Here is a 57,671-nt window from a genome sequence, read left to right on the forward strand (position 1 = left end):
TGCTATCTTCACGCTCTTCAACGATTTCTTTGTTTATATCTTCTGTCAATTCTTTACCGTATTGTTTCAGCGCCTTTGAGCCATCTTTAGCTTCAACTAATACAGATAATTCTTTTAGTGCCTTAGAATATTCTTTCTTATCTTTCAATGAGAGAACGTTTTGATATAACGTAACTTGTTCTGCTAATTTCTTGGCTTCATCACTGTCTTTTCTGTACTCCAATGCTAATTGAAAAGCCGCAACAGCTTTAGACATATCTTTATCGACAATCGCTTCTTTCCCTTTAGCCATTGCTGAATCATATTCCTTTTGTTTTTTGTCACTTGTTGAGGTTACTGTTGCTTCATCACTGGTCGTTGAAGTCACGCTCTTATTATTTGAGCAACTCGCCATTAAACCAATAATCACACATGAACATACCCCAATCAATAACTTTTTCATCATTGTACACTCCCTTTAGGACCTACACTTTTCCCTACTTGTATTATCCATTACTATTTGCTTTATGACAAGCAGAGTTGATAATAAAAAGAGAGCGTATTTCTCGGAGCGAGTGACATTTGATAAAACGACTTATTCTTTTACTAAATTAAGCTGTGCACATCTTGTTCCAACAAAAATCAAGAAAATAATAATAAAAGCACCCATTGTTGCATCACTAAAGAAATGACAACCTAATAATACTCTACTGATTGCTGTAATGGCTCCCCAAGTAATCCCAAAAATCAATAAATTTTTTCGTAACTTTATATTTTTAGGACTAGCATATAAAGGAAAGAATAAGGCAAACATACTTTCACAAGAATGTCCTGATGGAAATGATTTGTGGCCTGTCGGGCCGTTCATTTTATACCACGGAGTAAAATTATCTTGAGCAGCATTCAGCTCATAAGGTCGAAATCGTCCCCACAAGATTTTGATTTCTTCTACACACATTAAATAAACAAATGCCACGGCAATATCTAAGATCGCCACGCGCATCAAACGATCCAGCTCTTCAGCCGTTTTACGTCTTAACCAGTTTTGGATGATCACTGTCGCTATTGCAAAAACCACAAAACAAATGATGATATTGATAGCAGTCGATAATGTTGGATTGGCTCCCCCATCATTATTTCCTTGTCGAATCGGTCTATTGTGCTCCACGTTTTGGATGGATGATAATGTATATTGGATAGCAAATTTTAGATAATACCATATTCCATAAAATGCTAGACCTACACCAGCAATAACAATCAATAATTTTGCGATCCTTGGCTGACTCGATCGAATCGCGTGATGAATGATAATTTCTCCGCTCATCATAATAACAACACCTACTGGAAAACAGGCATAATTTTGTAAAAAAGTTGCAATGTATTAATTTTGACTCATCACCGCATTTGAGATAGCTAAGTCCCCAAACGTACCAATCCCAAGTAAAATCACAAAAATAGCGATAATCATTGCAACCCTTCTACTCTTTGACATTTTCGTTAACATTTTAAAACCTCCTAAAATTAAAAGCGTAGTGGGATCGTCCAGCTTCGACTGGAAAATAGGAAAAATTGACTGAGGTGCTTTTTGCCTCATTCCATTTTTGTCTTTTTGCCGAGAGGATAGCCCGCGTAGCTAGATAACACACGGTGACAACGTTCCACTTCGTTTCACCTAATGTTTTTTACCACAAGCAATAGTTTATCCCTTCACAAAAGAAAACTTCATACATTTTATATGTTATTTCTTAAAAAAGAGAATAATTCATCTATAGGGCTTCATTAAAATAAGAAAAGGATAAAACAAAAGTAAAAAAACACTTTTGCTTCATCCTCTATTTATCGGGATTAAACGCTTCTGTTTCACTCGCTTCATTTTAATTATCCACAGCTTTACTATTTTTAATTTGTTCTATAGAAAAAATGACAATCGGTAAATAATTAAAAAAGAAACTAATGCGCTGACAAAAACCAATTTGATTCAGAAGCGGCAATTGTTCTAGTGCTGGGATTCGGGCTAATCCATAAATACCTGCGAAAAAAAGGCTAGTTCCCAGTAAACTAAAATATAATTTACTATACATTACTTTCTTTTGCTTGCGATACAGTAAAGATAAAAAGAACGGAAAAAGTAAAAATCCTGCATAACCTAACCCAGAACCAATATTATGAATCCACGTAGAAAGAGTCCAAGTTGCTTGTTCAGTATTAATACTAAAAAGTCCCGTAAAAATACAATCGCCAACACCATACACCCCAATCGAAGTCGTTAGCAAGATTGCCAACGTTCGCGATGTACGAATAAAAGCATGATATATTGCTGGTAATGCTAAAACAAACAATAGACCCGATACCACAGACCAAATTAAAAAAACTTGCCTGACAGGACTATTTATATCACCAAAAATACTGATTACCATGGTCAGCTGGTTTATTTCTGGGTAAAAAAAACCTAAAATATAAGGCGTTAAAAAATCGCTTATTGCGCCTAATAATAGAAAGTAGAAGCCATACCTGTCTCTTATACACATCTAGATGTGTATAAGAGACAGACTCTATTCACTGTGTTTCAAAGCAAAAGCGTAGTGGGCTCATTCAGTCTCGACTGAAAAATAGGAAATTATGTTTGCGGCGTTCCTTGCCACACTCAGATTTTATCTTTTTTCCGAGAGACTAGCCCACGCAGCTAGATAACACATGGTAAAATTATAACAGATTACATTATCTTATCAGATGACTACATACTCTAATTATAAGCAATCAACGAAAATTTTTCACGCAATTGAACTATTCATTATCCTTTATAACCATCACATCCTACTATTTAAATTGAGTAATTCATGCTACTATACATTTAAAAATCTTTTTATTGAGAGGTAAAAATGTTTCAGCATGAAATCGTTGATGTTACTAAAGACCAACTGCCATTTAAAGTGATCGTTCACAAAAATACTAGCGCAACTATCCCTAAGCATTGGCACCGTTCTTTTGAATTAAGTTTCACTGCAAAAGGAAAGATTGATGAGTTTATTATCAATGGACAACACTATGCCCCAACAACTGGAACGATTTTGGTGATCAATCCTAATGAGGTTCATGCTATCTCTGGCTCCACTAAAGACGATGAAGAAAATAGTGCTCTGTCCATTTTGATTCCATATTCCTTTATGACAGAATATATACCTGAATTTAGCTACCGTTTTTATGAAATTCCGCCAGAACAGCAACGAACGTTATCACAACAACAACACTATAAAGAATTGCAGCAATACTTTTACCACTTATTTCAAGTAATGGAACAGCCTGACGCATTTTCTAGTTTAAAAATCTTGAGTTTGGTTTATGATATTCTTTATCATCTAACGAAAGCTTTTTCTAGTGTTCGTGAAATCAAAAATGATTTTTCGGTTGCTACAACAGAGGAGTTTGCTTGGATCGATAGTGTTTTAGTCTATATTCAGCAGTATTTTGCTAGTCCTCTTACTGTCAGTGAATTAGCAGAAGCAAATCATTTAGCACCTAGCTATTTTTCTCGGAAATTCAAAAAGTATATGGACATGTCAGTGATGGAATATGTAGCAGAGATTCGTTTACAAGCAGCTTTTCAACAAATCGCCCACACAACTCGTTCTATCAAAGCCATTTCCGATAGTTGTGGTTTTGCCAATCATAAATCGTTGATCAGTAAATTTAAAAAGAGTTATGGTATGACCCCTTTGAACTATCGGCAAAATTTGAAAGTAAGTCATAAAAATCAAAAAAAATAGTCAGTTTCCTACCCTCGTAAGTAAACGCTTGCATTTGTAATACAAGTAACAAAAGAAAGGTAGGTTATCGACTATGAAGTTACAAAAACAGCATTGGCTTTTTAAATTGTCTCTGCTCTCAGTTTCGGTTCTGTTAATGTCAGCACCCATTATTTCAGCTGCCTTACCATTAATGTTTACAGATTTTCCTGATCAGTCAAAGTCAGCAATTGAGACCCTGTTAACAGTACCAAACTTTGGCATTATCTTAGCGCTCTTGATCAGTCCACTCTGTATTCGTTTTTTTTGGAAAAAAAATACTGTGATACTCGGCTTATGTATTGCTTTAGTAAGCGGGATTTTACCAGCAATCATTAACAACTATTCAATGATTCTTGCTTCTCGCTTTATGTTTGGGGCTGGAATCGGGTTATTCAATTCTTTAGCAGTAAGTTTACTGGCTGAATTTTATCAAGGAGACGAATTATCCACGATGATGGGCTATCAATCTGTAGCTGGTTCGCTAGGTAGTGCCGCATTATCTTTTTTAATCAGTTACTTGGTCACTTTAGGCTGGCTCCAAACATTTTGGGCTTATTTGATTATTATCCCAGTACTACTATTATTTAGCTTTTTTGTGACGATCGATGAAAAGAAAGCAGCAACTACATCAAAAGCCGCAGCTCCAGAAAAAATCACCTTTAATTTAGCTGTGATTGGTTTATCTGTCCTAATTTTTTTCCTGTTTGCCTTCTTTATGACATCTGTTGTGAAACTACCGGAATTTATTGTTTCTAGCGGTATCGGCAGTACCAGCAGCGTATCAATTATCGCTGGTCTTAGCACACTCGTTGGTATTCCCATTGGTCTATTTTATGGGAAAATCCACAAGCTACTGAAGCAAACGCTTTTACCGCTAGGATTACTTCTAGCTGCGATTGGGTTCTTTATTATCAGTAAATCCAGTAATTTGCCAATTTTGATTATTGGCGTTCTCTTGATCGGGATTGGTTTTGGTGCCTCGGTGCCTTTCATCTATACTTGGACTGCAAAAGTAGCACCCAAAAATGCCATTAATATTTCTTATACTTGTTTGATTATCGCAACCAACATCGGTGTTTTTTTCTCACCAATATTATTAAATACTTTAGGAAATTTATTTGGAAATTCTTCACCTGCATTCAGTATGTTAGTAGCATCCGGCGGTTTTTTAGCGCTTGCTGTAGTGATGGGGACTAGCTTATTGATAAAAGAAAAAAATCGATCTTTACTAAAAAATTAATTAGGAGGCAACAACTATGCTAGCAATTGATATTCCAACAATGCGGATCCAAATGCAAGAAACCGACCAAAAGCGTGATTTTGGTTTAACTGAACCTGACACTTTAGAAACATTCAAGGATTTATCCTACGGTCCATATGGCATTGAAAATACATTTGATATTTACTATCCAAAAGGGACGGATCATTGCTTACCAACAATCATCAATATCCACGGTGGTGGTTTCTTCTATGGAGACAAAGAACTTTATCGTTTTTACACCATGTATTTAGCCACACAAGGCTTTACTGTCGTAAATTTTAATTATCGTTTAGCGCCAGATCATCGCTATCCAGCGCCATTGGAAGATACCAACACCTTAATGAATTGGTTGATCGAACACGCAAAAAACTACTATATTGATCTAAATAACCTTTTCTTAGTTGGCGATAGCGCAGGCGGGCAACTAGCAGAACAATATGCAACGTTAACAAGTAATCCAACTTATGCACAAAAATTTTCATTTAAGATTGCAGCAGTTCAATTTAAAGCAGTTGCTTTGAATTGCGGTGCCTATTTCCTTGGACAAAACGCTGCCGTTAATCAAGATTTTCCGTTTTACTTTGGTGAAACAATGACACCTACACTTGAAAGTCAGTTTCCGGTAGAAAGCTACATCACAGCTGATTTCCCACCAGCTTTTGTTGCAACATCTACCCATGATTTTCTAAAAGAAATTGCCAAACCATTGGCTGATCATTTAACCTCCGTTGGCGTTGAAACAACCTACAAACTTTATACAAATTCAGATGGCTCAGAGCTAGGACATGTCTTTCATTTAAATCAAAAAAGTGACATTGCCAAAGAGTGTAATAATGAGGAAATTGCTTTTTTCATCCGTTTTCTTTAAGATGGATACAAAAGTAATTTATTGGGAATTCGGAGGGTTGAATGATGCATTATTTAAGTATTGATGTTGGTGGAACTTATATTAAATTTGGGCTGATCGATCGGGCTGGCAATTTTATTCAAACTTGGAGACGATCCACTCCTAAAACTTTGGTGCTATTCAAAGAAGTGATTACTTCTGAAATAACTGCTCAAAAAGAACAAATAAAAGGAATCGCTATGAGTTGTCCGGGTAGAATCGATTCAGCTAAAGGGTATGTCCATACTGGAGGGGCCTTGCTATTTCTTTATGATTTTTCTATGAAAGAATGGATTGCCAGTATTACTGATTTACCCTTTGCAGTGATCAATGATGGTAAGGCAGCGGCATTAGCGGAATGGTGGATCGGTAATCTAAAAGGAATTGAAAATGGTGCAGCAGTCGTTTTAGGCACTGGCATTGGCGGTGGATTGATTTTAGATAATCATTTACACCAAGGTCCACATTTTCAAGCAGGTGAACTAAGCTTTCTGATTCGACAATCACCAAATCCTGAACAACCTCAAATCTTTGGTTTTCATGGGTCTGCCGTAAAATTTATGAAAGAAGCTACTGCACTGCTAGATGTTTCAACAGACGATCATGACGCTGTTTTTCTGGCAATAACAGAACACTCATCGCTTGCTTTAACCACCTTATTTGAACATTATTGTCGTGATATTGCCATTCTTCTGATCGATATGCAAGTCTTATTAGATTTAGAAAAAATCGTGATTGGTGGTGGCATCAGTGCCCAAGACAGTCTGATTGAAATGATTCAGATGCAATATTCTATTGTTAGACAGGAAGAAACAATGCTGGGACAAACATTTCCTCCTCTTGTTATAGAAGCCTGTGCTTTTCGAAATTCTTCGAATTTATTGGGGGCTTTGTATCAGTTGTTTGTTGAACTTGATTCTTCCGAAACCAATCAATCCATAAAATCTAAATAACCAGAGGTTGGGACAGAAGCGTTTAGACCCGAGAAATAAGCTGCTTCTGCCCCCACCATTTATTCAGGATTAACGTATTTAACAAAAAGTGAACCAACTTTTGTCCCAAACTCTGGTTATTTAACAGTTTGGCGAAACTCACTTTCTAATTATCACTATCAGGCTCAATAATAAACCTCATCTAAAAATAGCCCTTGAGCAGGTACTGTGATTCCAGCCTCACTTCTGATTTTACTTTTAAATACCTCGTCAATCACCTCTAACTTCAATGTTCCAGTACCGATTTCTAAAATTGTCCCCATCAGGATTCTAACCATTTTATGCAAGAAGCCATCCCCAATAAAGGTAAAATGAATCAGCTTCCCTTCTTTTTGGATTGCTAGTTCTTTGATTGTTCGAGTCGTAGACTTTTTCGTCTTTTTAAGAGAAGAAAAGCCAATAAAGTCATGAGTTCCAATTAATTTACGGCAAGCTTCATTCATTAATTCAACATCAAGTTCTTCAGAATAGTGAAAACTATAATTACGTTCAAACGCAGACGGAATCGCATCGTTCCAGACATAATAACTATATTTTTTCCCTTCAGCATTGTACCGAGCATGGAATCGTTCAGGCACTTCTTCAAGCTTTTTGACAACAATATCCTTTGGCAGATAACGATTTAGAAATTCAATCATCTCTGGTCGTTCCATTTTGCTATCTGTTTTGAAATTAGCAATCTGTCCTCGGGCATGGGTTCCAGCATCCGTTCGACCAGAACCAATGATTTCAATTTTTGAACGTGTCATTTGTGTTAGGATATTTTCGATTTTCCCTTGAATCGTTTTATCCGAGTCACCAAGTCTTTGCCAGCCAAGATATTTAGTTCCATCATACTCGATCGTTAATCTGATATTTCTCATATTGTTTTATTTTCTCCTCTAAATACATTTTTTTCGTTGACCATACTCGTTTGCTTTTCTATTATAACAGTATTACTACGTGTGATGAAGTGGCGTCGATTTAAATGTAAATTCTACCGAATCGGACTTTATTTTAGCAAGAGAATTATTCGGATTTATTTCTCTTTTCCTACCTATTTCGCAGCACCAGCACTGCTTGACATTCTATTCATGTTCCTCTATATTGAACATAGACAGTTATCTATGTTCAGGAGGAATAGAGATGGATTACGAAAAAATTTCATTGGTACTAAAAGCGATGGCTGATCCAAAACGTATGAAAATAATTGATTTACTTTCTTACAGTAGCATGTGTGCTTGTGACGTATTAAAGCATTTTGATTTTACGCAACCCACACTTTCTCATCATATGAAGGTCTTAGAAAGTGCCGGAATTGTATCTGTCAGCAAACAAGGTCAGTGGCATCATTACACTTTAAAAGAAGACTTTGTAAAGGAATTTATGCGTTCTATGGTGCAATTGCTTTCTGATAGTGGAGAAGATTGTCTTTGCCAAAACAATAAAGAAACAAAAGGAGATCATGATTAAATGACGTATGCACTTGAAATAACGGATTTAAAAAAAGTCTATGGCAGCGGGGTTGAAGCTCTTAAAGGGATCGACTTAGCCGTAGAAGAAGGTGACTTTTACGCTCTTTTAGGACCAAATGGAGCGGGTAAATCAACAACCATCGGGATCATCACTTCCCTTGTCAATAAAACTTCTGGGAAAGTAAAGGTTTTTGGTTACGATTTGGACACTGATTTAGTTATGGCTAAACAACAAATCGGTCTGGTTCCTCAAGAGTTTAACTTTAACCCATTTGAAACAGTCGAGCAAATTGTTGTCAATCAAGCTGGTTACTATGGTGTTTCAAAAAAAGAAGCCTTGAAACGCAGCGAGAAATATCTGAAACAGTCGGATCTCTGGGAAAAACGTAATGTTCGTGCCAGAATGCTTTCAGGCGGAATGAAGCGTAGATTGATGATTGCACGTGCTTTGATGCATGAGCCTCGTCTACTTATTTTAGATGAACCTACAGCCGGAGTTGATATTGAACTAAGACGGGAAATGTGGGATTTTCTAAGAGAGTTGAATGAAAACGGCACAACGATCATTCTGACAACTCATTATTTAGAAGAAGCTGAGATGCTTTGCCGAAATATTGGCATTATTCAATCAGGGCAGCTGATTGAAAATACGAGCATGAAAACATTACTGTCAAAATTACAGTTTGAGACATTTATCTTTGATTTAGCACCTTTTGACAAAGAACCTGAAATTATTGGTTATACGTCCAACTTCGAAGATAAACAAACACTTGAAGTGGAGATTGAACGTAATCAAGGATTGAATGGTTTGTTTGAACAACTCACAAAACAAGGCATTCAGGTGCTTTCCATGCGCAATAAATCCAACCGATTAGAAGAACTGTTTCTAAAAATTACAGAAGAAAAACATCCAATGGATGCCAGTTCCACTTTCCAAGTATAAGCTAGTGGAATGGTATACGGCATAAGCATCAATACTTTTATACGAATAAGGAGAATGAACATGTTTAAGTTATATTTCACCGCTTTAAGAAGCCTTGCAGTCAAAGAAACGAATCGTTATCTACGGATTTGGGTGCAAACCTTAGTACCACCAGTCATTACCACTTCACTCTATTTTGTTATTTTCGGAAATCTGATCGGTGGGCGGATCGGGCAGATGGAAGGATTTTCTTATATGGAATTTATTGTTCCAGGTCTAATCATGATGTCTGTTATCACCAGTTCTTATGCGAATGTTTCTTCTTCATTTTTCTCACAGAAGTTCCAGAAAAATATTGAAGAATTACTCGTTGCACCAGTGCCAACCCACATTATTATTTGGGGATTTGTCTTTGGCGGCTTGGGCAGAAGTGTTCTAGTTGGGACACTTGTAACCATAATTTCTTTATTCTTTGTACCACTTCATGTTTATTCTTGGTCGATTGTGATTATTACCCTTCTTATGACCGCTATTTTATTTTCATTAGCTGGTTTATTAAATGGGATCTTTGCCCAATCTTTTGATGATGTCTCTATCGTTCCAACCTTCGTTTTGCAACCATTAACCTATCTTGGTGGTGTCTTTTACGCAATCTCTATGTTGCCACCGATTTGGCAAGCCATCTCTAAAGTCAATCCGATTGTCTATATGATTTCGGGTTTTAGGTATGGTTTCCTCGGCACGATCGATGTCCCGATCATTTTGTCTCTAGTTATTTTGATTCTCTTTATCTCTGTGCTTTATGCAGTTTGTTGGTATTTGATTGATAGAGGGCGCGGATTGAGAAGTTGATGATGATTTATATGAGCAGTTTTGAATTACATTCCTGAGTATGGGACGCTAGTTAGAAGAAATTTTCTAACTAGCGTCCCATACAATGTTTATTTTTTAGATTGCTTTTTATTTGCACCCCCCCCCCGCCTACTATTGCTACTGCAGCACCTAAAAAAACGACTGATAACGTTGACATTATTACACTTTCTTATAGAAATATCTATTACATTATCCTTACCTACAACACAAAAACCTCAAAGTAAATACATCGAAAGCCCTACCGCTAATCGTGCTTAAATGATTATAATAAGGAAACTGGTTTCAATATCAGAGCCTGTTTCGTTCTAGCATTTCAATTTGCGTAGGAAAAATGCGAAAAAATAAGTGTCTGAATAAGCGGTTGGAACAGAAGCAACTTCTGTCTCAACCGCTTGTTTTCTTCCAGAGAACGCACACTTTATTGTGCCTCCCCTTATTTCGCAATAATCTTCATTGCTTTACTCAATTCTGAATCCTCTTTATCCGAAATCAAAATAACTTCATTCAAATCAAAGGATTTCACTGCAGATGATTTATGAAACTTAGAGCTATCACATAACAAAAATGACTTTTTCGCATGATCGATGACGGTCTTTTTTTTGATTGCTTCAACTAAATTTGGCGTCGTTACACCAAATTTTAAATCAATCCCGTTTGCGCCTAGAAACGCTTTATCAAAGACATATTTTTGAATGTTTGCTTCAGCTAACGGACCACTTAATGACGAAATTTTAGGATCGTAAGTTCCACCTAAAACTGTGATCTCTGCTTCAAATTCTCCTGTCAATCGAAAAACATCCGTATTTGTAGTAATGATCTTGATTTTCTTTTTAAGTAATTCTCTTAATAATGTCGTACACGTGGAACCAGAATCTAGATAAATCGTTTCTCCAGTGACAACCTCACGAGCAGCCAATTCAGCTATATACAGTTTTTCTTTTGTTTGCAAACTGGATTTGGTTGACATAGGCAGCTCCGAAACACTTGAACAAATCTTGACAGCGCCTCCTGACAAAGTTTGGACCTTATTTAACCCTTCAAGCTCTTTTAAATCACGTCGAAGAGTAGACATAGACACTTCCGGAATTAAGGTTTGTAGTTCTTCGATTTTGATCAGCTCTCTATTTTCTAGTATTTCTATAATTTTCTCTTGTCGTACATAGGGAATCATAAGAAACTCCTTTCATTTTTTCATTACGAACTAGTTCAAGAAGGATATACATTCTTAAAATACCATAAATATGGATAAATAGTAACGAAATAAACGAATTTGAAAGAAGTTCTTTGACGTTTTTAAGATAACATTTCTTCCCTTTCCGTAAACATATAAGCTAAAATAGCTGATACTGCTAACGAGATCCCTAATCCAATCATCGCTTGAATAAAATTTGATGCATTATCGGTCACAAAAGCCGGAAAAGTTGTCACACTACCAAACACAAAGGCGTTTGTTACTACTTTGGTTAAGCCTAAATAAGCCCCGCCTACAGCCCCACCAATGATTTGCGCTAAAAACAACTTTTTATTTTTTACTAATAAACCGAATAAAGTAGGCTCGATAATCGCTGAAAGAGCAACTGTAACTAAACCGGTGACAGCAAAACTACGGAGCTTGTTATTTCTTGCTTTAAAATAGACACCGATCGTCGTCCCAATTACCGCAAAGTTACAGGCAAACGTAAATGGGACAATATAATCAAAACCATAAGTTGAAACATTGTTGATCATGATTGGATTAACGGCCCAGTGAATCCCTAAACTCACAAGAACACTCCAACCACCGCCAATCAAGATACCCGTTAAAATACTGCTGCGTTCAATCAACCAATTAACAACTTGTGCAACAGCTTCACCACTATAAACACCAATTGGACCAATAACGATCACCGTCAATGGGATCATGACTGCTAGAGAGATTAATGGAATAATAACTAATTTTAGTGTTTCTGGAACTTTCTTATCTAAGAACTTATACAGATAAGAAAACGCCCAAATTGAGAGAATAATGGGAACAACTGTAGAATTATAATTCATTAAAACAACAGGGATTTTTAAAAAGCTTGTTGTAGCACCATTTCCAGTATCTCCCATCAATGCAATAAATTCTGGATTTAGTAATGCTGCACCTATCAATGCAGATAAATAAGGACTAGCGCCAAACCTTCTAGCTGAAGTAAACGCTAACAATACTGGTAAAAAATAAAAGACACTCATTGACGCAACATTTAAAATACTATACGTTCCACTAGCTTCGGATAAAATACCCGTTTGCACAGCTAAGATTAACAAGCCTCGTAGAATACCCGAACCCGCTAAGGCAGGTAATAACGGAGCAAAAATGGCTGAGATAGCTGAAAAAATATTACTAACAATGTTACCAGAACTCTCGCCATCATTATTTACTTGAACACTACCATCATCGTCTGTAACTAATGCTTCAAATTCATCGTATAACTTCGGTACTTCAGTTCCGATCAAAATTTGATATTGTCCGGCTTTGTTGACAATATTGACAACACCATCAATCTCTTTGATTGCCTCATCATTTGCCTTAGAAGGATCTTTCAATGTTAATCTCAATCGTGTAGCACAATGTGTCATATTCGCTAAATTATCTGCGCCGCCAACATTTTCTAAAATTTCTTTTGCTGCTAATTTGAAATCCATCTTTATTCACTCCCCTGATTCTTTTTATTGTTAGAACTTAGTTTTAGAAATCTTAAATTAAGATTTCTAATACTAAATCACTTACTTTCACTCCACTATTTTGCTTGATTAGCTCGGCAATATAGTCCATCCCTAATCTATCTATGATCGAATCGATTTTTTTGATCATCTTGATATTTCTTTCACATTCGGCTACTGGCTCTTCAATCACTGGGAATGTATCAAAATAAAATGCATGATCGTAGTTATGCAGTTTCGTATAATAGATAAATTCGATCGTTTTGATCAATGTACTTGTCCCGATCATCAAACCATCATCATTCAATCCATAGCCATCATTTAAATGAACCCCAAACAATTTTTCCCGACTACCTAAAATGCTTGCTCCATATGCAGGATTTTCATGTTTCATCAGCATATGACAATAATCTAACGTAATGCCCAAATTCTCACGACCGACCTCATGAACCATTGATAACGCTACTCCAAAACTATCTAAAAAGGCATATGCTCTTGGTTGGAACGGCTTATACTCAATACTAATCTTAAGGTCTGGTGCGTAATCAGAGATTTCGATCAGACAGTCTTTGATTTGATTCCAAACTTTTTCATACTCAATCTGAAATGAGTAATCAAACCCATCAAAGCCTAACCAAATAGTCACAACCTCGCCCCCGACTTCACGGCAGTAATCACAGGCTTCTTTACATAACTGTATAGCTTTCATTGAAATCCTTTGATCCGCATTTCCAAGTTCCCCGTTAATAAATTCATCTCGAAACCGTAAAGCAACCCCATTAGCCTGCAACTTATTGGCTTGTAAAATCCCTTTCATTTTTTTAGCAGAAATCGTTTCTACATGTTCTGGATAATTAAAATCAACATGTGTTAATCCTAAGCGATTAAATTCTTGCAAGACTTCTTCTACATCATTATTGAATTTTGGTAAAAATGAATTGATTCTTGTCGCTAACTTCATTTTTATTCCTCCTTTTCTCTTCTACACCCCCATAATAGCATCTCTCATTTTCAATTTCAACCATTTTTTTTCATTTTATTTCAAAATTAATCATAATTATCCATTAATAAAGAGAGTAAACTCTTTTTTAATTCTCTAGCTGCCGAATCATCTCTACTCGTTTGGCATGCCTTCCCCCTTCAAAGGAAGCATCTAACCATTCTTTTACTATCATTTTTGCTAGTTCGCTCCCAATCACTCGAGAACCAAACGCAAGGATATTCGTGTTGTTATGCTCTTTAGATAGCCGTGCTGAATAGGGTTCGCTACAAACAACTGCACGAATTCCTTTTACTTTATTGGCAGAAATCGAAATCCCAACACCTGTTCCACAAATCAAAATCCCACCATCAACGTTTCCAGAAGCAACTTCTTCTGCTACTTTTTTACCATATTGAGGATAATCCGTTCGTTCTGACGAATATGCGCCAAAGTCCTCAACGTCATGTCCCAATTCTTTTAGATAATCGATAATAATCGGCTTTAGTTCAAAGCCAACATGATCACTGCCAATTGCCAATTTCATAAACTGATTCCTCCTATTAGTGAGAACTAAACTATTTTTGTGTACTCAATTCTATTATTTTCTTAATTCTGTCAGTATTTCTTGATAAGTTCCCGCTCTCCCAAATAATGCCGATGTTCCTAATACAAAACCTGTCACACCATTTTTACTTAATTGTGCCACTTTTTCTGGTGAAATTGCCCCATCAACCATTACTTCAAAATGATGTATTTTTGATAAGCCCACGAGTTTTTCTATTTTAGAATCTGTATACGCTAAATATTGCTGCCCTGCAAATCCAGGATTTACAGTCATCACCATCACATAATCTACTAAAAATAGTAAATCCAGGATCGTTTCAACTGAGGTTCCCGGGTTGATTGCAATACCTGCTTTTTTCCCTTTCTGCTGGATCATAGCCAATGTTCTGGCAGCCTGCTGGTCAGCCTCAGGATGAATATAAATAATATCCGCCCCAAGGTCCGCAAACTTCTCTACGTACTTACTTGGTTCTTGAATCATTAAATGAACATCCAACGGTTTATCCGTAACAGAACGAACGAGTTCAAAATCTTGCAAACCCATTCCAAAATTGGGAACAAAACGACCATCCATAATATCCATATGAAAAATATCGACCCCCGCTTGATCAAGTTCTTGCGTATCCTTTTTTAAATTAGAAAAGTCTGCACACATCATTGAGGGACATAATAATTTGTCCATTGTATTTCCTCCTCTCTTGAGATAACGATTACCCAAGCTTCAAAAAAAAATGAGTAATCGTTTACCTTTGTTTATGGACAATATATCACCAATATTTTAACCTGTCAATCAAAATTTGCCTTGAATGTTTGTATTCAGCTAGAATTTATGAGAAAATAGTATTAAATATAAAAGAAAAAAGAGAACGATTACTCAAAAGGATGCTATCTATGAAAAACTATTCGATCAAAGATATTGCTGAGATTGCCGGAGTTTCTGTTGCGACTGTTTCTAGGGTCATTAATGATAACGGCCGCTTTTCAGCTGAAACTAGAAAAAAAGTGCTCAAGGTTATTGAAGACACTGGCTATAAAATGAACTATAGCGCGAAAAATTTACGCATGAATAAATCATTTACGATTGGAATTTTAGTACCGGATATCAGTAATTATTTCTTTTCTGATGTTGTTCAACAATTGGAAGAAATTTTATTTGCTAAAGGCTACTCCACCATTATTTGTAATACCTCTAGAAGCTCAGAAAAAGAACTTGCGTACCTACGCATTTTAGAAGGCAAAGGGGTAGATGGCCTAATCGTGATTTCGGGCGCGGAAGAGTTTGAGTTTGATTCTTCTAGTGCTGAAAAGAAAATCCCTTATATCTGCATTGATCGCGAACCGAAAAAGAAAGAAAATACTATTTTCATCTCGTCCAATCATTATCAAGGCGCTTTTGAAAGTGCCGAAGAATTAATCCATGAAGGATGTCTGCATCCTATTATTGCGATGCATAATCAAAAATCAACTAGCGCTAAAGAACGGTTGAAAGGCTTTAAAGATGCATTAAAGAAAAATAGTATCCCCTTCAATGCAAAACAACACTTACTTTCTATCGATATTGAACATTCAGATTTCGAGCAAAATTTGCTTACTTTTCTTAAGAAAAATCCGAATGTAGATGGCATTTTTTCGATCAATGATTTAATTGCGTTAGAGTTAATGCTAAGTCTAAAGAAAAATCAAATCGATGTTCCTAAAAAAATAAAATTAATTGGTTTCGATGATACTTATGCTGGAAAATATACGACGCCTACACTCTCATCTGTACGCCAAAATACTACCTTGATTGCCAACTATGCGGTGGAATCGTTGCTAGAATTGATTAGTAAAAAAGGAGAATTAGGTCGCCAAATTGTGGTTCCCGTTTCATTGATTTTAAGGGAATCCAGTACGTCATCCTGATCAATAAAAAGAAACGCTATTCTAAGTACATAAAATACTTAAATAGCGTTTCTTTTTGCTCGACTCAACACTCGATTTCAGTTGACATTTAAAACGAAGGTCCCCACACTTTACTCTTAACTACTTCCCAATCACCAATCTTCTTGTATACACAGCTTGCCCTGAATGCATCACAGCATCGTCGATAGCAGAAACAATCCGCGCCTGCCGTGTGACAACTGGTGTCCAGTTTCTATCTACAACATCACTAAGATTTTTTCCCTCAAGTGTTGCTAAATACGTATTGGTAAGATCTACGCTTGCTTTTAAATACTCAGATAGTAATGCTTTCTCCGTTACTTTGACTTTTGCAGCTTCTTCTGGTGTATGATGCCAATCTTCTGTGTCATCCGGTAAATCCAATGCAAATTTCGTACTCCAGCCTGCTGATAACCATAACGGCTTGGTCTGATTAAGTTCAGAAATCTGATAGTCCAGTTCTCTTGCCGTATGCCAGATTAACCAGGTAACTGATTTAATCAAGGCTGCCGGCATCGTATTCGCTTCATCCACACTCATTTGATCCAAGGTCTCTTCAAAACGCTCTTGTGCTCTCTTTAACGTATCACTAGATAATTGTGTAACATTCATCATTATTCCTCCTTTTGGATATGAAGTACGCATACCTCTTTCTACCAGTAAGTTTACTCTAACGCTTCTAAGACAACAACTAATCAAATCATGCTCTAAAGCAGATTGCCCTTATGCTATAATAATGGCAATAAGTCTACGTTAGAAAGGAAACGAGTGTGAAAACTACTATTGAAATTATTGATCCAACCACTGAAGAACAAGCCACATTTAAGCTTCATCAACTATCACCAACCATTGAAAAAGCAATCAGCATCCTCAATGAAGAAGAGCATTTTTTAATTGGCGAGGCAGAAAATGCGCTCTACAAAATTTTGTTTTCTGATGTTTTATATATTGAGGTCGTCGATAAAAGAAGCTTTATTTATACTGAAAAACAAGTGTATCAAAGTAATGACAAACTTTACCAACTCGAAGAAAAATTAATGCATTTTGATTTTATCCGTATCTCAAAATCGATGTTGCTTAATATCGAAGCAATCCAAGCAATTGCCCCCTTGCTTAGCGGACGATTTGAAGCTCGTTTGATCAATGAGGAAAAAGTTGCGATCTCGAGAAAATATGTTCCAGAATTAAAAAAATGTCTTGGAATGGAGCGATAAATATGAAGATAATCAACTATTTGAAAGAAGCTTTTCGTTTGACCTCATTGATCTTTACAACACTGGTCATACTCAATTTCGTTTTACAAACCGATGCATTAACTCATTCTCTCGGCTATATGTTATTGATTGCCGCGATTTCTGGTTCATTACACTTTCTTATTGAAGATCATGAAAAATACTCTAGCCAAAGAATCCTACTAAATCACGGGATCTACTTACTGATTGTTTGTTTGCAAATAACCCTAGCAAATCGTTTGCTTCATTGGAAACTAGGTTTTGGTGGGCTATTACTGAATTATGTCATCGTTGTGCTGATTTATCTGTTTATCCGATTTATTATGTATAGCAATGACCTCAAAGAAGCAGAAAAGATCAATCAATTTATCCAAAAACGAAAACAAGGTTAGGTTAGACTATACTAATTAACGATGAGCAAAAATTCATGAAAATTTGAAGAACAATAAGTTGGATCTATTCAATCTCAACATTGAGAATCCTTTGTTTCTTTTCATTTTCGTGAATTTTTGCATATTTTTTTACCTCTTGGTTTTGAATTTTAACCACTTAGGAAAATACTATTGTTCCTTAAAATCTTAGCAGTTATAGTTGATTTATCAACAAGAATAAAAAGGAGCAAATCAGATGAATGAATTAGTCAACGTAACAACGCTTGGAAAAAAATATGGGGAGCAAGTCGTATTGGATTCTGTCTCATTTTCCATTAGAAACGGTGAGTTATTTTCTATTCTCGGTCCAAATGGTGCTGGAAAATCAACTTTGATTTCCTTGCTTTTAGGATTACTCAAAGCTGACACTGGAGAAATAGAATTAGATGGCAAAAAAATAGGATCAGACTCTTTAGAACACAAATCACTGATATCAGTCGTATTTCAAAATAGCATTATGGATTCTGAATTGTCAGTAAAGGAAAATTTAGTTATGAGAGCTTATTTTTATACTAAAAATTGGAAAGAAGCAAAAGAACTAGCCAAAATAAAATTACAGGACGTTCAAGGAAGTCATCTACTAAATAAGCGTTATGGTGTTTTATCGGGAGGAGAACGACGTAAGGTAGATATTGCCCGAGCATTATTGAACACACCTAAATTATTATTTCTCGATGAACCGACTACAGGATTAGATATCCTCTCTCGTGCCGATATGTGGCTATTGATCCATCAGTTAAAAGAAAAATATCAGATGACCATCGTCTTAACTACCCACTATATGGAAGAAGCCAGAGATTCCGATCGAATCTTAATGCTAGCAGAAGGTCGAACGGTCGCTTATGACACACCTGAAAATTTAAAAAAGACCTACCAGTGTAACACTCTAGAAGATGTCTTTTTATCGATTGCCAAGAAGGAGAACAACTAAAATGAATGCATTAGTATATAGAGGATTAACCTTATTTTTTAAAAATAAACAAGCAGTAGTGGGTTCCTTCATAGGTGCCTTTATCATGATCGGTTTATATGTATTTTTATTAGGAGATAGCATGATCAAGCAATTATCGATGCTTTCGCAGCCACAATTAGTGATCGACACGTGGATGTTGGCAGGTGTGATTGGAATTGTCTCAGCCAGCTCTACGTTAGGTTCGGTCAGCCAATTGATTCGTGACAAAGAACGTAATGTTTATACAGACTTTATGATTTCACCTATTTCAAAAAAACACATCATGTTGGGGTATTTTCTCAGTACCTTTTTTATTTCAATGTTCGTGACATTAGGTGTGATCATTGTCTCTGAGTTGTATATCGTCTTTATTTCAAATGGTGCTTTGCTATCCTTTAAACAATTTGGCTTACTCATTTTAGCAAGTCTGCTGACCGTTTTATGTTCTTCAGCATTTATGTTTTTTATTGCCAGTTTCTTCCGTCGAATTGATACATTTTCAACGATGACCTCTATTATCGGTCCATTACTTGGTTTTTTAACTGGCTGTTATGTCCCAATCGGCAGCTTACCAGAGGCCACAAGAAACGTGATTCAATATTTCCCTCTAACAAGTGGGATTGTTTTGATCCGAAAAATTCTGACAGAAAATGCGTTTGCTTCTGATTCTCCCAAAATTGCACTGGCAGTTCAAAAAGAACTAGGGATTGTTATGAACTATCAACACGATGTCTTGATTCCTGTCATGATTTTGATCGTGAGCAGTGTTCTATTCTTGGGAATTGCCCTTTGGAATGTTAAAAGAATTGAATTAACTAGATGATAGCTTGGGATTAAAACGAGGAAAGATAGATATGAGTGAAAATAAAATTGTGTTTTTAGCTCGTATTTAGCCAGGTCTTCCCTGAGCAAATAATATAAGTGCTAAAGTAAAAGAAAAATAGGGCTGTTCCATTTTTTCATTACTCGTTTTTAGTCTATTAAAATAACCTAGAGGGCCTTTTCCCCTCTAGGTTTATAGTCGTTATATGCTGTTACCGCTAAACTTTTCTAGATCACTATTCTAGCCCTTCAATCACAAGATTTTCAATACTGGCAGCTTTTACATCTGCTGTAACTGATGCTTTGAACGCCACCTTGTCCCCTTCTTTCAAGAAAAGAGCCATTGGACTATTATTTGTTGTCACACTGTAGATGATTTTATCGTTCTCCAATAAGAAAGAAACAACAGTTTGTGCCTCACTAGCAACAATCGTCACACGAGAAACACTTCCTTTGATTTCTTGTAAATCCGCAGCTTCACTACTTGTATTATTACTGCCTTTTGTTGCTAATTCAATTCGGTAAGCATCCAATGCATTTTGTGCCGCATCAGCATCCACCACAATATCATTATCAACTGCATTGACATACACATATTTTTTGAAAATCCCTTTACTGTCCATTAAAGAAACAATCCAAGTTGGAACACCATCGATATTATACAACACTGGCATACTGGCTTTCCATTTTTTCTCTGGGTAAATTTTCGCTGCAATCGAAATGGCGCCATCGCTATCCATGATCCCGACTTTTGTATCACGATAATAGGTTACTTGACCTGTTCTGGCATTGATCAGTGAATAGCCTAAAGCGGAATCTTGATCCTCATCTCCACTTGTAAAATCTGTAAAATACAATAATTGACTGCCTTCTTTATTCATCATTGGTGTGATTTGACCTGATGCATAGATACCATTTTCCGTCGGGATTTTAACATCTTTTTTAGCACCAAACATCGTTTGATTCCACCAACCTTGGCTATAACGTCCAAAGTATTCATTGATACTGTTGGCAGCAGAACTTGTGATTGGCGCATCTACAAATTTGGGCGCATCTTTGCTGTCATAGACTTTCACTTTGCCCGTTGTAGCATTTAAAACGGCTGTCTTAAATTCGTTATAGTTCATTCGACCAGAAACACCGTATTCTTTATATAATGTTTGGATATAAAAAGGATTTCCCTCTTCATCGATTTCCAAATTGATTTTCCCTGTAGCCGCATAATCAGGATACGCTGCATAGATTTTACGTGCAACATCTTTCCCAAAATAAGCTGAAGGTGTGTAAATGATCGGCTTTTCCACAAATTTTGGTTGCGCATTGATATCCGTTGCGCTAATAATGAAGTAGCCAGGAACTGCTCCTAATTTTGACCATTTGAAAAATCCATTAAACTCTACTGTTGCAACATAGACATATTCCCCATTCACAACTTGCGCTGTAATCCCATCCAGTGTAAACATATTGGAATTTGGAATCACTGAGAACTTTTGTAACATTTTACGTTTTGCTGTTTTCGGTGCAATGGCTATCGGCGTTTCTTTGGTAGATGTTAAAACCTCTGCCTTTTCTTCAGTCTTCAAAGGAATCGTTTGGTAGACATCATCAATCGCTGTTATCTTCGTTACAGAACTAACAATGAATAATAAAACCATTGCAACAATACTAAGGCCTAATACACGCCCAGACCAATCATTCACTCCGGTTATCCCAGTAGTTTTATGCCCTTTATGCAAGATTTTATTAGAGGCTTGGCTAAGAGAACGACTTGCTAATAATAAACCACTTGCAACCACAGCCCCTATTAGGTTGATCCATAGAATAGTTGACAGTGTCTTACTAGGTAAGGCAATAAATAAGAAACTGCCCAGCAAAAGTAGCTCAATAACCACTAACACAAGGATTTTTTTGATATTTCTCCCTTTTGTGATCATTAAACTAAGACCATTTGCAACTAATATTCCCATACCAAAGAATAACGTTAACCCGATAAAATTTAAAAACATACTTTTTCCTCCTTTAAATTTAGATAAAAAAAGTACTTCTACTAGGAAGTAGAAGTAGCTTTTCTGATTAGTTTTATTATACAAGATTGTGTTTTTACTTACAATGTCTATTGTTGTAATCTTGATCTGATTGTAAGTGTAGAACGTTTCTTTTATTATTTAGTCCATTTATGGCGAGATTTCTAAAAATATTCCTAGTTATGATATTACTCTTCGTATTGGAAGTGAATAATAGTTGGATAGACTGTCAAATCAATAATATGAAAAAAAAGATCACACATCGATTAAATTATAAGTCATTGAACGATAGTCTATAGTGGCTTCTACTTTGTCACCTTTGGTTAAGCCTGTAGATACAAATCCTTCGCTAAAGCGAGACCACCAATCACACCAGCATTGTCCCCCAATTGAGGAGTAACGATATAAGTCGATAAATCTGGATATTTCACATAATCGTTGATGAGCTTGGCGAATTGTTCTTGGACTTTTTTTCTTAATTGTTCTTGCTTCATAACGCCGCCGCCAAAAATAATTATTTGTGGAGAAAAAAGTAAGGTCGTATTATACGCACATTGTGCAATGTAGTATGCTTCAATATCCCATGACGAATCTTCTGGTGGTAAATCCTGTCCTTTAGTCCCCGTTCTTTTCTCGATGGCAGGTCCTGCAGCCAAGCCTTCCAAACAGTCTTTGTGGTACGGACAACTACCGATAAATGTATCATCAGGATGTCGTCGAACCATTGCATGGCCCATTTCGGGATGGCTAAAGCCTTCAACGAATTGCCCATCTACTAAAGCACCACCACCAACTCCTGTTCCGATAGTATAATACACTACATTTGATAACCCTTTACCGCATCCTGCAACATATTCCCCATAACAAGCCGCATTTACATCCGTTGTCCAAGCAACAGAAATGTTAGCCAACTGGTCTTTTAAATACCCAACAAAATCAAAATTCTTCCATGCAAGTTTAGGTGTAGATGTAATATAACCATACGTTTCAGACTCTCGTTTAACATCGATTGGGCCAAATGATCCGACTCCAATAGTTGAGAGTGTTTCAAATTTTTTGAAAAAATCAATCACAGAGCGCATGGTTTTTTCAGGTGTTTCTGTAGGAAACGATACACGCTCAATTATTTCTAAGTTTTCGTTTCCTACTGCACAAACAAATTTCGTGCCTCCAGCCTCGATTGCACCGTATAACATATTGTTCACTCCTTTTAAGGGTTATGTTGTTTGACCTTGAATTAGTTTTACCGGTAGCAGGTAATTTTTTTCAAGCTTTTTTTCTGGATTTTGGATTCGTTGTAACAACAAATCTACTAAAATATCTGCATAATCAGCCATTGGTTGGGCAATCGTTGATAGTTGAGGAAAATAATTTTGAATGAATTTGGTCCCATCATACCCAATGATCTTGATTTGCTCAGGAACGTTTATCTTCAACTGCTGACATTGATTGTATGCTAGGATAGCCGTTAAATCATCCGTACAAAACAAGCTGTCGATTTCTTCTGTTTCTAAAATATGTTTGATTTCTAAATTTTTCAACGTTGTTGATCTAGCCGTTGTTTGAATCTGAAAAATTTTAGGTTCTAATTCGTGTTTCTCTAAGAAACTTAAATACCCATTTAAGCGAAAATTTGTAGGCGAATTGGATTCTTGTGAACCAGTAAGAATCGCAATTTTTCGTGCACCTTTAACAAATAATGTTTCAGTAGCTAGATAGCCCCCTTGAAAATTATCGCTGCCAATGATTGGAATATTGTCCGCTAAATAACGGTCAAAAGAAACAATAGGCAGCTCGATATCTTCATATTCAGTGATTCCTAGGTTGTGAGCACCAGCTATGATCCCATCTACTTTATTCGCAGCAAGCATATTAATATAATGACGTTCTTTTTCTTTGTTATTGGCACTATCACACAAAATAACACGGTAGCCTAAATCAAATAGTTTTCCTTCGATTCTTTCAACGAGCTCACCAAAAAAAGGATTTGCAACAGTTGGAAAAATCAATCCAATCAGTTGTGTATTTTTTCCTTGTAAGGAACGAGCTAAAGAATTTGGTTGATAATTCAGCTCTTTCATTGCCAAATTTACTTTATCAATCGTTTTTTGGCTTAAAGAACCATAATTATTAATAACACGAGAAACAGTAGTGGGAGAAACACCGGCTTTCTTTGCTACATCCGTTAGTTTGACAACCATGTTCATTCATCCTTTATTGGTTAGTTTTCCGCAGTTGCCATAATTTCCCTTGATAGACTCCATCACAATCTAGATGGACTCCTGTCTGATATGTTTCTGGAAAGACTCGCATCGTTGCTACTTGTTCACCTTCATTGATGAAAATCTCAACAATCGAAGAATCTACAAAGATTTGTAGTTCCAAAGGTTTTTGTTCAACAGAAAACGATCGAACAAATCCATATTCTTCTCCAAAAACAGCACCAGCTTGACTACGGTCTATCGTTATTTTACCATGTTGCGAGTCAAAATTAATCGTTAATCCTTTATTTTGTTCTTTATTCGTAAACAAAGTAAGCGTTCCACAGGAAAGCGGGTCAAATGATAGCATTAATTCATACTGATTTGTGTCTGTTTCAAAAAAAGAATCAGAATCTTGGTTGAACTCAATCGCTTCACCTACACGTAATTGTTTCATTTCTGCGACAGGACGTTGATACAATTTTTTATCTTTTATAAGTAGCTCTTTTACACTACTTAAACAATGGGCCCATTCTTCTTGATCCGTTGGATAATCAATTTCCGGTAAACCTACCCAACTAATAGACAATAAACGGTTATCTGGTGCTTGAAAGGCTTGTGTAGCATATACATCAAACCCTTCATCTAGATTTTTTAATGCAGTAGGCTGAATCAAACGATTCGCTTCGCTATCGTAAGAATCCCCGATAACATAAGTATTAGGATAAATATTTTGATAAGAGCAAATATCTGGTTCTAAACCTTGAGGACAAAAAATAAGTAATGCCGCATCTTTTGTTACTAGTAAATTAGGACATTCAATCATAAAACCCATTTCTTTATCGGTAAACTCTAATTCACCCTTGCACTGCCATGTAAGCAAATCAGAACTCTGATAAGTAAGAATCTTTCCTTTTTCAGCCTCATTTTGAGCACCTATGACCATCAAGTACTCATCATCGGAACGGAACACTTGGGGATCTCTAAATTCAGATGTGTAACCTGCCTGTGGTTCAGTAATCAGCGGCGTTTCGATTTTCCTAACTGTTCCAGAGTCATCCATCCAGGCACCTAACTGATAAGAATGACGAACCCACTCTGCATCACGAACATTTCCTGTGTAAGCAAGAAACAACTGGTCCGAAACAGGCAAAGCAGACCCCGAATAAACACCATGACTATCATACAAACTATCTGGAAACACTTTCGTTCCCTCTTCTTTCCAATCCACTAAATTATCAGATGTCAGATGATACCAAGATTTTAGCCCATGAACAGCTCCCATTGGGTATGATTGATAAAACACATGCCATTGATTATTAAAATATGAAAAACCATTTGGATCATTTAGTAAGCCAGTATTTGGCTGGATATGATACCCTAAACGCCATTTAGAATTAACAATTTTCTCTTTTAATAAGGCCAAGTGCGTTTTATCCCATTCTTGATATGGTCGATAACGTTCTTCTTTTGTCCAAGCTTTTTTTACAGACATATGTACTCTCCTCGTAAGCGTATTCTTGCATATAGTTTAACTTTAAAGATATATAATGTCAAACGTTAATCAATCCATAATAAAAAAATACATTCACCCCTTTTATAATAGATTTTAACTATTGTTATACGTTTGACAATTTTATAAAAAATGGTATACTTTGGATGTGAAAAAGCGATTTCATTTCTATCTTTCATAAAAAGATGAGCACTTCTATTGAAATCGCTTAAATGACATTTAGGAGGAACGAGAATGGATTACAAAAAAGTAGCAGAGGAAATCAATCAAGCACTTGGCGAAGACAATATCCAAGCGGCAGCGCATTGTGCAACAAGACTACGGTTAGTTTTAAAAGATTCAAGCAAGGTGGATCAAAAAGCTTTAGACAATAATGACGCTGTTAAAGGAACCTTCGAAGCCAATGACCAGTTTCAAATCATTATTGGAGCTGGCGATGTCAACAACGTCTATGATGAACTGATAAAAATAACGAATGTCAAAGAAGCATCCACTGCTGATTTAAAAGCAGTAGCAGCTAATGGTAAGAAGAACAATCCAATTATGGCCTTTATTAAAGTATTATCTGATATTTTTGTTCCGATTGTTCCAGCTTTAGTTGCTGGTGGTTTATTGATGGCGTTGAATAATGTGTTAACTGCACAACATTTGTTTGGACCGCAATCCGTTGTAGAAATGTTCCCTAATGTAACGGATGTTGCTAGTATCATTAATCTGTTAGCTTCGGCTCCTTTTGCCTTCTTACCTATTTTAGTCGGATTTTCCGCAACCAAACGCTTTGGTGGTAATCCCTATCTAGGTGCGGCCATTGGAATGGCGATGGTTATGCCTGATTTAGTCAATGGTTATGGTGTTGCTAATGCGATTGCTGAAGGTAGTATGAATTATTGGCATATTTTTGGGATGAACGTTGCCCAAGCAGGTTATCAAGGTTCTGTATTGCCAGTATTAGTGGTTTCTTGGCTTTTAGCAACTTTAGAAAAATTCTTCCACAAACGCATTCCAAATGCATTTGATTTTACTTTCACCCCAATGCTAGCCATCATTATTACTGGATTTTTAACCTTTATCGTTGTGGGCCCTGTTATGAGAATCGTTTCAGATGGTTTAACTGATGGACTTGTTTGGTTGTATAATACAACAGGAGCAATCGGCTTAGGTGTATTCGGACTGTTTTATTCACCGATTGTTATTACAGGACTACATCAAAGTTTTCCAGCAATCGAGACCACCTTGTTAGCGGATGTTGCACGTACTGGCGGTTCCTTCATTTTCCCAGTTGCATCTATGGCAAATGTTGGTCAAGGTGCAGCAACACTTGCCATTATGTTATTAACTAAAAATAAAAAACAAAAAAGTTTAGCGACCTCAGCAAGTATTTCAGCGATGCTAGGAATTACGGAACCAGCAATTTTTGGGGTCAATTTAAAACTTAAATTTCCATTTATCTGCGGTATGATTGCTTCAGCAGTTGCTTGTGTATTTATTGGTGCATTTCATGTTTTATCAGTGGCAATGGGACCTGCTAGTGTGATCGGATTTATTTCAATCGCACCAAAATCAATTCCTTATTTCATGATTGGAATCGTCATCAGTATTTTAGTTGGTTTTGTTACGACATATGCTTATGGTAAACGTCATATGGCTGTATTTGCAGATGATGATACTAGTAAAGGTGAAGTTGCGGTTGAAATCAATGAAGATCCTGAAGCGGAAATCATCGCTGTTCAAGATGAAATCTTAGCTGCACCTGTCAAAGGCACACCTATTTCTTTAAAAGAAGTCAACGACCCTGTCTTTGCTCAAGAAATGATGGGAAAAGGCATTGCAGTAATTCCAGAAAAAGGGATTATTTACGCACCAGCTGATGGGGAATTAACGGTCGTATACGATTCAAAACATGCTTATGGGTTAAAAACAACTCATGGTGCAGAAGTACTGATCCATATTGGAATCGATACGGTAACATTAAATGGAGAATTCTTTGAAACGACTAAAAAATATGGAGACTTAGTGAAAAAAGGGGATATCTTAGGAACAGTCGATTTAGACGCTGTCAAACAAGCCGGCTTTGACCCAACAGTGATGATGATCGTGACCAATACGAACGACTATGAAGCCGTTGAAGTAATTGACACATTAAGTGCCGATGGAAACCAAGATCTACTAGCATTGAGTGTGCGTTATGAAAACTAATTGGTGGAAAAAAGCAACGATCTATCAAGTCTATCCACGTAGCTTTCAAGATACGAACGCAGATGGCATCGGGGATCTTCCTGGAGTTATTCAACGGTTAGATTATCTTGCTTTTCTAGGAATAGAAGCAATCTGGTTAAGTCCTGTATATCAATCGCCTAATGAAGATAATGGCTATGATATCAGTGATTATCAAGCGATCGATCCAGATTATGGAACAATGAAGGATATGGACACACTAATTGAAGAAGCTAAAAAGAGGAATATCAAGATCATCATGGACTTAGTCGTCAATCATACTTCCTCTGAACATCCGTGGTTTCAATCCGCGCTTCACGATCCAAAGAGCGAGTTTCATGATTTTTATATTTGGAGAAAGGGCGTTGGCGGAAGACCCCCGAACACTCTGCAGTCAAACTTTGGCGGTTCTGCTTGGACATTGGTTCCAGAACTTGGAGAATATTACCTTCACTTACACGCCAAAGAGCAACCTGACTTAAATTGGGAAAATAAAACGATGCGCAACAAAATTTATCGTATGATGAATTACTGGATCGAAAAAGGAGTAGGCGGATTTCGTCTAGATGTTATTGATTTAATTGGAAAAGAACCCGACCAATTCATTACTAAAAATGGACCAAAACTCCATGAACTATTACAGGAAATGAATCAAAACACCTTTGGAAAATACGATTTGGTCACAGTTGGTGAGACATGGGGGGCAACACCCGAAATTGCTCAGCTTTATTCAGATGAGGACAGAGATGAATTATCGATGGTTTTCCAATTTGAGCATATCAATTTGGATAAACAACCGGGCAAACGAAAATGGGATCTAAAAAAACTTGATCCAAAAGAACTGCATCATGTTTTTTCTAAATGGCAAACTGAATTAACTGGTAAAGGCTGGAACTCCCTATTTTGGAATAATCACGATTTGCCACGAATCATTTCTCGTTGGGGCAATGATCAAGAGTACAGGGTGCTTAGTGGTAAAATGTTGGCTATCTATCTTTATTTTCTTCAAGGAACACCTTATATTTACCAAGGTGAAGAAATCGGGATGATCAATCATCCAATTACATCCATAAATGAAGTCGATGATATTGAAAGTCGTAGAATGTATAATGAACGCATCACTTTAGGATATACAGAAGAGGAAATCATTACCTCTATCAATGCCAAAGGACGTGATAACGCACGCCATCCGATGCAGTGGGATAATTCTAAACAAGTGGGCTTTACAACTGGTATTCCTTGGTTATCTGCAGGAGATTCAAGTGAAATCAATGTAGCAGCCGCTTTAGATGATCCAAACTCTCTATTTTATACGTACAAAAAATTGATTCAGCTCCGAAAAGAAGTACCAGTGATTACAGAAGGAACATTTGAGAGTATTCAAACAGAAGATGCAGCAGTTTTAGCTTATATCCGTAAGTATGAAGGAGAAGAAATAGTAGTTGTTGTCAATTTTTCCAATAAGCCGGCTCAATTCTTATTGGATGCAACACAACAAATCAAAAAAATCCTGATTCATAATTATGAAAAAGACATTAGTCAAACCCTTCTCCCTTACGAAGCCTATGCTGTTTTACTAAATTAACAAAAAGATCCCCTACGGCGGTTCGCCGTAAGGGTTTTTTTTAATGTATCATTTACCTAATAACAGTCCAATGAATATAGAAACAATTGAAATCCCCTTTGATCCTCGGTACAAGAATACCGGCATGATTTAATTCACTACCACTATATATTTCCCCTGTATTCATATCCTTATAAAGAGCTGATTCCTCAAGATATTTTGTTTTTAAATACTGAACCGTTTGTGCTGGTTGAGCTAGTCCATTGGAATAGACAAGAAGCGCTTCTGTTTCATTTTTAAATAGCCAAGCAGTAGAATAAGACGCATCAAGTTCTTTTAGACGATAGAATTGACCAAACTGTAACAGTTTACGATGCTTTTTATAAAATATAACTTGCTCTTTTATCATTTCGAGTTCTTGTGGCGATTGTTTTTCTATCGCTAATTCGTAGCCAAAGTTTCCACTCATTGCAATTAAAAAGCGACTTTCTAAAGGGGTGTTTCGACCTACTTGATGATTAGGACTATCCGAAACATGAGCCCCCATCATAATTGGTGGATACAGATAGCTATAGCCATATTGGATTTTCGAGCGACATAACGCATCTGTATTATCACTTGCCCAAGTTTGAGGCATATAAGCAACCATTCCTGGATCAAATCGTCCGCCACCACTAGAGCAATTTTCAAAAAGGACTTTGGGAAATCGTTCTGTTACTTCAGATAGAATACGATATAGTCCTAAGACATAACGATGGCTAACTTCTTTTTGCTGATCATTGGGTAAAAGAAAACTGCCCACTTCCGTTAAATGTCGATTCATATCCCATTTTATATAATCGATTTTATTTGATGACAGATACGCTATCAGTATTTGAATGAGGTGATCTTGAACTTCTGGCAAACTTAAATTTAAGACCAGCTGTTGTCGCCCTTGTGTTTGAGGGTAATTTGGAACCTGTAAACTCCATTCTGGATGTCTCTCAAATAAACGACTTTTTACAGAAATCATTTCTGGTTCAAACCATAAACCAAATTTCATCTTTTGTTGGTGAATAACATCCGCAAGATGCTCGATCCCATTTGGAAGTTTTGCGGTGTTCACATACCAATCGCCTAAAGAAGTTGTATCATCTGCACGTTGACCAAACCACCCATCATCTAAAACAAATAATTCAATCCCTAATATACTCGCTAATTGAGCTTGGCGGATCAAGTCCTCTTCAGTAAAATCAAAATAATTGCCTTCCCAAGAATTAAGTAAAATGGGACGCTCCTCCTGTTGCCATTGCTTAGGAATCAGATAGGTTTGGTATAACGTATGAAACGTCTGGGAAAGCTGATTAAATCCTTGCCTACTAAAATTCAACACAACTTCTGGCGTTTGAAAAGTTGTTCCAGGTGACAATTTCCATTCAAACGTCTCTGGATTGATTCCGATTTGAACCCGTGTGCTTCCATACTGCTCTACTTCAGCTTGAGCAACAAAATTTCCACTATAAATAAAATGAAAACCATAAACATCCCCTTGATCTTCATTCGTATACCGATCAGCAAGCCCTAAGAACGGATGATGCTGCGGACTGCTCGTTCCTCTGGTCGATGCGATTTTTTGTATACCAGGATGGAGAGCTTGGCGATGGATTGTTGCTTCATTTGTATGGGCCCCGTTAAGTGTTAGTAAGTCAAAGTCACAACGGGGAAAATCTAAGAGCATCGAACCAGCATTTTCTATATAGACTATCTGTGTCCCATTGTTTGTATATGATACGCTACGTGTAATGACAGGAAGATCTTCATATATCGTATAATACAACACCATTTCAAGTGACTGGATAGAATCTACAAGATAAATTGCTAAGGTTTGTCCTTGGTCTCCCCTTAGTGAAGGGAGACCTTCTAAAGGTCGCTTGCCTTCTGAAATTTCAAAATGATCATACGCAAAATTAGTAATACAATGTCCATCGATATTCCGAAACTGATAATTACTCACTCGATAATCCAGGCTACCTTGCGTACTCGTTTCAAGTGGTAGCGTGTTTAGCGAAAAAGTACGTTCTTCACTGATTGGATTCGTAGCAAAACCGCGATCGATCATTTGCAGCTGATTGACTTGATGATACTCTGCCAAACGAGGACCAAAATATCTATGGGTAAGATATTGTTCTTTTTCGATACCAATGATATAACTGATTTCATTATTGCTCAGGTGAAAAAAATTCTGTGATGCATCAAAATAGATCGACATATTTATCATCCCTCTTCTTTTATTATATCCATGATATCGAGTATAATCAGAAGTAACAAGAAGAAATTATTTCATGGAGGGTAATAAATTGCAGAATTTTGTACGTCAATTCCATTACATCGATGACCGACATTTACCACTCATCCGAGGTATTGGTGTCGGCCAAGGAAGTATGCATTATGATTGGGACGCACGTAATCGAAAAGAACAACTAATTGTTTTGCAAGTAACATTAAAGGGGCAAGGATTTATACAACTAGGAGACAAAACTGTTCCCTTAACACAAAATAAGGCTTTTTTTGCTAAGATCCCTGGAAATTATCGTTATTTCGGTGAAGATTGGCACTTTCTATTTGTAGAGTTTTCAGGAAGTATGCTGCAATGGTTAGATACATCGATTACCATTGTTGAATTATCAGAGACATTCATTGAACTGTTGCGAAGATTTATTCTTGATTTAAAAACACAGGAATTAACGGTTACACAAAATGCTAAAGCTGCATTTGCTCTTTTTTTAGATATTAAGGACGAGATGCAAAAAGAAACCCAACAAAAAACAGATACCATCAAGGCTATAAAAGAATATATTGATGAACACTATTTCGAAGATATTAGTCTAGAGTTTTTATCTGAAAAATACAAACTATCAAAATACAAATTGATTCGGCAATTCGAAGTAGCTTATAACTCGCCACCGATACACTATTTAAAAAAAGTGCGCATCCTTCATTCATTATCGCTATTATGGGAGGATAACGCAGTGGATGCTGTCGCAAAAAAGGTTGGTTTTTCTACAGGAAATTATTTTAGTAAAGTATTTAAAAAGGAGATGGGCATTTCGCCCAGTGAGCATAAAAATAGAAAATCACACTACAATTAATCTTCTATTTTTATCCTTCCCATTGAAATAGTAGCTAACAAATATTTCCACATTCAGCTTGCTTCTACAGAAATAATCATCTCCTGCTACTATTTCAAGTAATTTTTGAGATGATCAATAAAAAAGGTATTAAGTAGAACAGTCTAGTTTATCCCTTAAAGTTAACTTGTAGGTCAATCAATTTTTTCATTCTGTTTGCCTTCGGGAATCGCGATTGGGACTTGCTTAACCTTTTGTTAACTGGCTTTATCAAACACACAGAGTTTTATTTCTCCATTCGGAATTCCTGCGGCGATTTGCCAACAAGTCGTTTAAAGGCTTTTGAAAAAGTAAATTGATCTTTATAACCAACCAACCCAGCAATACTTTGCAAAGAATATTTGGTATCTTTTAGTAACTCCTTCGCTGTATCTATTCGTAAATTTAATAAATACTGTTGCGGACTAATTTCAGCAAATTTTTTGAAGACCGTATATAAATAACTACGTGATAAATGTAATGCAGCACCTACGTCTGTTACATTATAACCTTCCATTAGGTTTTCTTTCATTAGTTTTACGGCTTGCTCAAAATGTTCGTAGGAACTGGTATTGACCTGATCTTTTTTTGAAGGATACTCTTGAATTAAATAATGAAATGTTTGAAAAATTCTACTTTGAACTAATAAACGATTACTTAGATTTAATGGAGCATGTAGACTTTGAAATAGTTCGGCAAATTGTTCGGCAAATTGACTAGTTGCTACATCTTTTAAGTAATGTTTTTCCATAATTTGGCTCTGTAGTAAAATATCTCGAATACCGCTACCAGAAAAACCAATCCAACTATATTCCCATGGTTCTTGGTTATCAGCTTGGTAAAAACAAGGAACTGCCCTAGGTAAAATAAACACATCTCCTGCTTGCAAATGTGTCATACGATTGCCTGCACTAGCAAAGCTGCCTTTCCCCGATAAAATAAAATGCAAAACATAATAATCTCGTGTATTCTTTCCGGAATAAGCATAATCAGCCGGTGTTAACTCTCTTCCGTAAAACAAAACATTACAGTCAAAATGTTCAATACTAACTTTCTTGTATTCATATAACATCAGCTTTCCTCCTAAAATATGTCAAAATGTCTTGGTTACATTATGACATATTTCTCCCGCATTTGACCATGTTTTTATAAGAAAATTCTTGCTATGATTAGTCCATCAACTAGAAAGCGCTATCAAATTTCTAGATTAGGCAAGGAGTAGTTTTATGACCAATTTAATTTTTTACGATGCTGAACAACAAGTATTTCATTTAAAAAACCAGCAAATCAGCTACCTTTTAGCTGTAGAAGATTTTGGGTTGATTAGTCACCTCTATTTTGGAAAACAAGTAAACAGTTATCACAGCCAAAGAAAATACCCTAGAGTTGACCGCGGTTTTTCTGGAAACTTAGCAGGTGTTGAAGATCGTAGCTATTCACAAGATACATTATTGAGAGAATATAGCATGGCTGGTGAAGGTGACTATCGAGTCCCTGCTGCTAAAATTATGCAGACAGATGGTAGTTACGCTTTAAACTTTAAATTCACTGGCTTTGAAATGTTTCCCGGCAAACCAAAATTGATTGGCTTACCTTCTGCTTACGTTGAAGATAATATTGAGGCTGAAACCTTAGTTATCACTCTAATTGATGAAATCAGTAAGCTTGAATTAGCAACTTTTTATACAATTTACCGGGACCGCCCAGTAATCGCCCGCTCGATACAATTGAGAAATTTAAGTACCCAAAGTAGCAAAATTCATAAATTAGCTTCGATGCAATTGGATTTTCCTGATGAAGCATTCTCGGTTATCTCTTTACCAGGAGCCCATAATCAAGAACGTCAAGTACAAAAAGAAGCAATTGGTTACGGAATTAAAAAATTCAGTAGCCGACGTGGTTCTACAAGTCATCAAATGAACAATTTTATTGCCTTGGAAAAGGGAACGGCTGATGAATTTCAAGGTGAAGTTTTTGGTTTCAACTTAGTTTATTCTGGAAATCATGCATTCGAAATCGAAAAAGATCAAATCGGTCAGATTCGTTTAGTTGCAGGAATCAATGAAGAGGATTTTTCTTGGGAACTTTTATCTGGTGAAACCTTTCAAAGTCCTGAAGTTTTAATGGTCTACTCAGATCAAGGTTTGAATAAAATGAGTCAAACTTACCATGAGTTATTAACGAACCGCGTAGCTCGCGGTAACTATCGAAACAAAGAACGAGATATTTTGATCAATAACTGGGAAGCGACCTATTTTGATTTTACTGAAGAAAAATTAAGACCCCTTGTTGATACTGCAGCGGAAGTCGGAATCGAAATGTTTGTGCTGGACGATGGATGGTTTGGTGAACGAGACAGCGATACTAGTTCGTTAGGAGATTGGTTTGTAGATAAACGTAAATTCCCTAACGGATTATGTCATTTTGCTGATTATGTTCATCAAAAAGGCTTGAAATTTGGTCTATGGATGGAACCGGAAATGATTTCTATTGATTCTAACTTATATCGCGCACATCCCGATTTTTTAATGAGCTATCCTGAACGGATACCAGCACCTAGCCGCAGTCAGCATCTTTTAGATTTGGGCCGCAAGGAAGTACGAGAAAATATTTTAACTCAATTATCCGCAATTTTTGATGAAGGATATGTAGACTATGTGAAATGGGACATGAATCGCAGCATATCTGAAGTTTTCTCACATCAATTAGCGTCTGATAATCAAGGAGAGACTCTTCATCGTTATATCTTAGGTTTGTATGAACTATTAGAAGCATTGATCACGAAATATCCAGCTGTTTTATGGGAAGGCTGTTCTGGTGGCGGTGGACGTTTTGACAGTGGCATTTTACATTATATGCCACAATCTTGGACAAGTGATGATACTGATGCATTAGAACGTTTAAAGATACAATATGGTACCTCACTTGTATACCCACCTTCCTCTTTTACTTCTCATGTGTCAGCAATACCAAATCATCAAACTGGACGTAATGTCTCGTTAAATACGCGAGGAAATGCCGCGATGAGTTCGGTCTTTGGCTATGAATTAGATTTAACAACTTTCACAACAGACGAAAAACAAGCAGTTGCTGAACAAGTGGCTCTTTATAAAGACATTCGTCAAGTCGTACAATTTGGTAAATTTGCCCGTTTGAAAAATCCTTTTACTAGCAATGAATGTGCATGGCAATTTATTTCTCAAGAGCAGAATGAGGTTTTAGTTTTGGCTTTTAAAATTTTAACTCAAGGTCAGGAACCGTTCAGCTTATTGAAATTAACCGATTTAGACCCTACTAAGAAATACAAAACAGAGAATGGTCACATTTTTGGTGGTGATGAATTGATGAATCTCGGCTTTTATTTACCACAACAAACAGAAGATTTTTCTTCATGGATGTATCGCTTTAAGTGTATTAATTGATAGGAGTGAGAAAAATGAAGCTATCCAAAACTAAATGGCTACTAGCAACTGGGCTAGTCTTTGGACTATTTAGCCTAATCGCTTGCGATAATTCTAAAACGGGTACTAGCGACAAGGTCACCATCGAATATTTTAACCAAAAAAAAGAAATGTCCCAAGTTATTCAAGACATTGCAAAAGATTTTGAAGCAGAGAACCCAAAAATTCATGTTGACGTCATTGATGTCCCTAATGCTGGTGAGGTCATCAAAACTCGTGTGTTGGCAGGCGATGTTCCTGATGTGATCAACCTCTATCCTCAAAGTATCGAGTTGCGGGAATGGGCTCAAGCTGGTTATCTGGAAGATCTGACTAATGAGCCTTATCTAGAAAATATCAAAAATGATTATGCCAAACGCTTTGCTGTCAACGATAAAGTCTACAGTCTTCCTTTAACTGCTAATGTTTATGGTTTTTATTACAATAAAACGGCTTTCGATCAAATGAACTTAACCGCCCCAAAAACGTGGTCAGACTTTCAAAATTTAACTGCTACTATTGAAAAACAAGGCAAAGTCCCTTTTGCAATTGCAGGTGCTGAAGGCTGGAGCTTAAACGGTTATCACCAATTAGCCTTAGCAACAGTTGCTGGTGGTGGAAAAGAAGCAAATGACATCTGGCGTTTTTCAAAAGTTAACGGCATCTCCACAGATGCTCCTAACATGAAAAATGATTTCAACCGACTGGATTTATTAAGACAATCAGGTGCAATGCAACAAAACTGGCAAGGTGCTGGCTATAACGACACTGTTGTAACATTTACTAAAGGTGATGCTTTGATCATGCCAAACGGATCATGGGCAATGCCCATGATCAATTCCCAAAACCCTGACTTTGAAGTAGCGACTTTTCCTTTTCCAGCTGATAAGGAAGGTAAAAGTTTGACGATTGGTGCTGGTGATTTAGCCTTGTCGATCTCAGCGACTTCTGATCATAAAAAAGAGGCACGACAATTTATCAAATACATGACCACGCCAAAAGCAATGCAAAAATATTATGATGTAGATGGTTCTCCTTGTGCTGTAAAAGGTGTTATTGAACATAATACTGATTCCCCATTGAGTGGTTTAACAGAGTTAGCTTTTACTGATCGTCATTTAGTTTGGTTAGCGAAAGATTGGAACAGTGAAAATGATTTCTATACCTTAACTACAAATTATTTACACAATGGCAACAAAAAGATGATGGTTGATGCACTAAATGCTTTTTTCAATCCAATGAAAGCAGATGGAAAGTAGGGAGTTTTATGAAAATAAAGGACATTTTAAATCGTTATTGGGCAGTAATTTTCGTGGTGATTCCGATTATTTTACAAATCATCTTCTTTTATTTCCCGATGATTCAAGGAGCATTTTATAGCTTGACCAACTGGACTGGACTGACTTATAACTTTGAGTTTGTCGGATTAAACAATTACAAAATTCTTTTTTCAGATCCAAAATTTATTAAATCAATTGGGTTTACTCTCATTGTGACAATCTGTATGATTGTTGGCCAAATTGTTTTTGGAATTCTGATTGCTCGTGCCTTAAATAGCAAAATTAAAGGGCAAACATTTTTCAGAGCTTGGTTCTTTTTCCCCGCTGTTTTGTCTGGTATTGTGGTTTCTTTAGTCTTTAAACAAATTTTTAATTATGGTTTACCAACGATTGGTAAGACCTTAGGAATTGAATGGCTTCAAACTAGCCTTTTAGGAACTACTTTGGGTGCAATATTTGCGGTAATTTTTGTCCTTCTTTGGCAAGGAATTGCGATGCCAGTGATTATTTTCTTAGCAGGTTTTCAAAGTATTCCTCAGGAAATTATCGAAGCGGGGCATATGGATGGTGCCAACAATAAACAGATTTTCTGGAATATTGAACTCATCTACCTTTTACCAAGCCTTTCAATGGTCTTTATCATGGCGCTAAAAAGCGGATTGACAGCTTTCGACCAAATTTTCGCTTTAACAGGTGGCGGTCCAAATGATGCAACGACGTCTCTCGGATTACTTGTATATAATTATGCTTTTAAAAATAATCAATTTGGGTATGCAAATGCAATCGCCCTTGTCCTATTTATCTTGATCGCTATTATTTCGTTGGCTCAACTGAAGCTGTCGAAGAAATTTGAACTCTAGGAGGTTCTAAAATGAAAACATCGAAAGAAAAAAATGGTTCAAAATATTTGTTCTTGTTGTTAGGAGGTTTTTTGATTTTAGTGCCTTTATTAGCAACCCTTTTCAGTTCATTCAAAACCACACCCGACATCATGAACAATTTTTTTAGTTTGCCAAATCCGGCAACTCTTGATAATTTCAAACGACTCTTAAAAGATGGCATTGGTCATCATTTTCTAAACTCAGCACTCATCACACTGCTCTCCCTAATTGTCGTCACGGCAATTATTCCAATGGCTGCCTATTCATTGGCACGTAAAATGTCCAAAAGTAAAGCTTATGCTTTGATGTATTTGTTTTTAATCCTAGGAATTTTCGTCCCTTTTCAAGTCATCATGATTCCGATCACCGTTATGATGAGCCGCATTGGATTAGCCAATATGTGGGGATTGATTTTACTCTATTTAACGTATGCAATCCCTCAAACCTTGTTTTTATATGTAGGATTCATTAAATTAAATATTCCAATCAGCTTAGATGAAGCTGCTGAAATTGACGGTGCCAGCCGATTTACGACATATTTTAAAATTATTTTTCCTATGCTGAAACCAATGCATGCGACAGTGATTATTATCAATGCATTATGGTTCTGGAATGATTTCATGTTACCGTTACTTATTTTGAATCGTGATTCCAAGATGTGGACCTTGCCTTTATTCCAGTACAATTATACAGGTCAATACTTCAATGATTATGGCCCAAGTTTTGCTTCTTATACAATTGGTATTATCACTATCACGCTAGTCTATCTGGTTTTCCAAAGAAACATTATTGCAGGTATGAGCAATGGCGCTGTAAAATAATTGAAAAAGAGATTTTCTTTCTGAGTGGAATGAATATATATCAAATCGTAAAGTATCCCTATGTAATACCGCTACTATTGCATAGGAATACTTCACGCTTTAAAAGTTGTCACTTGCTACCTGTCACCACCCACCAGAAGCCCCTCCACCTCCAGATGAACCTCCGCCAAATGAATCGCTTGAAGAACCACTATCACTAGAAGAAGAACTATATGAAGCATAATCTCGTGTAATTAAGTAACCACCAGAATCATATAAACGATTTCCTACTAAAATAGTTGTCCCTTTACGCTTAGCACTTGGATGCTTCGACATGACTTGCCCAGTACTGATCATTTTTTTAAGACCACGAATAGTGAAAATAAAAATAGGAGCTGACAGGTACAAATAATAGATCTCTTTATCTAATAATTGATTCATTCTTTGCTTTAATTTCTTCGCTTGTATCACAAAAAAGGCTCCATTTAACAGGCAAATAAAAATAGAAACAACAAGAACAATAATTGCGGCTTTCGCATTACTTAATCGTTCTTTGGCATCCTCTATTTTCAAATCATATTCAGGCGTAATAGAACCAATTTGGGTGTATAGCTGATCTATGATACGATTAACGCCTTGATCATACGCTTTATCTTTAAAATCAGCTACCGTATCTTCATCATCAAGAATTGAACCAGCCTTTGCGTCTGACACTATAGTTTCTAACCCATAGCCTACCTCTATTCTAGTTTTACGATCATCAATTGACATCACATACAAAACACCATTATTTTTATCAGCTTGTCCAATCCCTAGTTGATTAAAGACCTCTGATGCAAAAGTCTCGATGGTCGTATATTCGGGTAACGATTGAACTGTTACAATCATGAATTGTTGTCCGTCGTTAAACTGAGAAAATTCTTTATTTATCTGATAAATTTTCTTTTTGGTATCATTTTTTAGCACTTTTGCATTATCTGAAACAAATATGTTATTGCGGTCAATAACTATTTCTTGACCATCCACTTCTACAATATAATTATCTTCATTGTTTGACCATCCACTTGTTAAACCAGCTTGCGTTTGTTCAAATTTTTTCAATTGGTCATCCGTTGCCGAGTGCTGAATTTTTTCTCTAAGTGCCAAACGTTCTTCTGTTAGCTCGTTTATTTGCTTTTTTGAGTCATTATAATCTGATATAGCTAACAACACTAATAAAAATAGTAGTATAGAAAATATAATCCCTATAACTAAGCTGAAACAAGCAATAACATATCCTATACTAAATCGTTTTTTATAGCGCTTATACCAATTTAACGAAACCGAACGTTGTTCCTTTTTCACTTTTTTCATTTACTTCCCCCTATAGATTCCTATCTATGATACGATTTTGCGTACCGCACGTAAATAATATTTGGAAAATTTACTACCACAGATTACGCTATATTTGGTCGATGAAGTTTATAAAAAATAGTACTTTTTCTTAAGTATCAAAAAGGGCTGCCCTACATTTATGTATATCTTTCATAATAATTTTTAGCCTTTTACTGATATACCTACAAAATAACAGTATAGAACATTGACTCTGACGAGGACATCAATTTAAACACCTCTAATAATACTTACATTTTCGATTGATAGCTAAATAAAGACCCACCCAATTTATTCATAAACGCCAATTGAATAAGCAAATGGACAGTATCTGACGAGTCAATGAAATCATTCTATACAGACCGCGTTTCTTTGGCTCCCTCTACATCATTAATCATCAATCAATGTTGAATTCTATTATAATGTAAGTCTTCTATTTCTTAATAGTACAATTTACTGTTACATTCTTTGTATTTTTTTGTTTAAATAGAATGCGTTTGTAAAGCTGCTATACCTCATTCTCGCCATTTTCAGAAATCCAAAGTAAGATTAGTTTACTCAATCCATTAATTACTGTATACAGTAATTATAATTGCTTATCCTTTCGATTACCATGATGTATTTAAAAACCTGAATTTTTGAGGAATAAACATGAATAAAATATAGTTTAAATTCCTTGGCCTTTTACTGGGTTTGACCACAATAATCCGCTTATTTTCCGCTGTTAGTATGGCTTAGAAAACGGATGATGCTGGTATTATTCTATTTCAAATAGCTGTATTTTTTTCTTTCACCATTCTACTTTCCCTTTATCTGAACAAAGTTGAGACTTATTTTATTAGTTCAAAACTTACAATAACATGGTCTGATAACTACAATCTTCTATACCCCAGATATTTTCAATTGGATACCTGGCATTGCTCCATTTCTTGTAAAGGTATAATAGTCAATAAAAAATAACTCTTCCTATCGATGAATTCATTCCACTAAATCACGATCCTTATCAAGATTAAATTCAAAAATTGCAGATACTCTAATAAGAGATTTTCTGGTTTTTTCTTTGGATTGCTTCCTAGCAAAACAGTTGGATAGAAAAAGAAACGTCTCAAACATTTTTTTCCTTAGATAGATTCCTCTTATAGACACAAAAATAGACCAATCCTTCTATGAATGATTGGTCTTCATGAATATAATATATTAAATAAAAGTTAGTTTGATTCAATTTTAGTTTAGTACAGGATACAAATTAATAATTTTCTTATTCCAGTGCGTAAGTATCATTGAAATACTTAGTACAATTATAATCACTTCTAATTCAATGCCCCCTACATAGCCTCTTTGAAATCCAAGTAAAACCATCGCCGTACCAATCTCAATAATGAAGCCCACAGCAACTATGGGAACAAGTACCCCAATAATCATCAAAATACCACCTACTATTTCAAGCAGTATCACTAACCAAGTCATTATTGACGGGATACCTAAACTAGAAAAAAATCCTATTGTTGCATTTAAATCTGTAATTTTAGATACTCCATGTATTCCCATTGTAAAACCTAGCATGATTCTTACTAATAAAATCCCAACTTCTGAATATCGTTTAGCCAATGTCATTCCTCCAAAATGTTATTTAGATGCTCACTTTATTGTATAATAAAAAAATAGCTTTTAACCTGTTTACTTTGCTCCAAATAGAATTACCTATTTTCGAGCTTACTGATTTATATGCGTCTAAGAAATCAGACCATATTGAAATTGTTGAGTCTATGCTGAATCAGTGTAGAAACTTCCAGCTTCACCCAAAACTAGTAACCGGATTTTGCTTCTATACAAACTATCATTTAGGTGATGTACTCTCGTATTATGTTGAGAAAGAGTTTCTAATACCCAGGTACCAAAATCATTCGCTACGACATCAAATTTCTGTAAATCTCCCATTAGTAATTTGCCATTTCTCACTTGAACCCATCACTACCACTCTTACAATAAAACCTCCCATTCTTTAAATTAATTTTTGTAAATCTATGCTATAATTATATTACGTACATTTCAAAAAACAAGTACGTTTTTTTATAATAGTTACTATCTTTTTAGGTAGTTAGGAGGAAAATTAATGGCTAAAGTTCAAGATTTATATGGTGTTTGTCCTTATTTTACTAGTCAAAAAATTTTATCAGGCAAGTGGGCTATCCTAATTCTACATCACTTAGACGGTGAAACACTACGTTTCAGTGAACTAGAAAAACGTCTAGGAAAAATAACACAAAGTACACTTACAAAACAGTTGAGAGCACTTGAAGAAAATAATTTAATTAACAGAAAGGTATACAATCAAGTACCTCCAAAAGTAGAATACTCATTAAGCGAATTAGGCATTCTATTTAAACCTGTACTAGCTAGTTTAGCGATTTGGGGAAATTCATATATTGACTATCTAAATAAAGAAAAAAGTAATCAGAATAGCTAAAACTTTTTTCTTAGCTTTGTTAGTATACTAATACTTTATGTGGACTACTGTTCAGTTCCGAAAATTTTCCACTTAGTTATCTTAAAGCCTTATAGATTAAACGAATTAACTAGTCATTCAGTATGACATTTATCAATAATTCTCTTGAAAATAGTCTTTTTTTTGTATCGACAAATTTCACCGCATCATTTTTATCTTGTAATTTTAAACTAAGAATATCGTTGCATCAGCATTTATATACAAAAAAATTCATTTGTGATTCGGTTCAGTGTGTCAGAAAGGGATACTATTTAGTCAGTCCTAATCATCTTAACAGTATAAATGCTTGGTACATAAATTCTTATGCAATTCACTTATTTTACAGTTGGAAAGTTGACTTTAACTTTTTAATTTATAAATAAGTTGGTAAAAATCCTTTATAGGTATGATAATCAATAAAAAATGGTTTTTCTTGTCGATGAATCACTTCAATTGCTTGGCGTTGGTTATCTGGATTGAACTCAAAGATTTGTAAATAGTCCAACTCTGTTTCAGCCCCACTTCTTTTTTGGTCAATCAAATCCCAGCAATATAATTGGATTTCTTTTTGTACTTGTTCATTCACTCCCTTCGTGATGTAACGATTTTCTTTGTTATCGAACATTTTATTCCCTCCTTGAAACACAAAAATAGACCAACCACCATTTAAGATGATTGATCTTCATAGATATAATATATACTTATTTTTAAGTTAAATACATCAGTTTACTCAAGATACAAAACAGAACCAGCTTCTTTCATTGGTTGTTATACTTTTCATAAATAACGTATATAATTGCCATAATCACGGCAAATGGAATAGTTAGCATTAGTCCAGCAATCCCCCATATAAAACAAGCCAATGGATAGGCACCTAATCCATTTTCGCTTGAATCTAGATTAGGAAAAATACTAAAAAGAAATAAAAAAATTGCAGGTATGATTATGAGTATCACTATATTAATAGCAAATAATACTTGGCTTACAAGAAAAATTTTTTTCATTTGTTGCCCCTTTATGGTTTGTTCTAGAGCACTTGTCGCAGGAGTAATGAAATTTCGGGAAAATACCTATTAAAAAGAATCTAACGTTTGTTTTTGTTCCTCAAATACTTGCGTTACCTTCTTACTAAATTGACCTCTCACTGATTCTTGAAAGGAGCTTCCAGTTGAATTAATCATCGAAGATGCTTCACTCATCCCTTTTTCTCCTTTTGTTTTGACTGATTCTTTATCCGTGTTCATTTGGGCACTTGCACTTTTTCCCAGTCCACGTAGCGCTATTTTTTGACTTTCTTTTCGGAACGCTTTTTCCCGTGCTTTTTGTTCCCGTTCTTTTGCTTCTTTTGACACCCCTTTAGCCCCCCTGTTGGATTAATTTTTGACGTTTCTTTCGATAATCAGATTCCGCTTCGTCTTGTTGCTGAATCAAGTTTTTTCGTTCTTGGGTTAATTCTTCCAAGTAATTCGCTTCATTGCGTTGTAATTCTCGTTGTATATCCATTAACGAATCCATAGAACGCTCTCTTTTCCCCACCACTTGCCGTACTTGATACAACAATTCTTGCGTATAATCTTCTCCATTTCGGAGATATTCTTTTACTCTATCTTCTTGCTCCTCCAACTCCACTCTAGTTCTCTGATAATTTTGGAATAATTCTTCTTCTGCATCTATAGTCATTTTTATTTCTCCTCTATGAAACAAGCCCTTTTAATTGGTTTGCTAGTTCTTTGTCTCTTTGAACAAGCTCATTGATTTTACTTCGTATTTCTTGCACTAATTGTTGGAATTTTTCAGCTATTTTTTGGGCTTTATTTATCTTTTCTTTATACTCATTTACGGGTCCTGTCACAATACTTTGTTCTGTACAACCACCTTCTGCTAAGGCAGATTTGATTTCTCCTTCAGATAAATCAGTCCCAATCGATCGAGCATCCGTTAATGTTTCTGTCCATAATTTTTCTGCGTTTTGTATGCCTGTTTGATACACGATCACAACTGATAACATCGCGGTTTCAAATTCTGAGGAAGCATGGCTCACAACCGCTAAGGCTTGACTATCATCTAAATAAATTTGTTCACCAGATGACAGACCCCCACCACTTGCCGTGAATTTCTTCTTTAATTGTTCTAAGTTCTTCACTTGCTCACGCATAATCAACATATTATAAGCATGTTTGGCTTGTTGGAATTGTACTAACGATTCCTTCGTTACTTGTAGGTTTCCGTTCTTAAACTGATACCCACCCCACATATGTTGGTCAATCATTCCTGTTTTCTTTGAATCAATAAAAATAAGCATTCCTACATGTGACAATTTAATGTTCCAATCTGTATGTCTATATCCAATGGGAACAATATCTTTTTCATCTACGAAATTAAAGATACGATCTTTTAACTGAGCCACTCGCTTTCGTTGCTTTTCTGTCATCATACAGTAAGCATTCGGTCCTTGATAAAGAAAGGCCCCATTCACTCGGTTTAACTTATCTTTTGAATCCAATGCTCCTAAAGCATATTGGGCATTTGAAGAAGCTTGAGAATGACCATACACATCAAAACGAGCATTTGAATACTTTTCCATCGCATTATTCAGCGTTTCAGCAGAAGATTTCATTTGTTTGGTCGGATCAAATATAGTATTCGGTTTCTTATAACTTTTCTCAATATTATTTAAGATTTGTTTGTTATTGTCCCACCAATCACGCCTCACTTCTCCAGCTTGACTGCCTATTTTCTCTGGACTTGTAGAACCTTGATACAGCACAGTTACGTTATTCACCTCAGACGGTTTTTGTATTTTGGGATTACCGTCAGTGATGATAAAAGCCTGTTCCCCTGTTTTTTTATCATTTACTACTTTTGATACATAGCCTATTTTTGTATTTCTATCATCAATGTATACAGGTTCGCCTTCTTTATAGTCATCATATTCATTTTTAGCAATATCAACCCGTTGCTTATCTGAGTAATTAGTCATTATTCATATTCTCTTTCTCTAACATATCTTCCAAAGGCATTGACCCTCCACCAGAACTGTTAGTTAATCTCCCATTTTCTTTTTGATCTAAAGTCACTCGAATATACAATTGATTATCATCATTGATAATCAATTTAAGCATTATTCCTCCCATAGGATTATGTTTCACACTATCATAATCTACTTTATAGGATTTAATTATTCCATCTGAAGTCAAAGCTTTTGAATCTGCATTTTTTAATGTTTTTTCATAAACTTGTTTTGCCTGACCACTATTTACCACATTTAACATCTCATCTTTAAATCGTTTGTTATCCATATACACTTTTCCTCCGATACCTAGAATAATAATTAAAACTATTCCTACTACTCTTACTATAAATTTTCTTTTAGTCATCCTTTACACCTCATCATTAATAAGTAAACTATAACATACTTGCAAAATGAATACATTCGTTATTTAAATAGCTAGTAGACATAATCCCGATTAACCACAGCAGCGTCTGTAGCCCACCTATTAAATACAAGCTTTTACTTGATAAATTTAGCTGAAAAGCGTCTGTCAGACGGTCAGTAAAGTTCCTTGACAAGTTGTGAATCTTTTTTTGTTTCTGATACTGAAGAACTCCTTCGTTTAGTTTACTCTCTTATTATTTTCCAATAAGTATAGTTTAACAAAAGTAAGAGTAAGAATACAGACCATTTGGTAAAAAGTAATTTCTCATGAGAAATAAAACAGCGTATGACTATAAAACTGACATTATTTACAATTTGAGTAAAAAGACTATAAATAATGTGGTTGATGGTTTTTCTATCCGAATGTAGATTACAGATCCGCTTGAATAAAGATCGGAACATCTTTGCTTTCTGAAAGGATCGAGCAAACTTCTCGCTCAATACTTTTCACAAAATTCTGCTCTCCGAGCTTCGTTAATAAATGGATATAGTCGTAAATATTTTCTTTATAACTATCGTCACCAGTAATTAAATAACTTGTCAAATTATCCAAGTACTGAATGACTAATTTGTAGTCAAACGTAAGATTGCCTTCTTTTGTAGAGGCTAATCTTAAGTAATAATGACTTTCTTCATATTCTTTTTTACGTAGTAAAGTTGTGATTAAAATGTTTATCATGTTTTTAATAAATTCTGTTGTCTCCACATTTCTGACTTCAATATCTTTAACAGGTAACGCTTTTTTAGCTAGGTGCTTGATTTGCTTATTGTTAAATAGAAAAATTGTATTGGATAATACAGCGTAATCATACTGAAAAAAATACTCTTTTTCCATGAGAAGTTCATAGATTTGGTTTAACTCTTCTTGACCTACAGGAAAAACCTCTTTCCAAAAATTAGAGAACAATGTTTTTATCCCGATAAAATTTGCCATTTCCCTAGGATGCATTTCTTTAGAAAAGGTTAATTGGTTGTAGTAGTTAAGTAGCTCTCGCTTACTTAACTTATCAGTTGGATCATTACCACACTGTTTAAACAGTCTACGATACTTTTTTTGTTCCATGCTATCTTCTAAATATTCTGAAAATTCGTCTAGTGGAATAGAGAAACGTTCTAAAATATCTGTTAACTCAGAAAATCTTAAAATCTTTTTTCCTGTTTCAATTTTTGAATAGACAGAAGTATCAGTATGTGTAAGAATATCTTTTTGCTTTAAATTTTTATTTTTTCTAAAAAAATAAAGTGCTTCTTCTACATTCATTATAATTCCACTCCCCTTTTGTATAAGTATAGCATATTATTATATATAAATTGTCTGAAATATCCTATTTTTGAAAGGAGGGATCGCTATGATTACAGTTGCTGCTGCAGTTACTATTTCGGTTTTTATTTGGGTTAATATTTAATTAAACTGCAATTTTATGAAATAACTGTTTAGTTATTTTACTAGACACCCCTTGTATCTTTTTAATGCAAGGGGTGTTTAAATAATTGAGCGCAATATAGCTTTTTCCTATGCTAATCAAGTAATTTGGGAATCATGATGATTGCTTCAGTCCTTATGTTTGGTTAGGGCTAATATCTCGATCAAATACCAACAATGTAATTGAATGTCTTTTCAGACTGCCTTACTCAGTCACTCCTCTCGTTATTAGTATTAAAATATAATCGTCCCAATTTGAACAAAAATTAGACCAACCATCACTTAAGATGATTGACCTTCTTAGAAATAATTTATATTTACATTGCCCAGTTAATAACAACTAAACTCGTTTAACACAAAGCGTTTCTCATTTTTCCTATTTCAATTCATTCTTTTGTCCTTCTTTGCTAAGTCTATCCATGTCCAAATAAATGAGTAGCCATTCGCTAGTAAAAATAAACTATCCACAAAAATATAAATGGGATCTGTTTTAATATATATCTCCCAGTTCATAGCCGTCATTAAAACGAATAATAAAAAAACACCTAACCAAATGATTGTTAACACACTAGCGCCTATACTCTTTATCATTGCACTTACTCTTCTACTTAGCCATATTTTTCTTAACAGTAGTACTGCAATAAATAGAATGATAAAAGGAATTAGATTCATCATCAACGTAACTAGAATTACTAGATCATCAAAAAGTAAAAACACTAACACTATAATACCCAAAAGAATAAGTGGCATCAATGCTATAAATAGCGGTTTATTACGACAATACAGATTATTTTTTTTCCAATGATTTATTTTTTTCGTTACCGAATCCATTATTGAAGACCTTGCAATAGTCCATACAATCCGATAATGAGTAAACTTATTCCACCTAACATTTTTAATGGTAGACTGCCATTGCGATAAGAAACGCCACCTTCATCGCCATAAATTTTTATATCCTGATCAACCAAAAGAATTATTGCCCACATAAAAGTGAACGATCCAACAAAATTACAATAAAACTTCTTCAAACGATTTCGACTGCTAGACTTAAACCTTATAAATGGAGTAACACAGAGTCCGATAGGAGCAAGATAAACAAATAATAATAATCCAGCCGTTAGTATGACAAACCAAAAATACGCTCCTGAAAATAAATAGTATTGAACTACTTGCCATGTACCAATAATTGCTAACACAACCAAACAAAAGAAACTTATTAACTTATACCTAACCGATAATTCTTGTCCAATTCTAGATGCAAAATTTTTCATTGGTTCATTAATAGAATACATCCGATATAAACAGGCAAACACTAAAGAATATACCAAGTATGGTACACATATATGCAAAAAACAAAAAGAATGGGGCCATAATTTCTCCTACTCTATTATTTTTCTTCTTCTAAAAAATTGACTCTGACCGTTATTTTACCAGAATCGTGGTATCAATCGTGTAAGGTAAAGCTTGCTCTCTTAAATTTGCTATAATATCATTCATTTTCACTGTATCTCCTACCAGTATACTTTCTACTACCGACAAGTTTCCTTTAGTCATTTTTTCCATATCATAACTGATTAATAGAGAATATTCTTCCTTATCTATTAATTTTAAGACGAGTACATTTTTATCTAAAATAGCTAATTCCTTATCAGCACTCAATAAAAATATTATTTAATCTCCTAGTTGACATAACTGCCATTAAGAAAATGGCAGTCAATATTCTTATCAAAAATAATTTAATAACTTTATTTTTTTTGCAATTCAAATGTGCTGTCTATAAAAGTCAGCAATGATTGCTTACCATTATATAGTTGAGAAAATATATCTATTTCTTTTAAATTACTAGTCACAGAAGCATTCACATCGTTATCTACAGTCAACCGGCCATAACAAATTTTAGATTCTTGTACATAAACACCTGTTCCATCAGGAAAAATCCAATATTTATAAAGTGTTAAATAAGTACTAGGAATTTCATTCTCATTATTATCAAACATACTATGGTTTATACTAGAATTAATAATTATTCCTGTTTGTGCTTGACCTACATTGGTCAGAGGTAACACCTCATAAAAAGCCCCTTTTTCTTTCATTACTTGTACATTCAAATTATCTAAGAGATTATCAGATATATAAACACTAATATAACTATCCGTTTGATATGCTGTATCTGTATAATAAGTTGTTTTCTTAGTTTCCTGATCATAATCATCTAGATATTTCGTTATTTGAAATTTATAAGTAGCAAGAGAATCAACACTTGCTACATGAAATTTATCCATCGACTCTTCTTTCGCTTTTATTGATAAACTATTAAAAGAACCTTTATCTATAGTGTAATTATTATTTTTTATTTTTAATATATAACCATTTCCAAAATCAATATTTCCATTTATCATTTTAGGGCTATAACTTTTTACGTTATCATAATTCGGTTTATGTTCCAGTTTTAAGCCTTTTTCCTTCAAAACTAACGTGTCCGTATAATCAAGGGACTCATTCAATTCCTCCATATTTCTATTGTAGGTCTCGATAGATGAGTTAAAATTTGTTATCATATCATGTAATTGTTTAGGGAAAATCAATACGGTTAATAATAACACACTACTAATCAATAATAATCCTATAATAAATAAGCTTTTATATTTTCTATTTATAAAGAACGAGACCTTTGGCTTTTCAAATAATTCATCGAATTTCTTAGAAAATAAATTCTCTTTACTCATTTTATAAACTCCTCAAGTACATTATTATCTTCTCCAATTTGTTCTTTTAATTTATTAAAATCTGTCTCTATATTTTGACAAGTTAATAATAGAAGTTCTTCACTGTTATGTTCGTCTAAATTTACTTTATCCATTACTGTGTATAAAGTAGGTAAATTTCTATATAAAAATAAATCATAATATAATAGTTCTGTCTCTTATACACATCTAGATGTGTATAAGAGACAGCTTGTACATTCAAATTATCTAAGAGATTATCAGATATATAAACACTAATATAACTATCCGTTTGATATGCTGTATCTGTATAATAAGTTGTTTTCTTAGTTTCCTGATCATAATCATCTAGATATTTCGTTATTTGAAATTTATAAGTAGCAAGAGAATCAACACTTGCTACATGAAATTTATCCATCGACTCTTCTTTCGCTTTTATTGATAAACTATTAAAAGAACCTTTATCTATAGTGTAATTATTATTTTTTATTTTTAATATATAACCATTTCCAAAATCAATATTTCCATTTATCATTTTAGGGCTATAACTTTTTACGTTATCATAATTCGGTTTATGTTCCAGTTTTAAGCCTTTTTCCTTCAAAACTAACGTGTCCGTATAATCAAGGGACTCATTCAATTCCTCCATATTTCTATTGTAGGTCTCGATAGATGAGTTAAAATTTGTTATCATATCATGTAATTGTTTAGGGAAAATCAATACGGTTAATAATAACACACTACTAATCAATAATAATCCTATAATAAATAAGCTTTTATATTTTCTATTTATAAAGAACGAGACCTTTGGCTTTTCAAATAATTCATCGAATTTCTTAGAAAATAAATTCTCTTTACTCATTTTATAAACTCCTCAAGTACATTATTATCTTCTCCAATTTGTTCTTTTAATTTATTAAAATCTGTCTCTATATTTTGACAAGTTAATAATAGAAGTTCTTCACTGTTATGTTCGTCTAAATTTACTTTATCCATTACTGTGTATAAAGTAGGTAAATTTCTATATAAAAATAAATCATAATATAATAGGTCTTTAGGAAATTCCATTAAGTATTCAAAAATTTTTTTCGATTCAGCTACTGCTTTGGCTACCTTCCTTTGACTGTTATCATTTTTAACTAATTGAATTCTACTTTCAATACTATTAATGTAATCCCTCGTTGCTCTCATCTCTGATACAAATAACTTTAACTCCGAATCACTAAGAGCATTTTCTTTCACAAAAATTTTGATTTTTTCTTTTTGCATTTTTTTTAACTTTCTCATTTTTACTATTTGAGTTACAGACAAAAGTAATAGAATTACAAGTGTCACTATTGTAAAATAAAAATAATACATGATTTCTCCTTTAAACATTTTAATAGAGCCTACTAACGAATCTAAAAGTGGCTTACTCATTGAATCATTTTCTATTTTTAGAATAATTCTTCTTTATACTACCTAATTATAATTTTCAAAAATAATCCAACACATTATCTTTAGATACAAGAAAAACTTTTATACCTAATTGTTTAAGCGGTGTTTGTATCTCATTAATTTGTTTCTTATGCGTAGCATTATTAGGCAAAGCAATAGCAGAAATAGTATCTTTGCATTCTTGGTTTAAAACTTTTAGTGCGGCAACTACTGCTTTTCCAATATGATTTTTTACTTGATTATCATTAAATGGCTTACCATACCTAGCAGAATCTTTCATTGAAGAAGTTGCCCCTTTAGCTTCAATACAGATTTTGTTTCCATTTTTAAATGCCTCAATGTCAATTCCTATTTGTGTTGTAGTTGCGTATCTTTCTATTGTGTACCCTTGACTATTTAAATAGCTCATCATAATTTCAACTACTTCATTTTCGGTCAATAATTCATTCATTTACCTTAACCTGTTCCCTTCCCAACCTATATCTATCAACTTAAAAGAGTATTAGATTAGTATTATCTTTGCAAAAATACCCCTACTTATGATATGGTTCTGGGTAACGTAAGATGGTGATATTCGCAGAAGCCTACAGTATCAGGTATTCCTTAGATCTTTGATCTGAGTTCTATCATTCAAAAAATACATTATTTGTGAGATGCATGTCCGTATCGTAAGGGAATGATATTTGGAAAAATACCTTTTACATCTAGATAAATATCTAATAATCTCCCTTGAATTAATAGATAAAAAAGTATACTCTTTTTATAAGTACTTTAAGCAATTTTTCATCATCTCTATTTTCTTTTATCATAAAAACACAAAATATATAGATATATGTAACAGACTAATAACCTACAAAAATTATCTATAGAAGGAGCCTGCTATATGAAAATTCATAATCAACCTTTTGACGGAGCTTTTGGAGAGATTCTAATTGACTGGCTGAATAATTCTACAGGAGAGTTTTTTGCTATTTCTGCTTTTGCAAAAAATTCTGGAACGCTCTTGCTTGAAGATGCAATCAATAATTTTAGAAGCAGAGGAGGTATTGTTACTTTTGTAGTAGGAATTGATTTAGGCGGAACTTCAGTTGAAGCTTTAAAAAACCTTTTCCGTTTTTCAGACAATCTTTATGTAATACACTCTGAAAATAATATAACTTTTCATCACAAAATTTATGCATTAAAAAATAATGATGAATTCCATCTAGCTGTCGGTTCAAACAATTTAACGAAAGGAGGGTTATACAATAACTATGAATCATCATTAATATACAAAGAGGTATCAAAATCTAGTAAATTATCAAGTGATGCCAGCATACTTATAAATCGATTTGTTGATACTGCCAATAAAACTACGATGAAAATAAATGATGAAAAAGACATACAAGAACTGCAAAATAATGGCTATATTTCTTTAGAAAAAGAAATACAAATTGAAATAATAAAATCTCGTGCAATATCTTTCAAGAAAAAAAGTAATACTAGGCTATTTGGAAATGAGTCTTTCATTTCCAAAGAAATAAATCAACACAAAATATCCATTAATGAAAAAAATGACACAAAAAAAGCAATCCCTTCTGTTCCATTCTATTCACTAAAACAGAACGATATTTTTTGGTTTGAGGCTGGAAATCTTACTGGTGGTTCAAGAAATATATTAGATTTATCCAAAAGAGGTAAATTACAATCTGGTAGTGCAAATGAAACTATTTACTATTTGGATGAAAATAGTGTTCAAGGTGGAGTTCGCTTTTTTGGATTAGATCCTGAGACCCCTACCTCAAAGGATATAGTAATAAATTTTAACGGTAGTAATTATTTCCCAGCAACAATAAAGTATGCTGCTGGAAATTCTAATTGGAGGCTGCAAATTAAAGGAAAAAATGACAATAGCACCCCTTTAACAGCCGCTGTGGGATCTGATATGATTGGACAAATACTTTTATTTGAAAAGGTCCACGATACAAACTATATCATGAATATCATTCCTTATAATCACCTAGAGACATTAAAAGATAGTAGTCTATTTTGGGCAACAAACGGAAGAACAAATACTGGAAGAAAATTTGGCTATATAATAAAGGAACTAGAAGAATAATTCTAGTTCCTCATCAGAGTAGTAGGATTTAAAATATCCTGCTACTTTTTTCAATTCTTTCGTTTTCAAATCATATAGCTTTGCCAAAATTAGATCAATTTCAGCATTACATCTTTTAGAATCATTTCCCGTATATAGATAAACTTCCGTGGAAAATAAATTGTCCATTCTTTTATCGTTTCTATATAACCATGAGATTCTTGAATATAGATGTTCATAGATGGAAGCCTCTACTCCGTTGAACACAATTGTATCATCAAAAGATGAAACTTCTGGAACAGGAATATCTTTAATAACAGCTTGAGTCAAATCAATACCTGGCATTTTCATTCTTACAAAGTAATCAAATATTATACTATTAAATAGTCCTAAAATTATTATAGTTTCTTTGTCATTCATAGCTTGCAAGAATTGAATAGACTGAGCAGTAGGAACAAAAGGCATTACAGTTGCAAGCATTGTCCTCCTATTTGTCGTTGAAGTTAGACTACGCCACATGATTGTATATTGTTCACGATAGTGTTTTGATATCTTTTCCCAAAAATCTGTATTAATAAAGAATCTGGCTTCTGGGATTTCCCCATCCTTTACTTGTACAACAGCACTAGCTTTAGGCTTATACCTATCTTCTTCAAGCACTCCATCAAATGTAGCAAAACTCGGGTTATAACGCTCAATAAATTTACCCTCATATATTGGTAAGGCATCTGTGCATTCCTTTTTTATATATTCAGAATGGTTTGTTAAATGAACTAGCCTACCAAAAGAAACATCACTAAACACTTCTGAAAAACTTCGAAGCTTTTTATACATTTTTATTATGAAGTTAGCTTCTGATATGTTAGCAAAATTGGGTAGCATTTTATTTGTTGGATTAATCTGAGCAATAATTTTTTTATTTAATACTAAAATATCTTCTGAACTTTTGAAATCTTTAATATCTGAAATTCCACTCTTCAGTAAAAATTTTTCACTCTTAACTTGAGAAGAAATTACAAATGCAAATTCCTCTCTAGAATCTATAGCAAAGATTTTTTTAGTGTTACTAAAAATATCGACAGATGATAAATAATTATTTTCTGTCAAAAAACTAAACAAGTTCTTATTTGATGGTGTCTTAACCATTGAAGATTTGACTAATAGACCAACTACTCCAGTTGAGTTTAATAAGTTATAAGCTAATTCATAAAATAAATTATAGGTATTTAATTCCCCTTTCGTTGAATACTTTAAACTATAATTATTTTTAATTTCTAATTTTGCTATCTCGTAATCACTTTTTACGTCCGAATAGTATTGATAGTCACACTCATTATTATATTTAATTTTTTCTATTTCTTCAGCTCGCTCTTTCTTATTACTAAGACTTGAAATAATTGGATAAAAAGATTTAAAAAAAGTTCTTTCTTCAAATCTCACTTTTTCCCAAGGAGGATTCCCAATAACCAAATCAAACCCGCCTTTTGGAATAAAGCTCATATCTAAAGACATTGAACGATTATATACTCTATTTTCAAAAGCTAAAGTTTTCTTATCATCCACTGACATGCAATTTGGAAGTAACGGATTTCCTAATAATAAATGTAGCTTAGGTGAATCCTCTCCAAGTTCCATAGATACCATATGTTCACTAATTTTAAGAGCAGTAGGATCAACATCAATACCATAAATATTTTTTGCAAACTTCAATAAAATTTGTTTATCCGTTGTTATATACTTTTTTATAATCTTAATATAAGAGACGAGAAAAGTCCCTGCACCAACTGATAAATCAGCTACTTTTACATCTATCAACTTCTTCATTAATAGATTGACATCTTTTTTATGAAATAAAGATAATTTAAAATTTTTTCTCAGATATGAATTGACCGCTTTTTCAGTTAAGCTATCTGATAAGAAACTAGGTGTATAATATGATCCCAGATTATCTCTCTGATGTTTATTAATGGTAAAGCTATACTTTGTTCCATCCCAATGAATATCGTCAGCTAATAGGTACTGATATATTATAGATATATCTACATTACTCAAATTGATTTCAGTCATGCTATTTATTCGATTTTCAATTACTCCCATATCCAATAAAAAATCGTTTGAACTTCCACTAACTTCCCATTCTAGACTTAAAGATCTTCGAATGTAGAAAATGATTAAGTCTATTATTTCAAATATAAGTCTATTTTTTAGAGTAACTATATCCCGCCAAGAGCCTTTTCTAGTTTCATTAAGTTCTTTTTCAATTATTTTTTCAATTTGCCGCGTAATCTCTTCGTACCATTCATTACTCATATTCTATATAACCTTTTCCATTATAGATTTTTTTATGAAGAAACGGTTTATCAAAAAATATATTAGAATGTACACAGCTAAATCTATTTTCTAGCCATTCTTCTGCTATATTTTTCTCTATCAAAAATCTTTCACAAATGAATTGGATGATTTTTGAGCTTTCAACTTTTTTAAATTCAACACCAGTATTAATGTTATATTTCAAATATGTCAAGACGGAATTATGCATTATTAAATCAAAATATTTTTGTTTCATTAATACAAACTCTGATATATTTTCTTCAATTGTTTCAACTAACATTTTTGGATTAGTATTGAAATTTTTGGATAAAAACTCAAGAGAACCATCAATACCCAAATCATATTTGCTAACCCTAGTTTTATTTAATACTCCAATCCAATTTGTTATATCCTTCCATTTTTTATCAATATCCGAAATATCAATATTCTTCTTTTGTGAAATATTATATGCTGGAATCCCCATCTCCTCAAATAGTAGTTCAGTATCATTTTTCGAAATACCTGATTTTGCAAGAATAAAATCCTCAATACTTTTTTCTGATTCCAATTTTTGTAGCTCAAGCTTGAGCTCGTACACCATTAGCTGTTCCACTGCTTTATTAATTTTATTGGGCAATGTATCAAAATATTCATCAGAATACTCAATATTATTAGGCCTATTCATCAGAAATAATTTTTTTGATTCAACACATATTTTTGCTTGAGTAGCTAAATATCTAGACAAGGCCATCTCTTGTGTAATCGGAATATTAGCAATATATCCAGCTGCTATGGTCAACTTAGGTGATAATATTCTCATATAATAACTAGTAAGCCTACTATTTAATACAGCCATCACAGCATATTTATTTCCAGATTTAAAACGTATTCCTGGACCAGATGCTATGAATAACTGACTTGGCATAAGCAAGCGAACATTTAAACCACTAGTACCCGTATCACTAAAAACCAATTCAGTATCTGGGAAATATTTTACGTTTCTTAGTACTGAGCCTTTTTGATTTTTTATAAAAGCACCATCTATTCCCCATTTAACTACATACCTATTTAATCCCTGCCAACGTGAATAACCTCCACCTTTGCTTACTAATTTCCAATCATGATCACCAAAATGTTCCCAAAAATACCCAACTAATTTTTTACTATCTCCTGTTGAAGTACCTTGCATTGGAACAGCAAAATCTTTAATTTTTCCACCTGAATAATAAAAATCTTTAAATGTTTTGACATTCATAAAATCAAACCGCGAGTACTCATTATTAAACACATCACTTTGGTTAACATATATACCTTTATGATTTATACTACCTTCTATTTTTTCCTTTATTGACCGATTTTTTAAGCTTTGATAGTAAATTTTATTTTCATCGCTCTCTTGAAGTGATTCAAAAGTTAGCAAAGCAATACTTGATTTTTCACCTGTTATATCTAAAAATGCACCTGATCCTAAATCCAATATTTCATTAATACAATCCTTTCCCAAGAAATCTTTTCTGAAGTCTTCAAAGCTATTTAAAAACATCCAACTATTTTGCACAACCATAAATGCAGTGCCTTTTGCTGATAAAAACTGAGATACTTTATC

56 protein-coding genes (2 of these 56 only partly in view) are annotated in these 57,671 nt (G+C 34.5%); 21 read left to right on the forward strand and 35 right to left on the reverse strand.

The window, feature by feature from the left end; translation table 11 throughout:
* From A5819_RS04390 to A5819_RS04400, 4 genes are all read right to left on the reverse strand, one after another.
* A protein-coding gene (locus A5819_RS04390; protein ID WP_086277053.1) for a DUF4767 domain-containing protein crosses the window boundary here: on the reverse strand, positions 1-445 show its 5' end (the start). The gene continues 479 nt to the left of window position 1, outside the view; only the first 445 of its 924 coding nucleotides appear in the window; it begins with the start codon at positions 443-445; its stop codon lies beyond the left edge, outside the window.
* A 129-nt stretch (positions 446-574) separates the two neighbouring features.
* Positions 575-1,306 carry a phosphatase PAP2 family protein gene (locus tag A5819_RS04395; protein WP_254907217.1) on the reverse strand — a complete coding sequence of 244 codons (732 nt, stop codon included), beginning with the start codon at positions 1,304-1,306 and terminating at the stop codon, positions 575-577.
* Positions 1,307-1,360: 54 nt separating this feature from the next.
* A complete protein-coding gene (locus A5819_RS19695; protein WP_254907218.1) occupies positions 1,361-1,483 on the reverse strand; it encodes a hypothetical protein in 123 nt (40 codons plus the stop codon).
* A gap of 370 nt (positions 1,484-1,853) precedes the next feature.
* Positions 1,854-2,507: a DUF998 domain-containing protein gene (locus tag A5819_RS04400; RefSeq protein ID WP_086353018.1), complete on the reverse strand. Its 654-nt coding sequence runs from the start codon at positions 2,505-2,507 to the stop codon at positions 1,854-1,856.
* Positions 2,508-2,858: 351 nt separating this feature from the next.
* Here A5819_RS04400 and A5819_RS04405 point away from each other — a divergent pair, with 351 nt between their 5' ends.
* The 4 genes from A5819_RS04405 (at position 2,859) to A5819_RS04420 (ending at position 6,864) form a co-directional block, all read left to right on the forward strand.
* Positions 2,859-3,743 (forward strand): AraC family transcriptional regulator, encoded by an 885-nt coding sequence (locus tag A5819_RS04405; protein ID WP_086277057.1) that lies wholly within the window; start codon positions 2,859-2,861, stop codon positions 3,741-3,743.
* A 73-nt stretch (positions 3,744-3,816) separates the two neighbouring features.
* Positions 3,817-5,004, forward strand: coding sequence for an MFS transporter (locus A5819_RS04410; protein ID WP_086277061.1), 1,188 nt, complete (start codon positions 3,817-3,819; stop codon positions 5,002-5,004).
* Positions 5,005-5,020: 16 nt separating this feature from the next.
* Complete coding sequence (locus tag A5819_RS04415; RefSeq protein ID WP_086277064.1) at positions 5,021-5,893, forward strand: alpha/beta hydrolase; 873 nt, start codon at positions 5,021-5,023, stop codon at positions 5,891-5,893.
* Between the two features lie 41 nt (positions 5,894-5,934).
* The gene (locus tag A5819_RS04420) at positions 5,935-6,864 is read left to right on the forward strand and encodes an ROK family protein (RefSeq protein WP_254907219.1); all 930 of its coding nucleotides are present in this window, start codon (positions 5,935-5,937) and stop codon (positions 6,862-6,864) included.
* 164 nt (positions 6,865-7,028) lie between these two features.
* Here A5819_RS04420 and truA read toward each other — a convergent pair whose 3' ends face one another.
* A complete protein-coding gene (truA, locus tag A5819_RS04425) occupies positions 7,029-7,766 on the reverse strand; it encodes a tRNA pseudouridine(38-40) synthase TruA (RefSeq protein ID WP_086277071.1) in 738 nt (245 codons plus the stop codon).
* Between the two features lie 262 nt (positions 7,767-8,028).
* Between truA and A5819_RS04430 the strand changes: the two genes are divergently transcribed.
* From A5819_RS04430 to A5819_RS04440, 3 genes are read left to right on the forward strand one after another with little or no spacing between them, the layout of a single operon-like run.
* Positions 8,029-8,355: a helix-turn-helix transcriptional regulator gene (locus A5819_RS04430; protein ID WP_086277074.1), complete on the forward strand. Its 327-nt coding sequence runs from the start codon at positions 8,029-8,031 to the stop codon at positions 8,353-8,355.
* Positions 8,356-9,300, forward strand: a complete 945-nt coding sequence (locus A5819_RS04435; RefSeq protein WP_086277077.1) for an ABC transporter ATP-binding protein — start codon at positions 8,356-8,358, stop codon at positions 9,298-9,300.
* 60 nt (positions 9,301-9,360) lie between these two features.
* Positions 9,361-10,131, forward strand: coding sequence for an ABC transporter permease (locus A5819_RS04440; RefSeq protein WP_086277080.1), 771 nt, complete (start codon positions 9,361-9,363; stop codon positions 10,129-10,131).
* Between the two features lie 454 nt (positions 10,132-10,585).
* Here A5819_RS04440 and A5819_RS04445 read toward each other — a convergent pair whose 3' ends face one another.
* The 5 genes from A5819_RS04445 to rpe all read right to left on the reverse strand — a co-directional run bounded on the left by A5819_RS04445 (position 10,586) and on the right by rpe (position 15,065).
* Positions 10,586-11,323, reverse strand: a complete 738-nt coding sequence (locus tag A5819_RS04445) for a DeoR/GlpR family DNA-binding transcription regulator (RefSeq protein WP_086277083.1) — start codon at positions 11,321-11,323, stop codon at positions 10,586-10,588.
* 122 nt (positions 11,324-11,445) lie between these two features.
* On the reverse strand, positions 11,446-12,819 hold the full coding sequence (locus tag A5819_RS04450) for a PTS transporter subunit EIIC (RefSeq protein ID WP_086277085.1): 1,374 nt from the start codon (positions 12,817-12,819) through the stop codon (positions 11,446-11,448).
* A gap of 52 nt (positions 12,820-12,871) precedes the next feature.
* Positions 12,872-13,798 (reverse strand): sugar phosphate isomerase/epimerase, encoded by a 927-nt coding sequence (locus A5819_RS04455; protein ID WP_086277088.1) that lies wholly within the window; start codon positions 13,796-13,798, stop codon positions 12,872-12,874.
* Positions 13,799-13,925: 127 nt separating this feature from the next.
* The gene (rpiB, locus tag A5819_RS04460) at positions 13,926-14,363 is read right to left on the reverse strand and encodes a ribose 5-phosphate isomerase B (protein ID WP_086277091.1); all 438 of its coding nucleotides are present in this window, start codon (positions 14,361-14,363) and stop codon (positions 13,926-13,928) included.
* A gap of 54 nt (positions 14,364-14,417) precedes the next feature.
* Entirely contained in the window at positions 14,418-15,065 is a 648-nt protein-coding gene (rpe, locus tag A5819_RS04465; protein WP_086277095.1) for a ribulose-phosphate 3-epimerase, read from the reverse strand.
* 209 nt (positions 15,066-15,274) lie between these two features.
* Here rpe and A5819_RS04470 point away from each other — a divergent pair, with 209 nt between their 5' ends.
* On the forward strand, positions 15,275-16,285 hold the full coding sequence (locus A5819_RS04470) for a LacI family DNA-binding transcriptional regulator (protein ID WP_086277098.1): 1,011 nt from the start codon (positions 15,275-15,277) through the stop codon (positions 16,283-16,285).
* Between the two features lie 120 nt (positions 16,286-16,405).
* On the opposite strand, the gene A5819_RS04475 is transcribed toward A5819_RS04470, so the two are convergent.
* Positions 16,406-16,915 (reverse strand): DUF664 domain-containing protein, encoded by a 510-nt coding sequence (locus A5819_RS04475; protein ID WP_086277101.1) that lies wholly within the window; start codon positions 16,913-16,915, stop codon positions 16,406-16,408.
* A 158-nt stretch (positions 16,916-17,073) separates the two neighbouring features.
* Here A5819_RS04475 and A5819_RS04480 point away from each other — a divergent pair, with 158 nt between their 5' ends.
* The 4 genes from A5819_RS04480 (at position 17,074) to A5819_RS04495 (ending at position 19,741) form a co-directional block, all read left to right on the forward strand.
* Positions 17,074-17,517 (forward strand): LytTR family DNA-binding domain-containing protein, encoded by a 444-nt coding sequence (locus A5819_RS04480; RefSeq protein WP_086277104.1) that lies wholly within the window; start codon positions 17,074-17,076, stop codon positions 17,515-17,517.
* A 2-nt stretch (positions 17,518-17,519) separates the two neighbouring features.
* Positions 17,520-17,927 carry a DUF3021 family protein gene (locus A5819_RS04485; protein ID WP_176271358.1) on the forward strand — a complete coding sequence of 136 codons (408 nt, stop codon included), beginning with the start codon at positions 17,520-17,522 and terminating at the stop codon, positions 17,925-17,927.
* Between the two features lie 235 nt (positions 17,928-18,162).
* Entirely contained in the window at positions 18,163-18,897 is a 735-nt protein-coding gene (locus A5819_RS04490; protein ID WP_086277110.1) for an ABC transporter ATP-binding protein, read from the forward strand.
* Position 18,898: 1 nt separating this feature from the next.
* The gene (locus tag A5819_RS04495) at positions 18,899-19,741 is read left to right on the forward strand and encodes an ABC transporter permease (protein ID WP_086277113.1); all 843 of its coding nucleotides are present in this window, start codon (positions 18,899-18,901) and stop codon (positions 19,739-19,741) included.
* A 235-nt stretch (positions 19,742-19,976) separates the two neighbouring features.
* Here the strand turns inward: A5819_RS04495 and A5819_RS04500 are convergent, their stop codons facing one another.
* The 4 genes from A5819_RS04500 to A5819_RS04515 form a co-directional block, all read right to left on the reverse strand.
* Positions 19,977-21,746, reverse strand: coding sequence for a DNA-binding protein (locus A5819_RS04500; RefSeq protein WP_086277115.1), 1,770 nt, complete (start codon positions 21,744-21,746; stop codon positions 19,977-19,979).
* Positions 21,747-22,087: 341 nt separating this feature from the next.
* Complete coding sequence (locus tag A5819_RS04505; RefSeq protein ID WP_086277118.1) at positions 22,088-22,960, reverse strand: ROK family protein; 873 nt, start codon at positions 22,958-22,960, stop codon at positions 22,088-22,090.
* Between the two features lie 21 nt (positions 22,961-22,981).
* Complete coding sequence (locus A5819_RS04510) at positions 22,982-23,965, reverse strand: LacI family DNA-binding transcriptional regulator (RefSeq protein ID WP_086277121.1); 984 nt, start codon at positions 23,963-23,965, stop codon at positions 22,982-22,984.
* 13 nt (positions 23,966-23,978) lie between these two features.
* Positions 23,979-25,460 (reverse strand): sucrose-6-phosphate hydrolase, encoded by a 1,482-nt coding sequence (locus tag A5819_RS04515; RefSeq protein WP_086277124.1) that lies wholly within the window; start codon positions 25,458-25,460, stop codon positions 23,979-23,981.
* Positions 25,461-25,712: 252 nt separating this feature from the next.
* Between A5819_RS04515 and A5819_RS04520 the strand changes: the two genes are divergently transcribed.
* Together A5819_RS04520 and A5819_RS04525 are read left to right on the forward strand one after the other, a co-directional pair.
* Positions 25,713-27,674 (forward strand): sucrose-specific PTS transporter subunit IIBC, encoded by a 1,962-nt coding sequence (locus tag A5819_RS04520; RefSeq protein WP_086277127.1) that lies wholly within the window; start codon positions 25,713-25,715, stop codon positions 27,672-27,674.
* Positions 27,664-29,277, forward strand: a complete 1,614-nt coding sequence (locus tag A5819_RS04525; RefSeq protein WP_086277130.1) for an alpha-glucosidase — start codon at positions 27,664-27,666, stop codon at positions 29,275-29,277. The genes A5819_RS04520 and A5819_RS04525 overlap by 11 nt, the downstream gene beginning before the upstream one ends.
* A gap of 52 nt (positions 29,278-29,329) precedes the next feature.
* On the opposite strand, the gene A5819_RS04530 is transcribed toward A5819_RS04525, so the two are convergent.
* Positions 29,330-31,504 (reverse strand): alpha-galactosidase, encoded by a 2,175-nt coding sequence (locus A5819_RS04530; RefSeq protein WP_086277132.1) that lies wholly within the window; start codon positions 31,502-31,504, stop codon positions 29,330-29,332.
* 88 nt (positions 31,505-31,592) lie between these two features.
* Between A5819_RS04530 and A5819_RS04535 the strand changes: the two genes are divergently transcribed.
* Complete coding sequence (locus A5819_RS04535) at positions 31,593-32,384, forward strand: AraC family transcriptional regulator (RefSeq protein ID WP_086279649.1); 792 nt, start codon at positions 31,593-31,595, stop codon at positions 32,382-32,384.
* A gap of 265 nt (positions 32,385-32,649) precedes the next feature.
* Here A5819_RS04535 and A5819_RS04540 read toward each other — a convergent pair whose 3' ends face one another.
* A complete protein-coding gene (locus A5819_RS04540) occupies positions 32,650-33,474 on the reverse strand; it encodes an AraC family transcriptional regulator (protein WP_086277136.1) in 825 nt (274 codons plus the stop codon).
* A gap of 154 nt (positions 33,475-33,628) precedes the next feature.
* Here A5819_RS04540 and A5819_RS04545 point away from each other — a divergent pair, with 154 nt between their 5' ends.
* From A5819_RS04545 to A5819_RS04560, 4 genes are read left to right on the forward strand one after another with little or no spacing between them, the layout of a single operon-like run.
* Positions 33,629-35,824 carry an alpha-galactosidase gene (locus tag A5819_RS04545; protein ID WP_086277139.1) on the forward strand — a complete coding sequence of 732 codons (2,196 nt, stop codon included), beginning with the start codon at positions 33,629-33,631 and terminating at the stop codon, positions 35,822-35,824.
* 14 nt (positions 35,825-35,838) lie between these two features.
* Complete coding sequence (locus tag A5819_RS04550; RefSeq protein WP_086277142.1) at positions 35,839-37,101, forward strand: extracellular solute-binding protein; 1,263 nt, start codon at positions 35,839-35,841, stop codon at positions 37,099-37,101.
* Between the two features lie 8 nt (positions 37,102-37,109).
* Positions 37,110-37,982, forward strand: coding sequence for a carbohydrate ABC transporter permease (locus tag A5819_RS04555; RefSeq protein WP_086277145.1), 873 nt, complete (start codon positions 37,110-37,112; stop codon positions 37,980-37,982).
* Between the two features lie 11 nt (positions 37,983-37,993).
* Positions 37,994-38,824: a carbohydrate ABC transporter permease gene (locus tag A5819_RS04560; RefSeq protein WP_086277148.1), complete on the forward strand. Its 831-nt coding sequence runs from the start codon at positions 37,994-37,996 to the stop codon at positions 38,822-38,824.
* Positions 38,825-38,947: 123 nt separating this feature from the next.
* On the opposite strand, the gene A5819_RS04565 is transcribed toward A5819_RS04560, so the two are convergent.
* Both A5819_RS04565 and A5819_RS04570 read right to left on the reverse strand, forming a co-directional pair.
* A complete protein-coding gene (locus A5819_RS04565; protein WP_086277151.1) occupies positions 38,948-40,156 on the reverse strand; it encodes a YgcG family protein in 1,209 nt (402 codons plus the stop codon).
* Positions 40,157-41,398: 1,242 nt separating this feature from the next.
* On the reverse strand, positions 41,399-41,782 hold the full coding sequence (locus A5819_RS04570; RefSeq protein WP_254907220.1) for a DoxX family protein: 384 nt from the start codon (positions 41,780-41,782) through the stop codon (positions 41,399-41,401).
* Positions 41,783-42,287: 505 nt separating this feature from the next.
* Here A5819_RS04570 and A5819_RS04580 point away from each other — a divergent pair.
* Entirely contained in the window at positions 42,288-42,641 is a 354-nt protein-coding gene (locus A5819_RS04580; RefSeq protein ID WP_086277159.1) for a helix-turn-helix domain-containing protein, read from the forward strand.
* A gap of 391 nt (positions 42,642-43,032) precedes the next feature.
* On the opposite strand, the gene A5819_RS04585 is transcribed toward A5819_RS04580, so the two are convergent.
* The 14 genes from A5819_RS04585 to A5819_RS04650 all read right to left on the reverse strand — a co-directional run bounded on the left by A5819_RS04585 (position 43,033) and on the right by A5819_RS04650 (position 52,129).
* The gene (locus tag A5819_RS04585) at positions 43,033-43,284 is read right to left on the reverse strand and encodes a DUF960 family protein (RefSeq protein ID WP_086277162.1); all 252 of its coding nucleotides are present in this window, start codon (positions 43,282-43,284) and stop codon (positions 43,033-43,035) included.
* A 133-nt stretch (positions 43,285-43,417) separates the two neighbouring features.
* The gene (locus A5819_RS04590) at positions 43,418-43,663 is read right to left on the reverse strand and encodes a hypothetical protein (protein WP_086277165.1); all 246 of its coding nucleotides are present in this window, start codon (positions 43,661-43,663) and stop codon (positions 43,418-43,420) included.
* A gap of 69 nt (positions 43,664-43,732) precedes the next feature.
* Complete coding sequence (locus A5819_RS04595; RefSeq protein ID WP_086277168.1) at positions 43,733-44,011, reverse strand: hypothetical protein; 279 nt, start codon at positions 44,009-44,011, stop codon at positions 43,733-43,735.
* A 4-nt stretch (positions 44,012-44,015) separates the two neighbouring features.
* Positions 44,016-44,339, reverse strand: a complete 324-nt coding sequence (locus A5819_RS04600) for a hypothetical protein (RefSeq protein WP_086277171.1) — start codon at positions 44,337-44,339, stop codon at positions 44,016-44,018.
* A gap of 13 nt (positions 44,340-44,352) precedes the next feature.
* Entirely contained in the window at positions 44,353-45,639 is a 1,287-nt protein-coding gene (locus A5819_RS04605) for an Mbeg1-like protein (protein WP_086277173.1), read from the reverse strand.
* Complete coding sequence (locus tag A5819_RS04610) at positions 45,632-46,036, reverse strand: DUF1310 family protein (protein ID WP_086277175.1); 405 nt, start codon at positions 46,034-46,036, stop codon at positions 45,632-45,634. Before A5819_RS04610 ends, A5819_RS04605 begins: the two co-directional genes overlap by 8 nt.
* Positions 46,037-46,465: 429 nt before the next feature.
* Positions 46,466-47,356: a helix-turn-helix domain-containing protein gene (locus tag A5819_RS04615; RefSeq protein ID WP_086277177.1), complete on the reverse strand. Its 891-nt coding sequence runs from the start codon at positions 47,354-47,356 to the stop codon at positions 46,466-46,468.
* Between the two features lie 543 nt (positions 47,357-47,899).
* Positions 47,900-48,109: a hypothetical protein gene (locus A5819_RS18905; RefSeq protein WP_139843280.1), complete on the reverse strand. Its 210-nt coding sequence runs from the start codon at positions 48,107-48,109 to the stop codon at positions 47,900-47,902.
* Between the two features lie 239 nt (positions 48,110-48,348).
* On the reverse strand, positions 48,349-48,789 hold the full coding sequence (locus tag A5819_RS04625) for a hypothetical protein (protein ID WP_086353019.1): 441 nt from the start codon (positions 48,787-48,789) through the stop codon (positions 48,349-48,351).
* A gap of 151 nt (positions 48,790-48,940) precedes the next feature.
* A complete protein-coding gene (locus A5819_RS04630; protein WP_086277183.1) occupies positions 48,941-49,177 on the reverse strand; it encodes a hypothetical protein in 237 nt (78 codons plus the stop codon).
* An 86-nt stretch (positions 49,178-49,263) separates the two neighbouring features.
* Positions 49,264-50,244 carry a hypothetical protein gene (locus A5819_RS04635; RefSeq protein ID WP_086353020.1) on the reverse strand — a complete coding sequence of 327 codons (981 nt, stop codon included), beginning with the start codon at positions 50,242-50,244 and terminating at the stop codon, positions 49,264-49,266.
* Between the two features lie 133 nt (positions 50,245-50,377).
* On the reverse strand, positions 50,378-51,103 hold the full coding sequence (locus tag A5819_RS04640) for a hypothetical protein (protein WP_086353021.1): 726 nt from the start codon (positions 51,101-51,103) through the stop codon (positions 50,378-50,380).
* The gene (locus A5819_RS04645; RefSeq protein WP_086353022.1) at positions 51,100-51,660 is read right to left on the reverse strand and encodes a 5-bromo-4-chloroindolyl phosphate hydrolysis family protein; all 561 of its coding nucleotides are present in this window, start codon (positions 51,658-51,660) and stop codon (positions 51,100-51,102) included. The genes A5819_RS04640 and A5819_RS04645 overlap by 4 nt, the downstream gene beginning before the upstream one ends.
* Positions 51,661-51,715: 55 nt before the next feature.
* The gene (locus A5819_RS04650) at positions 51,716-52,129 is read right to left on the reverse strand and encodes a hypothetical protein (RefSeq protein WP_086277189.1); all 414 of its coding nucleotides are present in this window, start codon (positions 52,127-52,129) and stop codon (positions 51,716-51,718) included.
* A gap of 432 nt (positions 52,130-52,561) precedes the next feature.
* Between A5819_RS04650 and A5819_RS04655 the strand changes: the two genes are divergently transcribed.
* Positions 52,562-53,776 carry a phospholipase D family protein gene (locus A5819_RS04655; protein ID WP_086277191.1) on the forward strand — a complete coding sequence of 405 codons (1,215 nt, stop codon included), beginning with the start codon at positions 52,562-52,564 and terminating at the stop codon, positions 53,774-53,776.
* On the opposite strand, the gene A5819_RS04660 is transcribed toward A5819_RS04655, so the two are convergent.
* Positions 53,765-56,065 carry a hypothetical protein gene (locus A5819_RS04660; protein ID WP_086353023.1) on the reverse strand — a complete coding sequence of 767 codons (2,301 nt, stop codon included), beginning with the start codon at positions 56,063-56,065 and terminating at the stop codon, positions 53,765-53,767. The genes A5819_RS04655 and A5819_RS04660 overlap by 12 nt on opposite strands.
* Positions 56,058-57,671, reverse strand: part of the annotated coding region (locus A5819_RS04665; RefSeq protein ID WP_217809025.1) for an N-6 DNA methylase (this coding region is incomplete at its 5' end). 342 nt of the annotated region lie beyond the right edge of the window; 1,614 of its 1,956 annotated nt are in view. The genes A5819_RS04665 and A5819_RS04660, both read right to left, overlap by 8 nt.

It is taken from the genome of Enterococcus sp. 7E2_DIV0204 (genome assembly GCF_002140855.1).
Lineage (GTDB): Bacteria > Bacillota > Bacilli > Lactobacillales > Enterococcaceae > Enterococcus_L > Enterococcus_L lemimoniae.

What these genes read in the sequence shown, in the direction of transcription:
- A5819_RS04450 (WP_086277085.1), bottom strand. Translation starts at nt 12,819, where the DNA reads ATGGATTTCAAATTAGCAGCAAAAGAAATTTTAGAAAATGTTGGCGGC.
- A5819_RS04635 (WP_086353020.1), bottom strand. Translation starts at nt 50,244, where the DNA reads ATGAGTAAAGAGAATTTATTTTCTAAGAAATTCGATGAATTATTTGAA.
- A5819_RS04645 (WP_086353022.1), bottom strand. Translation starts at nt 51,660, where the DNA reads ATGAGTAAGCCACTTTTAGATTCGTTAGTAGGCTCTATTAAAATGTTT.
- A5819_RS04565 (WP_086277151.1), bottom strand. Translation starts at nt 40,156, where the DNA reads ATGAAAAAAGTGAAAAAGGAACAACGTTCGGTTTCGTTAAATTGGTAT.
- A5819_RS04475 (WP_086277101.1), bottom strand. Translation starts at nt 16,915, where the DNA reads ATGAATGTTACACAATTATCTAGTGATACGTTAAAGAGAGCACAAGAG.
- A5819_RS04420 (WP_254907219.1), top strand. Translation starts at nt 5,935, where the DNA reads ATGATGCATTATTTAAGTATTGATGTTGGTGGAACTTATATTAAATTT.
- A5819_RS04580 (WP_086277159.1), top strand. Translation starts at nt 42,288, where the DNA reads ATGGCTAAAGTTCAAGATTTATATGGTGTTTGTCCTTATTTTACTAGT.
- A5819_RS04550 (WP_086277142.1), top strand. Translation starts at nt 35,839, where the DNA reads ATGAAGCTATCCAAAACTAAATGGCTACTAGCAACTGGGCTAGTCTTT.
- A5819_RS04510 (WP_086277121.1), bottom strand. Translation starts at nt 23,965, where the DNA reads ATGGTTGTCAAACTAACGGATGTAGCAAAGAAAGCCGGTGTTTCTCCC.
- A5819_RS04430 (WP_086277074.1), top strand. Translation starts at nt 8,029, where the DNA reads ATGGATTACGAAAAAATTTCATTGGTACTAAAAGCGATGGCTGATCCA.
- A5819_RS04405 (WP_086277057.1), top strand. Translation starts at nt 2,859, where the DNA reads ATGTTTCAGCATGAAATCGTTGATGTTACTAAAGACCAACTGCCATTT.
- A5819_RS04600 (WP_086277171.1), bottom strand. Translation starts at nt 44,339, where the DNA reads ATGACTATAGATGCAGAAGAAGAATTATTCCAAAATTATCAGAGAACT.
- A5819_RS04445 (WP_086277083.1), bottom strand. Translation starts at nt 11,323, where the DNA reads ATGATTCCCTATGTACGACAAGAGAAAATTATAGAAATACTAGAAAAT.
- rpiB (WP_086277091.1), bottom strand. Translation starts at nt 14,363, where the DNA reads ATGAAATTGGCAATTGGCAGTGATCATGTTGGCTTTGAACTAAAGCCG.
- A5819_RS04435 (WP_086277077.1), top strand. Translation starts at nt 8,356, where the DNA reads ATGACGTATGCACTTGAAATAACGGATTTAAAAAAAGTCTATGGCAGC.
- A5819_RS04640 (WP_086353021.1), bottom strand. Translation starts at nt 51,103, where the DNA reads ATGAGTAAAGAGAATTTATTTTCTAAGAAATTCGATGAATTATTTGAA.
- A5819_RS04490 (WP_086277110.1), top strand. Translation starts at nt 18,163, where the DNA reads ATGAATGAATTAGTCAACGTAACAACGCTTGGAAAAAAATATGGGGAG.
- A5819_RS04655 (WP_086277191.1), top strand. Translation starts at nt 52,562, where the DNA reads ATGAAAATTCATAATCAACCTTTTGACGGAGCTTTTGGAGAGATTCTA.
- A5819_RS04605 (WP_086277173.1), bottom strand. Translation starts at nt 45,639, where the DNA reads ATGACTAATTACTCAGATAAGCAACGGGTTGATATTGCTAAAAATGAA.
- A5819_RS04440 (WP_086277080.1), top strand. Translation starts at nt 9,361, where the DNA reads ATGTTTAAGTTATATTTCACCGCTTTAAGAAGCCTTGCAGTCAAAGAA.
- A5819_RS04495 (WP_086277113.1), top strand. Translation starts at nt 18,899, where the DNA reads ATGAATGCATTAGTATATAGAGGATTAACCTTATTTTTTAAAAATAAA.
- A5819_RS04505 (WP_086277118.1), bottom strand. Translation starts at nt 22,960, where the DNA reads ATGTTATACGGTGCAATCGAGGCTGGAGGCACGAAATTTGTTTGTGCA.
- A5819_RS04415 (WP_086277064.1), top strand. Translation starts at nt 5,021, where the DNA reads ATGCTAGCAATTGATATTCCAACAATGCGGATCCAAATGCAAGAAACC.
- A5819_RS18905 (WP_139843280.1), bottom strand. Translation starts at nt 48,109, where the DNA reads ATGATAAAGAGTATAGGCGCTAGTGTGTTAACAATCATTTGGTTAGGT.
- A5819_RS04455 (WP_086277088.1), bottom strand. Translation starts at nt 13,798, where the DNA reads ATGAAGTTAGCGACAAGAATCAATTCATTTTTACCAAAATTCAATAAT.
- A5819_RS04500 (WP_086277115.1), bottom strand. Translation starts at nt 21,746, where the DNA reads ATGTTTTTAAATTTTATCGGGTTAACGTTATTCTTTGGTATGGGAATA.
- A5819_RS04485 (WP_176271358.1), top strand. Translation starts at nt 17,520, where the DNA reads ATGAAGATAATCAACTATTTGAAAGAAGCTTTTCGTTTGACCTCATTG.
- A5819_RS04470 (WP_086277098.1), top strand. Translation starts at nt 15,275, where the DNA reads ATGAAAAACTATTCGATCAAAGATATTGCTGAGATTGCCGGAGTTTCT.
- A5819_RS04560 (WP_086277148.1), top strand. Translation starts at nt 37,994, where the DNA reads ATGAAAACATCGAAAGAAAAAAATGGTTCAAAATATTTGTTCTTGTTG.
- A5819_RS04545 (WP_086277139.1), top strand. Translation starts at nt 33,629, where the DNA reads ATGACCAATTTAATTTTTTACGATGCTGAACAACAAGTATTTCATTTA.
- A5819_RS04585 (WP_086277162.1), bottom strand. Translation starts at nt 43,284, where the DNA reads ATGTTCGATAACAAAGAAAATCGTTACATCACGAAGGGAGTGAATGAA.
- A5819_RS04555 (WP_086277145.1), top strand. Translation starts at nt 37,110, where the DNA reads ATGAAAATAAAGGACATTTTAAATCGTTATTGGGCAGTAATTTTCGTG.
- A5819_RS04395 (WP_254907217.1), bottom strand. Translation starts at nt 1,306, where the DNA reads ATGATGAGCGGAGAAATTATCATTCATCACGCGATTCGATCGAGTCAG.
- rpe (WP_086277095.1), bottom strand. Translation starts at nt 15,065, where the DNA reads ATGGACAAATTATTATGTCCCTCAATGATGTGTGCAGACTTTTCTAAT.
- A5819_RS04530 (WP_086277132.1), bottom strand. Translation starts at nt 31,504, where the DNA reads ATGTCGATCTATTTTGATGCATCACAGAATTTTTTTCACCTGAGCAAT.
- A5819_RS04610 (WP_086277175.1), bottom strand. Translation starts at nt 46,036, where the DNA reads ATGACTAAAAGAAAATTTATAGTAAGAGTAGTAGGAATAGTTTTAATT.
- A5819_RS04400 (WP_086353018.1), bottom strand. Translation starts at nt 2,507, where the DNA reads ATGTGTATAAGAGACAGGTATGGCTTCTACTTTCTATTATTAGGCGCA.
- A5819_RS04615 (WP_086277177.1), bottom strand. Translation starts at nt 47,356, where the DNA reads ATGAATGTAGAAGAAGCACTTTATTTTTTTAGAAAAAATAAAAATTTA.
- A5819_RS04650 (WP_086277189.1), bottom strand. Translation starts at nt 52,129, where the DNA reads ATGAATGAATTATTGACCGAAAATGAAGTAGTTGAAATTATGATGAGC.
- A5819_RS04625 (WP_086353019.1), bottom strand. Translation starts at nt 48,789, where the DNA reads ATGAAAAATTTTGCATCTAGAATTGGACAAGAATTATCGGTTAGGTAT.
- A5819_RS04660 (WP_086353023.1), bottom strand. Translation starts at nt 56,065, where the DNA reads ATGAGTAATGAATGGTACGAAGAGATTACGCGGCAAATTGAAAAAATA.
- A5819_RS04590 (WP_086277165.1), bottom strand. Translation starts at nt 43,663, where the DNA reads ATGAAAAAAATTTTTCTTGTAAGCCAAGTATTATTTGCTATTAATATA.
- A5819_RS04515 (WP_086277124.1), bottom strand. Translation starts at nt 25,460, where the DNA reads ATGTCTGTAAAAAAAGCTTGGACAAAAGAAGAACGTTATCGACCATAT.
- A5819_RS04410 (WP_086277061.1), top strand. Translation starts at nt 3,817, where the DNA reads ATGAAGTTACAAAAACAGCATTGGCTTTTTAAATTGTCTCTGCTCTCA.
- A5819_RS19695 (WP_254907218.1), bottom strand. Translation starts at nt 1,483, where the DNA reads ATGTTAACGAAAATGTCAAAGAGTAGAAGGGTTGCAATGATTATCGCT.
- A5819_RS04540 (WP_086277136.1), bottom strand. Translation starts at nt 33,474, where the DNA reads ATGTTATATGAATACAAGAAAGTTAGTATTGAACATTTTGACTGTAAT.
- truA (WP_086277071.1), bottom strand. Translation starts at nt 7,766, where the DNA reads ATGAGAAATATCAGATTAACGATCGAGTATGATGGAACTAAATATCTT.
- A5819_RS04520 (WP_086277127.1), top strand. Translation starts at nt 25,713, where the DNA reads ATGGATTACAAAAAAGTAGCAGAGGAAATCAATCAAGCACTTGGCGAA.
- A5819_RS04525 (WP_086277130.1), top strand. Translation starts at nt 27,664, where the DNA reads ATGAAAACTAATTGGTGGAAAAAAGCAACGATCTATCAAGTCTATCCA.